Annotated in this window: 40 protein-coding genes (2 of these 40 running past the window's edge); 3 read left to right on the top strand and 37 right to left on the bottom strand. The window is 41.1% G+C overall.

Annotated features, from left to right (window positions below; all coding sequences use genetic code 11):
• The 12 genes from ACY8D0_RS05965 to ACY8D0_RS05910 form a co-directional block, all read right to left on the bottom strand.
• Positions 1–519, bottom strand: the 5' portion of a protein-coding gene (locus ACY8D0_RS05965; protein WP_462409559.1) for an MFS transporter. 786 nt of this gene lie to the left of the window's left edge; 519 of the gene's 1,305 nt are visible here — the first part of the coding sequence; it begins with the start codon at positions 517–519; its stop codon lies off the left edge, out of view.
• A gap of 207 nt (positions 520–726) precedes the next feature.
• Positions 727–2,370 carry a response regulator transcription factor gene (locus tag ACY8D0_RS05960; protein WP_462409558.1) on the bottom strand — a complete coding sequence of 548 codons (1,644 nt, stop codon included), beginning with the start codon at positions 2,368–2,370 and terminating at the stop codon, positions 727–729.
• Between the two features lie 2 nt (positions 2,371–2,372).
• Positions 2,373–4,199, bottom strand: coding sequence for a cache domain-containing sensor histidine kinase (locus ACY8D0_RS05955; RefSeq protein WP_462409557.1), 1,827 nt, complete (start codon positions 4,197–4,199; stop codon positions 2,373–2,375).
• Positions 4,189–5,199: an autoinducer 2 ABC transporter substrate-binding protein gene (locus ACY8D0_RS05950; protein ID WP_462409556.1), complete on the bottom strand. Its 1,011-nt coding sequence runs from the start codon at positions 5,197–5,199 to the stop codon at positions 4,189–4,191. Before ACY8D0_RS05950 ends, ACY8D0_RS05955 begins: the two co-directional genes overlap by 11 nt.
• Positions 5,200–5,390: 191 nt before the next feature.
• Entirely contained in the window at positions 5,391–6,074 is a 684-nt protein-coding gene (locus ACY8D0_RS05945) for a hypothetical protein (protein ID WP_462409555.1), read from the bottom strand.
• A gap of 451 nt (positions 6,075–6,525) precedes the next feature.
• A complete protein-coding gene (locus ACY8D0_RS05940; RefSeq protein ID WP_462409554.1) occupies positions 6,526–7,407 on the bottom strand; it encodes a glycoside hydrolase family 43 protein in 882 nt (293 codons plus the stop codon).
• Positions 7,408–7,438: 31 nt separating this feature from the next.
• Positions 7,439–10,282 carry a glycoside hydrolase family 78 protein gene (locus ACY8D0_RS05935; RefSeq protein ID WP_462409553.1) on the bottom strand — a complete coding sequence of 948 codons (2,844 nt, stop codon included), beginning with the start codon at positions 10,280–10,282 and terminating at the stop codon, positions 7,439–7,441.
• Positions 10,283–10,361: 79 nt separating this feature from the next.
• The gene (locus ACY8D0_RS05930; RefSeq protein ID WP_462409552.1) at positions 10,362–12,086 is read right to left on the bottom strand and encodes a glycoside hydrolase family 3 protein; all 1,725 of its coding nucleotides are present in this window, start codon (positions 12,084–12,086) and stop codon (positions 10,362–10,364) included.
• A 4-nt stretch (positions 12,087–12,090) separates the two neighbouring features.
• Positions 12,091–12,753, bottom strand: a complete 663-nt coding sequence (pgmB, locus tag ACY8D0_RS05925; RefSeq protein WP_462409551.1) for a beta-phosphoglucomutase — start codon at positions 12,751–12,753, stop codon at positions 12,091–12,093.
• A gap of 216 nt (positions 12,754–12,969) precedes the next feature.
• Positions 12,970–14,082, bottom strand: coding sequence for an alpha/beta hydrolase (locus ACY8D0_RS05920; protein ID WP_462409550.1), 1,113 nt, complete (start codon positions 14,080–14,082; stop codon positions 12,970–12,972).
• 180 nt (positions 14,083–14,262) lie between these two features.
• The gene (locus ACY8D0_RS05915) at positions 14,263–15,783 is read right to left on the bottom strand and encodes a glycoside hydrolase family 43 protein (protein ID WP_462409549.1); all 1,521 of its coding nucleotides are present in this window, start codon (positions 15,781–15,783) and stop codon (positions 14,263–14,265) included.
• A gap of 39 nt (positions 15,784–15,822) precedes the next feature.
• Positions 15,823–17,088, bottom strand: coding sequence for a glycoside hydrolase family 1 protein (locus ACY8D0_RS05910; RefSeq protein WP_462409548.1), 1,266 nt, complete (start codon positions 17,086–17,088; stop codon positions 15,823–15,825).
• 214 nt (positions 17,089–17,302) lie between these two features.
• On the opposite strand from ACY8D0_RS05910, the gene ACY8D0_RS05905 reads away from it, so the two are divergent.
• Both ACY8D0_RS05905 and ACY8D0_RS05900 read left to right on the top strand, forming a co-directional pair.
• On the top strand, positions 17,303–18,310 hold the full coding sequence (locus ACY8D0_RS05905) for an AraC family transcriptional regulator (RefSeq protein WP_462409547.1): 1,008 nt from the start codon (positions 17,303–17,305) through the stop codon (positions 18,308–18,310).
• A gap of 196 nt (positions 18,311–18,506) precedes the next feature.
• Positions 18,507–18,722 (top strand): helix-turn-helix domain-containing protein, encoded by a 216-nt coding sequence (locus tag ACY8D0_RS05900; RefSeq protein ID WP_462409546.1) that lies wholly within the window; start codon positions 18,507–18,509, stop codon positions 18,720–18,722.
• A gap of 106 nt (positions 18,723–18,828) precedes the next feature.
• Here the strand turns inward: ACY8D0_RS05900 and ACY8D0_RS05895 are convergent, their stop codons facing one another.
• The 18 genes from ACY8D0_RS05895 to ACY8D0_RS05810 form a co-directional block, all read right to left on the bottom strand.
• Positions 18,829–19,734 carry an alpha/beta hydrolase gene (locus tag ACY8D0_RS05895; RefSeq protein ID WP_462409545.1) on the bottom strand — a complete coding sequence of 302 codons (906 nt, stop codon included), beginning with the start codon at positions 19,732–19,734 and terminating at the stop codon, positions 18,829–18,831.
• Positions 19,735–19,850: 116 nt separating this feature from the next.
• Positions 19,851–21,140: an MFS transporter gene (locus ACY8D0_RS05890; RefSeq protein WP_462409544.1), complete on the bottom strand. Its 1,290-nt coding sequence runs from the start codon at positions 21,138–21,140 to the stop codon at positions 19,851–19,853.
• A 1,272-nt stretch (positions 21,141–22,412) separates the two neighbouring features.
• Entirely contained in the window at positions 22,413–24,917 is a 2,505-nt protein-coding gene (locus ACY8D0_RS05885) for a GH39 family glycosyl hydrolase (RefSeq protein WP_462409543.1), read from the bottom strand.
• A 103-nt stretch (positions 24,918–25,020) separates the two neighbouring features.
• Positions 25,021–25,785: a DeoR/GlpR family DNA-binding transcription regulator gene (locus ACY8D0_RS05880; RefSeq protein ID WP_462409542.1), complete on the bottom strand. Its 765-nt coding sequence runs from the start codon at positions 25,783–25,785 to the stop codon at positions 25,021–25,023.
• Between the two features lie 192 nt (positions 25,786–25,977).
• On the bottom strand, positions 25,978–28,887 hold the full coding sequence (locus ACY8D0_RS05875; protein WP_462409541.1) for a family 78 glycoside hydrolase catalytic domain: 2,910 nt from the start codon (positions 28,885–28,887) through the stop codon (positions 25,978–25,980).
• Positions 28,888–28,999: 112 nt separating this feature from the next.
• Positions 29,000–30,295: an MFS transporter gene (locus ACY8D0_RS05870; protein ID WP_462409540.1), complete on the bottom strand. Its 1,296-nt coding sequence runs from the start codon at positions 30,293–30,295 to the stop codon at positions 29,000–29,002.
• A gap of 182 nt (positions 30,296–30,477) precedes the next feature.
• Positions 30,478–31,746, bottom strand: coding sequence for a glycoside hydrolase family 1 protein (locus ACY8D0_RS05865; protein ID WP_462409539.1), 1,269 nt, complete (start codon positions 31,744–31,746; stop codon positions 30,478–30,480).
• Positions 31,747–31,928: 182 nt separating this feature from the next.
• On the bottom strand, positions 31,929–32,954 hold the full coding sequence (locus ACY8D0_RS05860; protein ID WP_462409538.1) for an AraC family transcriptional regulator: 1,026 nt from the start codon (positions 32,952–32,954) through the stop codon (positions 31,929–31,931).
• Positions 32,955–33,204: 250 nt separating this feature from the next.
• Positions 33,205–34,458: an L-rhamnose isomerase gene (gene rhaA / locus ACY8D0_RS05855; RefSeq protein WP_462409537.1), complete on the bottom strand. Its 1,254-nt coding sequence runs from the start codon at positions 34,456–34,458 to the stop codon at positions 33,205–33,207.
• A 21-nt stretch (positions 34,459–34,479) separates the two neighbouring features.
• Positions 34,480–35,898, bottom strand: a complete 1,419-nt coding sequence (gene rhaB / locus ACY8D0_RS05850) for a rhamnulokinase (protein ID WP_462409536.1) — start codon at positions 35,896–35,898, stop codon at positions 34,480–34,482.
• Between the two features lie 250 nt (positions 35,899–36,148).
• A complete protein-coding gene (gene rhaS / locus ACY8D0_RS05845; RefSeq protein ID WP_462409535.1) occupies positions 36,149–37,198 on the bottom strand; it encodes a rhamnose ABC transporter substrate-binding protein in 1,050 nt (349 codons plus the stop codon).
• Between the two features lie 64 nt (positions 37,199–37,262).
• Complete coding sequence (locus tag ACY8D0_RS05840; protein ID WP_462409534.1) at positions 37,263–38,273, bottom strand: ABC transporter permease; 1,011 nt, start codon at positions 38,271–38,273, stop codon at positions 37,263–37,265.
• The gene (locus tag ACY8D0_RS05835) at positions 38,274–39,281 is read right to left on the bottom strand and encodes an ABC transporter permease (RefSeq protein ID WP_462409533.1); all 1,008 of its coding nucleotides are present in this window, start codon (positions 39,279–39,281) and stop codon (positions 38,274–38,276) included.
• Positions 39,282–39,298: 17 nt separating this feature from the next.
• Positions 39,299–40,822 carry a sugar ABC transporter ATP-binding protein gene (locus tag ACY8D0_RS05830; protein WP_462409532.1) on the bottom strand — a complete coding sequence of 508 codons (1,524 nt, stop codon included), beginning with the start codon at positions 40,820–40,822 and terminating at the stop codon, positions 39,299–39,301.
• A gap of 197 nt (positions 40,823–41,019) precedes the next feature.
• Complete coding sequence (locus ACY8D0_RS05825) at positions 41,020–42,615, bottom strand: response regulator transcription factor (protein WP_462409531.1); 1,596 nt, start codon at positions 42,613–42,615, stop codon at positions 41,020–41,022.
• Positions 42,616–42,636: 21 nt separating this feature from the next.
• Complete coding sequence (locus tag ACY8D0_RS05820) at positions 42,637–44,433, bottom strand: cache domain-containing sensor histidine kinase (protein ID WP_462409530.1); 1,797 nt, start codon at positions 44,431–44,433, stop codon at positions 42,637–42,639.
• Positions 44,423–45,460: an autoinducer 2 ABC transporter substrate-binding protein gene (locus ACY8D0_RS05815; protein WP_462409529.1), complete on the bottom strand. Its 1,038-nt coding sequence runs from the start codon at positions 45,458–45,460 to the stop codon at positions 44,423–44,425. The genes ACY8D0_RS05820 and ACY8D0_RS05815 overlap by 11 nt, the downstream gene beginning before the upstream one ends.
• Before the next feature lie 130 nt (positions 45,461–45,590).
• Positions 45,591–47,087 (bottom strand): L-arabinose isomerase family protein, encoded by a 1,497-nt coding sequence (locus tag ACY8D0_RS05810; RefSeq protein WP_462409528.1) that lies wholly within the window; start codon positions 47,085–47,087, stop codon positions 45,591–45,593.
• 210 nt (positions 47,088–47,297) lie between these two features.
• On the opposite strand from ACY8D0_RS05810, the gene ACY8D0_RS05805 reads away from it, so the two are divergent.
• A complete protein-coding gene (locus ACY8D0_RS05805) occupies positions 47,298–48,317 on the top strand; it encodes an AraC family transcriptional regulator (protein ID WP_462409527.1) in 1,020 nt (339 codons plus the stop codon).
• A 107-nt stretch (positions 48,318–48,424) separates the two neighbouring features.
• On the opposite strand, the gene ACY8D0_RS05800 is transcribed toward ACY8D0_RS05805, so the two are convergent.
• From ACY8D0_RS05800 to ACY8D0_RS05770, 7 genes are all read right to left on the bottom strand, one after another.
• On the bottom strand, positions 48,425–51,253 hold the full coding sequence (locus ACY8D0_RS05800; protein WP_462409526.1) for an alpha-L-rhamnosidase: 2,829 nt from the start codon (positions 51,251–51,253) through the stop codon (positions 48,425–48,427).
• Positions 51,254–51,432: 179 nt separating this feature from the next.
• Entirely contained in the window at positions 51,433–52,704 is a 1,272-nt protein-coding gene (locus ACY8D0_RS05795; RefSeq protein WP_462409525.1) for an MFS transporter, read from the bottom strand.
• A 210-nt stretch (positions 52,705–52,914) separates the two neighbouring features.
• On the bottom strand, positions 52,915–54,072 hold the full coding sequence (locus tag ACY8D0_RS05790; RefSeq protein ID WP_462409524.1) for a family 43 glycosylhydrolase: 1,158 nt from the start codon (positions 54,070–54,072) through the stop codon (positions 52,915–52,917).
• 387 nt (positions 54,073–54,459) lie between these two features.
• The gene (locus ACY8D0_RS05785) at positions 54,460–55,734 is read right to left on the bottom strand and encodes an MFS transporter (protein WP_462409523.1); all 1,275 of its coding nucleotides are present in this window, start codon (positions 55,732–55,734) and stop codon (positions 54,460–54,462) included.
• An 85-nt stretch (positions 55,735–55,819) separates the two neighbouring features.
• The gene (locus tag ACY8D0_RS05780) at positions 55,820–56,269 is read right to left on the bottom strand and encodes a PNPOx family protein (protein ID WP_462409522.1); all 450 of its coding nucleotides are present in this window, start codon (positions 56,267–56,269) and stop codon (positions 55,820–55,822) included.
• A gap of 18 nt (positions 56,270–56,287) precedes the next feature.
• The gene (locus ACY8D0_RS05775; protein ID WP_462409521.1) at positions 56,288–57,466 is read right to left on the bottom strand and encodes an acyl-CoA dehydrogenase family protein; all 1,179 of its coding nucleotides are present in this window, start codon (positions 57,464–57,466) and stop codon (positions 56,288–56,290) included.
• Positions 57,467–57,481: 15 nt separating this feature from the next.
• Positions 57,482–57,671 carry the 3' portion of a VOC family protein gene (locus ACY8D0_RS05770; RefSeq protein WP_462409520.1) on the bottom strand. 767 nt of this gene lie beyond the right edge of the window, so only the last 190 of its 957 coding nucleotides appear in the window; the start codon falls outside the window, past its right edge; the stop codon is at positions 57,482–57,484.

The raw sequence follows: 57,671 nt of genomic DNA, 5'->3' as shown, positions 1-57,671 counted from the left end.
GATAAGACGGCTTCCCAGTAAACCAAGTGGCGCTAGCAGAACGGCAAGCAAGAATGTAAGAGCCGGACCAGTTGACCATGCTAACTGTGCGGTTCCAACGTGGGCTGCCCGCTTATCAGCAGGTGCCTCTTCTGCAATGTATGTCCAAGATGCAGGTACCCCGGCACCCACGGCCACTCCAGTGATGATGGTACCGATCAACAACATTGGGAAGTTCACCGAAACCGCTATCAATAATACTCCAAGCATATAAAGCAGTAAATCATAGGTATAAATGAATTTACGGCCATATTTGTCACACAAGTATCCGCCAAACAAAGCACCGACTGCTGCACCAAAAGCATTGGCACTCAGGGCACTTAATAGTCCAACTGCTATACTATCCAACTTCAAGTACTCTTGCCACATTGTTAAACTGCTGGCTGCTGCGATGATAGAACCTGCTTCAATATAGTTTGCCATTGCAACAGAGATGGTAGCTTTCCAGCCCGTTGTCTTTTTTGCACCAATTTTAGCCATGATATAACCTCCTATTTATTTTGCTGAATCCCGAAAACGGTTTCATTAGACTTGAATAAAATTCGAATTTATTCTCCTTATGGTTTAACTATATCGCGATAAACCGCTTACTTACAGGTGACAGAATTCAGACAGGGGTGAAAAAATTCAGAACATTGTAAGCGGGTGCATAAAAAAGAGACATGGGTCACCACGTCTCTTAAAACTCTATTCAGAGGAGGCTGGGGGGTGGTCTCTATACTGCGATGGGGTTATTCCCAACCACTGCTTGAACAACCGACTAAAATATTTGGTATCCTGATAACCGACAGATAGAGCAATATCAGCGATTTTTAAATCCGTATTCCCCAATAACTCTTTCGCTTTTTCCAGCCTTACGGTTGTGACATAATCCAAAATGGTCTCGCCTGTTTGCGCTTTAAAGTAATCACAAAAATAATTGGGATTCATGTATACCTGCTGGGCAATCTTTTTAATCGTTATATTTTCATGAAGGTTGCTCTTGATCCATTGTTTAGCTACCTGAACAGGGTTTTGCTGTCCTGTTTGTAATGTAGATATTTTCGAAAGCACCTTTAAAACCCATTGTTTCAGATTATCTTTTAACTGAACAAAACTCCCCGCATGCTTCGTTATGTTCAATCCTTCCGCCAATAAATCTGGGTCTTCATGATAGCCGTTATTTTCCATCCAACTGTTTACAATTCGAATCAATAAATAATGGATTGCTTCATTCATTTTGACCGGTGAAGTGATGGATTCCAGTTCATGGAAGAAACTCTGTAAGGAACGGATAAGTTCTTCCTTCTTGCCCCCTTCCAGCGCATTTACAATTTGCTCCGTAAACTTCAGGATGGAAGAAGTCATTCCTTGAGACTTCTCATCATTGGTGTTATTGATCATGCTAGATTCAAATATCTGATTGCTTCCGTGTATCATTCGGAACTGCATTAACGTTTGTAATTGATTTTTCATATGGCCCAGAATGGAGAGGTCGGTAAACTCATTCCCGATTGCTGCAGATATCGTAAAAGGAGTGTACTTTTGAACATTAACCCTCAATTCCCTAGCAAATTGATTCGCTTCTCTTGGAAACGCTGTATTTTCAGATACCGAAGGAACATTGAATAACACCCAGTAATCCAATTTCCCGCCACGCCACCACCATTTGTTGATAACCTTTTTGATTAGCAATGAACCAAGGAGTTCTTCAAGTATATTTTCTAATGCATACCTCCAAGTGTTCCATTCAATTGAGGTGAAATCTTTTGTCTTGGAATAAATATGGTCTATACTAACGTGGATTAATTGATAAGTACCAGCAGGAAATTCCCTCGTCCAGTCCAGGTAAGAGATATCTCTCTCCTCATTCCAAATCATTTCACTCAATAGTTGAACTTGTTTGGTATAGTCTAATTTTGCAGCTTTTTCCTCCATCCTCTGCCACTCAAGCTTTATTCTATTTTCTGATACGATTCTTTCTTTTACATCATTTAATTGTAATTGAAATTGATCTTTATCAATTGGCTTTAAAATATAATTAACCGCTCCATCCTTAATGGCTGTCTGGAGGTATTCAAAATCATCATAGCCGCTAATAAAAATGGTAAGAAAAGAATGGTGTTTTTTTAATTCTTTATTAAGGGATAATCCATCCATTTCAGGCATTCTGATATCAGACAGCAAAAGGTCGAATTCAAGTGAATCATTGGTTATGGTTTCGAATGCTTCCAAACCATCCGAGAAGGAACCAACCATTTCCCATTCTTCACCAAACGATCGAACCATTCGTTCAATTCCTCTGCGAATCCGTGGCTCATCATCGACAATAATGGTTTTTATTTTATACATCCCTATACCATCTCCTCTCTGGCCAGAAACTGGGGCAACTCATTTTTCGATATGACTGGAATTTGTATCGTGACCTCTGTACCTGAATCTAGTTGACTAGTTACCTTCAGTTCATACCGTTTTCCAAACATCATTGCCACACGTGCATGAACATTGGTCATGCCAAATCCAGACTCTCTTTTTTCCATCGGGTCTGATTGAAGTTTAAGATTGATATCAGCCAATTTGTCAGGACTAATGCCTGGACCATTATCACGCATGACAAAGAGAATGTCCTTGCTCCCATTCTCTTTGACCATTTCCTTAACCACCACTTCAATATTTAACCCTTTCCGCTTTTCCATTCCATACTTTATAGAATTTTCAATAATTGGCTGTAAAATAAACTTAGGTGAATAATATTCTTCAATGTCGGTTTCTACCTTTATATCAAATGTAAGCCGATCTTCAAATCGATATTTCTGTAATTTTAAGAAATCATGTACATGCTCCACTTCCTTAGCTATAGGGACAAGCCGGTCCTTGTTGCTAAGCGAATACCGAAGCATTCTGCCCAGAATCGTCACCATTTCCACAACGGTGTCCGATTCTCCATCCTCTACTGCCATACTGATGGTCTGCAAGGTATTGTACATAAAATGTGGATTGATTTGAGACTGGAGCGCATAGAGTTCAGCCTCCTTTTGTTTAATCTCAATCGAGTAGTTTTTCTTTATCAATTCCCTTAGTTTGGTAATCATGGAATCAAAACTTTGCGCCAAAACACCGACTTCATCTCTTCCCTGCACCGGAATCTCCACATCCAGATTGCCCTGCTCCACCTCTTGCATGACGTTACCAAGTTTTTTGATTGGCTTTGTGACCGTCCATGCTAGAAGAATGGAGATGATCGTGGTAAGCAAAACTAGTCCAATAAAGGCAAAAACGGTTACATTTTTTACGATATCGGTGCTTTTCGTTAAAAATTTCAGCGGGATGCTATGTACCAAAATCCAGTTATGGGAAGAGGATTGGTTAATGCTGATGAGTTTGTGCTCCTGTCCGGAGAGTGTTTGAAAAATTCCATTTCGAATCGGATAGTTTTTTAATTCTGGAAAAAACGTACCGATTTTTTTTTGGTTGGTATGGTAAATAATCTGTCCACTCTCATCCATGACCCACAATGTAGCATTCTTTTCCTCTTCTAAATCAGATAAGACTTTTTCAATAAAGGAAAGCTTAACAGCCAAAAAGATGGTGCCGAGGGACTTTCTGTTATCAAAATCGGTTATTTGTTTCATTATAAGTAAGTAGGCTGGATTACCGTCAAATTTTAATGCTGCCTGGTATGGAAGCAGGATTTGTGTTTTGTCCCCAAGGGCATGTTCCTCTCCATAGGGGAGGGACATATTTTCAAGGTCAAAGCCATAGTAAGGAGTACGCGTGCTTATAAAAGCACGATTATTAGACAGCAAGAATGCCCCCAAAATTTCCGGGTTATTGTCAAGATACGTTTTTGTTAAAAAACTTTCGACGGTAAATTTATCTTGCTGGTATTGCGATTGGTTTTTAATGGAACCGTCTCTTAATACACTCATCACTTCAGTCGAACTATAGATGAGTTCCGGATAATTCTCAAATTCACTTAAATTATTTTCAAGATTATGATTGGCTTGTTTTAATAGTTTCGGAATGTACTCCCCAACTTGTTCTTCAATGGACTTTGTGTATTCGTAATAAGCAAGGGAACTTAGCAGGCCCATGGGAATGACAGTTAATAGAATGTAGGTGATAATTAATTTGGTTGATAGACGGGTGTTGTTTCTTTTGCTGAAGACCTTAGAAATCATACTGGTCAATATTCTCCCTTGTGAAATCAATTGGCAGCCCCATAATGACAGAATCACCCTCCACCTTGATATTTCCGATGCTTTTAATATGCTGTCCATCCTTTGGTTTATTTCCGTCCAAAAGTTGTTTGGCCACACTCACCGATAAATAGCCAAGTTTCTTGGGACTCCATAGGGTGACAATTTGGGCGGAACCATCCTTTAAAAAGGATCTCATTAAATTAGGAGTGGATAATCCTGTGACAACCACTTTTCCGGTTTTGCCTGCATCCTTGACGGCTTGAGCAGCTGCCGGCGGCCCAACTGATGAACTTCCTATAATCCCCTTAATCGTAGGATAATTTGTAAGAAGCCTCTGTGCCTCCAAATAGGACTTTTGGGGATTATCCTCTGTTTCTGCCACTTCGATTAAATTCATATCAGGGTAAACTTGCTTCTGTTGTTCCTTTATCCATTTCACCCACTCTGCTAATGTAGCAGCATCTTGTGAGCCTGTCATAATGGCAAAGTCCCCTTTTTCTCCCATCATTGATGCTAGATTATCCATTAAATGCCGTCCCAACTTCTCAGGGTCGACCATGTTAATAAATAATTCTCTATATTCAGGATCTGTATCCGAATCCCAGGTAATAACTTTAATGCCCTTTTGCTTTGCCTTTAGTAAAACAGTTCCCAACTTTATGGGATCATTTGCTGAAACGGCAATAAGATCGACATCTTTTTGGATTAAATCTTCTATTATGTTTATTTGCTGCTGCGAATCAGCAATGGGAGGGCCGGTAAAAATAACGTTTACATTTAAGTTTTTCCCAGCTTCAAGAGCGCCTTCTTCCACTGCATTAAAATACGGAATGCCACTCACCTTCGGCACAATTGCTATTGTAAAATCATTACTTTTACTGATTTGGCCAATTTGGTCTTTCTTATTTTCTCCATTATATATAATTTGATATTTTCCCGTATGGTTCCATTGCGAGCAACCGCTTACAAATAATATCAATAAAAAGCATACGAAAAGCTTCCCAATTAGCTTTATGTTAAACACCTCACATATAAAAGAATTGCAAAAGAAAAAGAGACCTTTGTGTAATGGTCTCTTGTATTATATCATATGGTTGCAATGAATATTATTGTAAAAAACTGCATACTCGGTTTAAGATGTTAGGTAAATAAATCTCCCTTCTTAAAAAGTTAATTAGTAACAATAACTACTCTACTGTCCCTGGCAATCGTACATTGCGACTCGGCAATTTCTCTATTTGTTCCAAATATAGTTGGATACATGATATTACTATCTGATGCACTATGATCAGGGTCTGTATACGTTACTTCCCCTGTGTCAGGGTCTCTTTCCTCATAGGGGCCCGTCGGGTCATTCATATTCAAAACCAAATTCCCATCAGCATCGGTTTCAAGTCGTGAAAGTAAAATATGACCAACTTCGTGGGCAAATATATCCGTTTGAAAACCATCATTCGAAATTACGACTTGTCCAAAAACGGAATAATCGTTTTGATTAAACTCAAACCGTACACCACCGCCTCCTATGTCTCCACCTATAAATTTGCCGCCGCTTAAATAAACAATATATACGGCAATCGCACCTCCTAATGCTCTTCTTGCACTGTCAACGATAGGATCTACCTCTCTTAGTGCCTGATCCCAAGTCCTTGTCCTAGAGTTAATTCTGGTATTGGTAAGAGTGGGAAATGTTCCTGCTGCTACAAAATTAATACAGCTTTCCCCATTAATTCTCCAGATCTCATTCGCCCGCCTTACATCATCTCTTAATCTAGCACGGCGCTGTGCAGCGGTCCCACTAGACGAAGAGCCATTTGTAAAAATACCATATACATTCACTGTATAGGTTGGCATCTCACAACAAACTCCTTCCTATTATTTTCTTCAACATATAAATTACTAGTCTATTGGAGTTGCTAGACTGCCATTAATTTACATGTTTTTCCATAATAACTTATGTTGAATAGGACAAGTTTGTATAGAACATTAAACTATTTTTTTAATATTTTATTTTTATATGGTCTTTTGAAGGAACCGCAAGCAAAAAAGATCAATAAAAAGCAAACAAGTACTCACTCATTTGCCATTAGGTAAACCACTTATTAGCATAAAATTCGGACGAAAAGACTTTTCATTCAGGAAAGAACGTATAAAAAAGAGTCCTTTTTGAAAAACAAGGACTCAGGTCAGACAAACTATAAAATTGGTATACTAACTATCCTAACCTTCCCAACACTGCAACCGGATATTATTTTTGTAAAAAAATGCGTATAAAGCAGGGACTAAACACTCTATACATATAAGTTTATACTAATACCAAAAGACCATTTAATTCTTTCACTTTTCTAAAGTTTGGTCTTTCCATGTATAAATCATTAGGAAAATGCAAAGTGTACATCCACTCTTTTTCCTTATTTTGAAACAGCATTCCATGTCCCCCATTTTCTCCAAATAGAGGTGTTTCCAAGTGGCGCCACTTTCCGTCAATTTCTCCACTATCAGAACAAGCTATTCCAACCGCATATCCTTTTTCTCCCCAACTAGACCATAACATTAACAATTTTCCGGAAGAAGTTCGATACAAACATGGTCCATCTACGAAGTAAACATCTCCATCCATACCAAATTCTTTCTTGGCGAATGGAATTGGGAATGACCACGGTGCCTTTGATGCCTCAAATAATAATTTTGGTTCCCCTACCGGTTTTCTTAAGTCTTTCGAAAGTTCAATAACGTTCATCTCGCCACTTGGATGATCCTCAAATGAGTGGCCAAATATCATATAAGGTGTATCGTTTGCATCAAAATAAAGGGTCCCATCTAAACAATTCCATTCATTTGGGGTCACTGGACCATCACTATGCGGCTTAAAGGGTCCAACTGGATTATCAGCTATGAGAATTTGCGTACCCATATTTCTATTCGCAGACCGAAAAGTAGCAGCCAGGTAAAATGAGCCATGATAAAAATAACATTCCGGAGCCCAATAACATCTGTCTGCCCAAAAGTCTCCATGATTATGGAAAATCTCATATGGACCATCCCAACTTTCCAAGTCCTCACTAATATAACAATCAAACCCATCTGCCAATCCCCAAGTAGTGGCACTTCGAGTCCCATATAGGTAGTATTTTTCATCATGACGCAAGATGTATGGGTCGCGAATATTTATTTCTTTCGTTTTCATCCATCAGCTCTCCCGACATAAGGTCTATTTTCTAACAGTTACTAACCAGTTTGATTTTGGTAAGTTTTAAATCCAGCTCATCCATGACCTCTGCGGGGATCGGCATAAACGGCATATGCGATAATTCTCTCAAGGATTGGTGTCCTAAGTTCCGGAGCATTTCCTCTGGCAGTAATGCTTGGGGCGCTTTTTCCGTAACCACTTGTTTTGCTTCGTCATTACTTAACAGATCTTTTAACGGAATATGGGTGCTACAGTATTTAATATATTCCGCTTCAGGGGAATAGAAAAACTCCCAGATTCCACTGATTAACTCAGCTTGCACCTGTTCACCATTTTGGCTTACATGGATTCCTGCATCTTTTAACGTGTTTCCGTTCAATAACACATTTTCAAGCTTGGCATCCGGCAATACGACAGTTGCTGTTGCATTAAAGGGAATGACAAACTTAAATTTCAATTGTCCTTCCTCAGTCAGTTCCCATTGACTTTCGTAAAGACCTGCTGCAGATTCCAAGCTTGCCTTCACATACTTTAATCGATAATCGGGCTGCGGGGCTAACCGGACATGGCGGAAACCTGGCTTTTCTTCAACAGGGTTAATGCCTGCCGCATTTCGGTACATCCATTCCACAATAGAACCATATGCATAATGGTTCAAGGAGTTCATGTCTGTCCCGCTTATTTTCCCATCCGGCAATACCGAGTTCCACCGCTCCCAAATGGTGGTGGCTCCCATCGTTACGGCATATAACCAGCTTGGATAATCCTTGTTGAGCAGCAGCGTATAAGCGATATCATTATTTCCGTTTTCAGAAAGCGTTCTGCAGATATAAGGGGTACCCACAAATCCTGTCTTCAAGTGGTTCTTATCCTTTTTTAACCTTTCCCGCAAATCACTTGCCACCCTGTTTCTATGCTCCTCCGGAACAAGATCCATAAATAAGGCAACGACCAATGCTGTCTGGTTATACAATGCAAGGCGTCCTGTGGAAGTAAAGTATTCTGCTTGGATTGCCGCTCTTACTTCATTTGATAACTCTTCATACTCCCTTGCCATTTCCTCCTTGCCGAGTACCTTTGCTGCTTTAGCCACCAGCATAGAAGAATAGCCATAATAGGCTGACGAAATAAAAGCTGTTTCTGTTCCGCCCATTGGAGAATGGGGGTCATCCCCATCCAATGCCAGCCAGTCACCAAAATGAAAACCGGTCGTCCAAAGTCTTTTAGCACTTGAAGCGTCATCGGCCCTCTTGATATAATCTACCCAGCCTTTCATACTCTCGAATTGCTGTTCAAGGATGGCCTTATCGCCGTAGTGCAAATAAACATTCCATGGGATCACAGTGGCTGCTTCACCCCAGGCACTTGACCCGCCGCCTTTCGTTGTCGCAACAGGCACGACCATTGGGACCATCCCATCCTGCGCCGCTTGTTCCTGAGCCAGATCGTATCCATATTTATTAAAGAATGCATAGGTATCCATATTGAAAGCAGCCGTCCCAGAGAACACCTGCGCATCTCCCGTCCAGCCCATCCGCTCATCCCGCTGCGGGCAATCTGTAGGCACATCTAAGAAATTGCCTTTTTGACCCCAAAGCGCATTTAAGAATAACCGGTTCACCAGCGGGTTGCTAGTTTCAATACTTCCTGTTGTTTCCATATCGGAATATAAGACACATCCTGTAAAATCATTTGGATTGAGTTCACCGTTCCAGCCGGAAACCTTCACATATCGGAATCCATAATAAGTAAAGTGCGGTCTTACGAGAGCCGCTTCACCATTAGAGATATATTTGAACTCTGCTTTGGCAGTTCTAAGGTTTTCTTGATAAAAATTACCTTCCTGAAGAAGTTCCGCATACTGCAACAAAATTTCTGTGCCTTTAGGGGCATTCGTTTTAAATTGTACCCAGCCTACCATATTTTGGCCCATGTCCAGTACAGTTTCTCCAGCAGGTGTGGTCATGACTTCGACCGGTTTTAGTTCTTCCTTCACCAATACCGGCAAACTCAACCTTGCCTTTAATCTCTCATAACCTAAATCTATTTCCTTCATCTTATAAGAAGTGGCATCATTTGAGGTAGCATCGTAGATTTCCCCATCGTATAAGCCGCTGAATAAGATAGGACTCTTCCTTGCCTGCCATGATTCATCGGAATTGATGACCGAGGTTGTCCCATCCGCATACTGAATGATTAGTTCACACAATAGGGCAAATTGATCACCATAAACCTCGTACTCGCCGCCATCAAAGCCAAAGCGGCCCTTGTATAATCCATTGCCAAGACTAACCTCTATAGAGTTTTTCCCTGGTTTAAGCAATTCTATAACATCATAGGTTTGGTATTGCTGCCATTTGTCATAGGCATTAAAGTTGGGGCTCAGATATTCATCCCCGGCTTTTTCACCATTAATCTCCATTTCATATAAACCCAAACCGCATACGTAGGCTCGGGCAGATATCACTTCTTTAGATAGTTCAAATTCGCGGCTAAGCATGGGATGAATATCTTTATCCAATTCTGGCGTAATCCACTTGGCTGTCCAAGGTTCATCCAGTTTGGCCGTCTCAAACCATGCAGCTTCACTGGTCGCCTTATCCCCATTATCACCCCAAACGGACACACGCCAATAATATCGTGTATATGGTTCTAATTTAATAGGAAGTGCAAATCCTAGGCTATCAATGTCTTCACTTCTGCCGCTGTCAAATACGATTGTTGCAAACTCTTCATCAAATGCCACTTGTATTTGGGCAGCTGTTTGTTTGACAGCGGTTGTATCATAGGCAACAAAGGAAAAACGAGGCATCCCCAAGTCAAATCCCAATGGATTAGTAATATGATTTGTTTTCATATTTTTGATTTTCATTTTTCCACTATCCTTTCAAGAAAAATACCGTTTCAAAAAGGTGGCACTTCAATAAAATATGAAGTACCCCCTTCGTTTCTTATAATCTAGTATCCCATTTTCCGCAGAACGGGTCTACAGGGCTCTTCCCTTTAAACTCTGATTTACCCACGACTTTATCAACTATAGCCTCCACGACATATTCATTAGAAGAATAGGCATTGATATAGGTCTTAACCATTGGCACATCCTGCAGGTGGTATGGGTTAGCAACCGAAATAAACAAGGTTGGAATGTCGTTGACAAACCAAGGGGCATTAGCATTTAATGGCTGCTGCCAATTGATTCTAACAGTGGTTTGGTTGCTGGCTGTTTCCAGGTTAGCAACATATATGATTAGATCATATTTCTCTTTAAATTCGTTCACGCCCATAAACAACTCTCGGAAATTGACTTCATTGTCATTATAGAGTTCCACGTGGAATCCGGCCTTTTCAAGTGAATCGATGAATGGCTGAGTGACGGAACCACCCTCCTTAAGCCCTCCAGCTTGATCACCCAGTACGTAGAGGCGAACCCGTTTGTATTGTTCGGCCTTAATAGGCAGCAATTTTTGGGTATCTTTTACAAGAGTAATAGATTGGTCGGCACATTCCTTTGCCCAATCTTTATGTTCCTCACACTGAAGTACGGATAATTCCTCCTCGCTTGCAACAAGGGTACCCTGCTGTTGTTGAAAATGGAGGCCTAGAGTAGCTTTAAGTGCCAAAATTCTGGAAACCGCTTCATCTACCCTATCTATGGTCAAAATCCCTGTTTCGATTCCCTTTAACATAAATTCATAATCTTCTTTTATATTCCGATTGAATAGGAACATATCACACCCTGAAGCAATCGCTTTTGGGACAGCAATTTCTCTTTTTTCTGAAACTGTGAACCCTAACATCGGTGATGCATCGGTCACAATTAAACCATTAAAGCCTAATATTTCTCTCAACAAACCGTTCAATAATTCCGGTGCAAGTGTAGCCGGCATGATATTTTCATCGTCAATGCCTGGCAACAGCTTTCTGGAATAGGCAGGCAGTTTCATATGGCCAGCCATAATGGACTTAGCCCCGCTTTCAATCATTTCTTGGTATACCATGCCAAAGGTTTGATCCCATTCTTCAACCGATAAACTGTTTACAGATGGCAACAGGTGTTGATCCCTGTCGTCCACCCCATCACCTGGGAAGTGTTTGACGGCAGCTGCGAGTCCGCTTTCATGAATCCCTTTCATAAAAGCTTTAGACATTTGGGCAACTCTCTCAGGATCAGAGCCGAATGTTCTCACGTTTGTAATAGGGTTTCGATAATTCATATCAATATCGACAATCGGAGCAAAGGACCAATTACAACCAACTGCCCGGCCTTCACGGCCCGCCACCACCCCTAGCTTATACGCCATTTCTTCATTATCTGTTGCAGCCACCTGCATTTGCTTTCCAAAATAAGTACCATCAGTAGCAATCCCATTGCCGCCAGCTTCCAGATTGGCACTAATCAATAACGGCACTGGTGAAAGCTCCTGCAGGAATCGATGCGTCTGCTGTACTTTGGCGCCAGTATCCGGCCGATACATGATGCCGCCAGGACGGAACTCGTTGATAAAGGCTTCCAATTCCTCTTTATTGTCTGTATTGCCAATCGGGCAAAATAATTGACCCACTTTTTCTTGTAAATTCATAGACTGAAGAGTTTCTGCAACCCACTCGATTTCATTATCTTTTAGAAAAAATGGTTTCTCCTTTAAATGGGCTAAGTTAGTACCTAGTTTAATCATGATTTCAACTCCTAATCTCGTTAGCTTCCAATAATTGATTTATATTCAAGTTTGATAAGTTATCTATTTTTATATCCGCATCCATGCAATTGGCTGCAGACCCGACTCCCACTGCTTTCATTCCGGCAGCTTTTGCGGCGGCGATTCCAGCTTCCGCGTCTTCAATCACTGCACATTCATGCGGTTGAACTCCCAGCATTCCTGCTGCTAGTAAAAAGACCTCAGGATGCGGCTTACTTTTTTGAATGTTATTTCCATCCGCAATGGCATCGAAAGCAGCATTTAATCCTATCTGTTGTAAAATAAACGGTGTGTTTTTGCTGGAAGAACCGATTGCCATCTTCATATCCCGGGCTTTTATATTTAGTAATAGATCAATAACTCCCGGAAGAATATCACGTGGAGATAACTTGTTTAGCAGTTCGCGATAAATCTCATTTTTACGCTGGGCAAGAAGTTGCTTTTCATTTTCACCATACCTTTTATCAGAATGGCTTAGGATAATTTCAAGGCTTTCCATTCTGCTGACGCCACGCAGTCTTTCATTTATTTTTCTATCAAAATAAATATTTTCTTCATCACTGATTTGTTTCCATGCTTGGTAATGGTACTCATCCGTAGAAACAATAACACCATCAAGGTCAAATATAACGGCTGATATTTTCATGGTTCCCATCCTTATATCAAAGAATCTTAAATAAGTTGAAAACGTTTCCTATTACAATTAGTATGATATTAGAAATCATCGGAAGATGCCTTCCCCTTTTTGACGGAAACCATGCCGATATTTGTTCTGTTTTATACATAGAGACTTATCCTTCAAGATAAAAAGGTATAAAAAAGAGCCCCTGGTAAAAAAGGGCTCAGGTCTAAGAATTAGTAGTTATAATTCCTTCATTGCTTTTGCGATTTCAATGCACAAATCCTCCGCTTGTGGAGCATGTCCCAATTTATCGATAAACGCATGGGTCATTCCTTTATAACGGAAACAGGTAACGTCTACTCCTGCATCTTGAAGCTGCTTGGCATAGAACTCTGTGTGAATGCGCAAGCCGTCAAACTCAGCACCTGCCAAAATCGCTTTTGGAAGTCCTTCATGAGTTGCAGCAAGCATCGGGCTAACATATGGGTTATAGATATCTTGCTCTTCAGAAATATATGCACTTAGGAAAAGATCATCTCCGAACTTTGTGGGTCTTCCAAGCGTGAGCAGTCCATTGATTATATCTTTGTGCTCTTCTGACTTATCAAAGAAGCTTTCACTCCACTCATAACCATTCACCTTTGCATCTGCCTTCGTGACCGCCGGATAAATCAGCACTTGCATCGCAATCTTTGGTGTTCCTTCATCTCTTGCTTTTAAACAAACGGCCGCTGTATAGTTTCCGCCAGCACTATCCCCGCCAACACAAATTTTATCAGAGTCAATGCCGTATTCTTCAGCATGATCATAAACATGCTTGAGCGCGTAATAATTGTCATCTAAACCATTAGGAAATGGCTTTTCCGGTGCTAAAGAATAGTCTACGTTAAAAACGACAGCGTTTGCTAGTTCAGCTAATAGTTTGCAGAAGTTTTCAACCGTATAGACGCTTCCCCCAATCCAGCCGCCGCCATGGATGAATAACAATGCAGGCCGTTTCCGGTTTTTTTCAGATTTTCTTGGATAGTATCGCCAGAGGCCGACTGTATTTCCGCTATCTGTGACTTCTTCATATTTTGTGTGGATTTCCACTGTATTTAAGTTATAGTTTGGAAAACCCATATTTTCCCTCATGATGGGAATTAACACTTCCATAGGAGGGACTGCAGCAGGCTCTTTCCCTTCTAAATTGCCTGCCCAATGATTATCCAAAAGGCTTAACTCCAGAGGATCTAGGTATCCTGGCCGGTCTTCCCCAGGGCTTGGTTTTAAAATAACGTTTACTCCGTTATTTTGTATGATAGTAGTTTCCTTTTGCAACTGGTCGACTACGCTTGTGTCATATTTACGCATAGTTACTATCTTCCTTTCTATAGATTACTAGAGACAATAAGATATGTAATCGTTTTCTAAAACCATTATATAAATTAGCTAGTTTCCCTGCATTACCTTTTTTACCCGAAAAGGTGCCGTATTTTGTTCTAATTGAATAGAAACAGACACCAAAGAGAGCACGATAACGTGCTCTCTTGTTTAAATATTGTATTCAAACCAATCGAAATAAGCAGGAATCCTTATGTTTCGGCCATTGCCTGAAGCGTATAAGCCAAAGTAGACCCCCGTAAATCCTCCGGCTACTTCAGTTGAAAGAAGTGAACATTCACCAGATCCTAAAATAACAGGCTCTCCATCTGGCGGCTGATAGGCAAATGTGTAATCTTTGGCATCTGCATGGACCGTTAGGATTATCCCATTTTGTCCGTACACATGCTCCGCTTCAACTTTCCAAAGGGAACCGATTCGCCGTCTGACAAAGACTTTCTTTACGCCTTCACTCATTCCTAAGGCTATCTCATAATGGAATTTCTCATTCATGAAAACGGTTAGGCCTGCCTCTTCCCCCTCCACAGTTGGAGAGAATTCAAGAAGTGTTGAAACGTTGCAATTAAAATGCTCCTGCCTGCGGCCGACGAATGCTTGAGAGTCTAAGTCATCCAAACTTGTTGATCTCCCATATAAAGTAAGATATCCAGGCCTGTCCGTTAAAAACCAACTTTCCTCACCAGGATTACGCAGGAAATTCCAACAAAAATCTAAGGTAGTCTCATTAAAGTCATCTCTATATTTCAACTTTTCACTGTCGCCTATTTTCAATGTTCTTGCGTCCATTTCTAATTCAACTTGGGCACCAATGATGGGCCACCCCGCCTCATTCCAGTCGGCAGGTGCCAAGAATGTTTCCCGACCCAAATGATGATGCTTGCCGCTAAACGGAATAGGGGCAGGACGTATGCCTAAAAAGACGGTCCACCAGCTGCCATCTGTATATTGAACTAAATCGGCATGCCCAGTTGCTTGAATGGGACTAGCACTGCTGCGATGGGTCAGGATTGGATTATCAGGATGACTTTCAAATGGCCCGAACGGCCGGTCACTGCGAGCCATTGTTACCATGTGCCCGTATTCCGTTCCTCCTTCCGCAATCATCAAATAGTACATGCCATTTATTTTATAAAGATGCGGTCCTTCAGGATGGGCTCCGCCCGAACCTTGCCAAATGAATCGCCGCTCCGTCATTATTTCCCCAGTATCCACATTAATTTCGGCCTGGTAAATGCCCATCGGTTCTCCGGTAAAGATGTCCTGCGTTCCTGTTAAATAAACCTTCCCATCATCATCAAATAAAAGGGAGGGATCAATCCCCGGCCATTCCAGCCAAATGGGTTCCGACCATGGGCCTTCCGGCTTTTCGGACCAGACAATGAAGTTTTTTCCTATTGTTAGATTGGTAGTAATCATATAGAAGCGGCCATTATGGTATCTAAGGGTCGGAGCAAAAATGCCCATGGAACTCTTTGATTGATGTAAAGGCAGCTGGCTGTTACGGGTTAAGCAATGACCAATTTGCTTCCAATTGACAAGATCCTTTGAATGAAAAATCGGAACGCCCGGAAAATATTCAAAGGAACTTGTGACTAGATAAAAGTCATCTCCTACTCTACAAATACTAGGATCTGGATGGAAGCCGCTAATGACAGGATTCTTATAATTCATAAATATAGATTCCCTTCTTTTGAAATTAAGATGTGTTGACTACTCATTCACAGCATTGTTCTTTGAAATTTCACCGAGGACTCGACCGCTCATCTTTACCTTCCGCTCCTGTGTATCACGGTTCACAGCAATAACCCCAAACTTCGGGTCATAGCCAAACGTCCATTCATAATTGTCAAAAGTGGACCAATAAAGATAACCTAATACCGTAATCCCGTCCTCCATACAAGCATGCAATTCTTTAAGTCCCCGTTTAATGAATTCAATCCGGCGGCTGTCCTCATTCGTTGCAATCCCGTGTTCCGTCACCATAACCGGAATATCCAGCTCGTTTGCTACATTCCGAATGGTTCCGGCCAGTGCTTCTGGATAATACTCATATCCCATCGCAGTTACTTCCGTTCCTGCAGCAAGCGGAACCTGTCCGTCAGGACCATATATTTCTCGGGTGTAGTTCTGTACTCCAATAAAGTCATCATCTTTCATAACCGATTTAAATTGCCCAAAGTAGTCATGCCAAACTTTTGCGGCCTGTTCTTCCCCGCCTTCAATAGCTTGGATTTCCGGCAGTGCCAAGGAAAGTCCGACCTTGGTTGATGGGTTCATTTTTCTAATCACATCACGTGCTTTTCGATGTGCATCTTTGACAATTTCTAATGAATCCTCGTCGGAAGCCATATGGAAGGTGAAATACTGATCGATGGTGGTTCCGCATTTTTGCGCAGCGGATTCACGCCAGCCAGGAGCGGTCCATGTTTTGGCGTCCATGCCAACAGGAGGCATAAAATTCATATTAATAAATAATTCTTTCAACATGATTGGTAAGTTCACTTCATTCATCGTGACCACATATGGAATATCCTGACCCAATTCCTTAAAAACCGCTTCACAATATCTTGCGAAAAGATTAGCAGTCTTCGGATTTTTCCAGCCGCCTTTCCGCATCAGCCATTGGGGGGAGGTAAAATGCATCATTGTCACCACTGGAGTAATATGGTTGTCATAACAAACTTTGATCACATCACGGTAATGGTCAATTGCTTCCTGTGAGTAGATGCCTTCCTCCGGCTCAATTCTTGCCCACTCAATTGAAAACCGATAACTATTGAGCCCAAGGCTCGCCATCAGTTCGATATCCTGTTTATAAAGACGATAGTGGTCGACAGCATCTCCAGAAAAATCCCTATATGGCGAACCCTCTGAGTATTCCTCCGCCCACAAATCCGATTTATCATTGTTTCCTTCCACCTGATAGGCAGAAGTTGCTGTTCCCCAGAGAAAGCCTTTCGGAAAGTCATAAGTCATAATCAAGTACCTCCTATAAAATCAACCTAATTTAATAGTATCAATCACTTTCAATAGAAATAATGTTAAAAAGCAAGGTCTTGATTGCTCGAATCATAGTTTTTTAAATCATTTAAATATCCTCAAAACATATACACTTTTACTACTTATCAAGAAAAACATTTTTAGATTAAGATATATATTATTACTCAAATCCTTAATGACAGGAGCAATTATGTATAAAACAGAACTGGAAAATTACTTGGAGTCATTTCAATTAGGACCTATTAATCAAGAAAAGGTCTTAAATGAGTATAAGCCCATGATTGTAGAAGTGAACGGGGAACCTGTTTTTCTTTTCAATCGTACATTTGATATTACCGATTCCCCCATTGATGAAAACGTATCTATTTCCATGCAGCCCTATGAGTCGGAAATACCGCTTCACATGCATGATTATATTGAGATGATGTTTGTCTATAGAGGAAACTGTGAATTGACGATAAAAGGGGAAAAAATTACTTTGAGGAAAGGGGAGCTCATTTTAATAAACCATGAAGTTCCCCATAAAGTAGCTTCCATTACAAAAGATGATATTGTGATAAATATGATCCTTAAACAGGACTATCTATCTCCAGCCTTCTTAAGGAGGCTATCACAAAAAAGCATTATCTCTCAATTTATGATTGAATCGCTCGTTTCTCATCGTAAAAATAATCAATTCCTGATTTTCAGGCCGAAGGAGCATACGAAAGTTACCGAAATCATGGAAAACATTATGTGCGAATTTTTTGATCGTGACTTTGGTTCTAAGGAAATCATAGACTCATACTTAATCGTTTTATTTTCTACCTTAATTCGATACAATCACAACCAAACAAAAAATGAGACCATCAATCAACCGTTTATTTCTTTAGTAGCATTCCTAAAATATATTGAAGATCATTATCGGGACTGTTCCCTCGTTCAAATGGCTAAGACCTTTGGCTTCAATCCAAGCTATCTGTCCACCCTTCTCAAAAAAGGTACTGGTAAGTCATTTAAGGAGCTGCTCCAAATTCAACGTTTGAACCAAGCTGCCTTATTTCTGGCTAATACGGACATTGCGATACCTGAAATCGCTGAAGAAGTCGGTTATTCAAGTGTTACATTCTTTTATAAAAAATTTAAGGAACTGTTTCAGGATACACCAAATAGTTATAGAGAACGACATCAAACAAGTATAAAAATATTACACAAATAAAGCAATTCGCACCAATTTTAAAAGGGTTCACTACAGTAAACAAATGCAAATAGGGTGCGAAATCGCAGTGATTGTCTCACCCTATTTTTTATTGCTGTATCCATGTTTTGGGTGTTTGAAAATAAACGGTAAAATTCCGTTTAAATTGGGAATTACCCATATTTTCCTTTAAATAAAGGCAGTTTTTCTGTTTTATATGCTCCATATCTTGGGGTTTTTTCTTAGAATGAACAAAGTGATGGAGTTATTAAAAAATCAGGATTTTTCGGTAGAACAGGTTGCGCAGAGAGTTAGATATGCTAATGGGAATTACTTTAGTAAATTGTTTCGCTCTTATTTAGGGATATCGCCTGGAAAGTACCGAAACAATAAATCATTTGTTCTAGTGGATCATTTAATACTGGATTTTTAAATCGTTCATAAAAAATGAGTGCCAATTCTATATACAATTTGGCACTCACTTTCCAGTTTCCATTAAAGTTGGGTTTTAATTGGTACTGATAGATTTGTATCTTCTCCTACCTAAGATGTTTTTTCAACCAATTACTGGCAAGCTCCACCCAAATCTTGCAGTCTGCATTTAAATGGCTAGGGTTACTTGCTGTTGTTTCATCACATAAAGATAAACCATGTACTCCACTTTCAAAAATATGCAGTTCGTATGGCACTTTATGTTTAGCTAGCTGCGTGGCAAATCTAAGTGAATTCTCTGCATATACAAGAGGATCATCAGCCGTATGCCAAATGAAAGATGGCGGTGTTTGAGTGGTTACATAGTTTACAGGGCTAGCCTCTGAAAGCTGTTCATCACTAGGATTAGGAACGCCGAATACCGCTTTATTCGAAATCTGAAAAAATCCTTTTTCAAACTCTGCTGCTTCTGTTTCAAGCTTTTCCTTCATGACCTGGTAATCGAGTAGTGGATATCCAAGAATAACAGCATTAGGCTTGAATAACTCATTATCAGCATGAAACTTTTCATTTAATAGGCTGCTGTTCCAATGGACAGCAAGGCTGGCTGATAAATGGCCGCCAGCAGAAAAACCACAGATTGCTATTTTTTCAGGGTCCACATACCACTTTGATGCATTTTCCCGGATAATCAGCATCGCCTTGGCTAGATCAAACAAAGGCTGCGGATAAGCGGAATTCTTATTTGGCTCAGGAGGATTTTGGAAGTCCTTTACCCATTCCTGATAATAAGTCGTGTAGCGAAGAACAAAGGTATGATATCCAAGAGAAGCAAACTTTAACGCAACAGGTTCAGCCTCGCGGTCAGAGGTTCCTAAATATCCCCCTCCCGGACAAATGACCACTGCAGGACGCAACTGATCCTTTTGAAACTCCATTGAGTTATTAAGAATGTAAGTATGTAATGTTACTGAATCGTTATCATCCCAAAGCTGAATTTTTTCTATTAACATATTATCATCTCTTCCTCATGTAATGAATTCCCCTATTTTCCATTATACTCTAATTTTAACAACGATAGGGATGAATCTATATCCTGCTTGATTCATCCCTAGTTATTCATTATTGATTAAACTGCTTTAACATTAATATCTTTTTCAGTTTCCAACTTTGACGCCATTTCCGGGATTGGAAGAACGGCAACCGCTGAAAGGATGGAGAAAACAGCTAAAACTAGGAAGAAAAGTGTATAGCCATCTCCGCCAAATAACTTTACTCCTAACGCGATTAACGCTGGTGCAGCAAAATTTACTAGTGTAGAAGCCAAGTTTGTTGTTGTATTCATAATGGAGATATCTTTTGCTGCATTCTCTTTGGAAGGCAGGATACGGTTTACAAGGGCATTATCTACTGCACCATACATTCCAAAACCAAAATTGAAGATAAAGTTACCGACAATCACCCAAGTGATGCTAGAAGAGAATGCAAAAGCAATTAAACAAATTCCTGTTATAAGAGCTGCTCCGATGACAAAAGGCTTTTGTTTTTTTACTTTATCTGATAAGAAACCACCTAGTATTCCCGCAGCAACCATTAACGCAATAGTAGGAGCCGTAAGTGCCATGATTTGAAAAATCTTTGTCTCACTCAAATGAAATCTTGCAATATAGAATAATGTTAACATGTTCATGCCTGCATTTGAGAAGTTAATTAACAGCTTTGTTAATAGCGCCCAGGTATAAGAAGGGTACTTTTTAAAACTTGGATAAAAGCCACGAAGACCAATTGATTTCTTCTCAGCCTTTGCTGCTCCGGCAAAATAATTGTCCTTTATTAAAAGGGCTGCTAAAAATCCACCAATTAATTGTACGATAATAATCGTAATCATTTTTTCTTCAAGAGTTGATTTAGCAAAGGCTCCCATTATCATTTGACCGGTCATAACGAAAGCAGGGGCAGAGGCACCGATTAGACCAGACACCCGGCCAAACTTTTCCTGTTCTACTTGTTCAGGAACAACGGCGTAACATGAGAGTGAAACCATACCGTAAAAAAAGTTGGTTAAACACAAGGCAATGACAAACACTGGGATCGATGAGGAAAACGTAAGGGCTAACATAGAAAGAGCACCGCCAATACTGCCCGCTATCATCCAAAACCTTCTCCTGCCCATCTTTATCCGGGTTTTATCTGCGATCACTCCGCTAAAAAGTCCAAAAATGACAACGGCTATCCCGGAGATCCCTGTGGCTGTAGCAAAGGCAGCGGTTGCATGTTCTTGTCCAACAATTTTTATCACTATAAAAGTAGAAAGTCCGAATCCCAATAGTACTAACGGTGCGATTGAGGTTCCAACACCTAGCATGGCTGCCACTACTAACCTAACAAAGGGTGTTTTATTCAATGCAGTGTTCTCCATTATATTACCTCCTTATAATTTAAAAACTTCCATTCATAAAAATGATTTCGATCATTCTGTTTGAGTCCTTATTACTGGAAACGCTTCCTTATGTACTTCATTATAGAGAGATGAAAACCTTTTCACTATCCCAATTTTGTTCAAAGCAATTACCGGAATTGTCTTTTCTGTTTTTTTTAGTCCCTTTTTACTAATTTTGGGCAACAAAAAAAGGCAGGTGCTCCTGCCTTTTTCACGGCCACGTTGAACCTCTCTACGTGGCCCACTTTTGTTTTTTTGTCTGTACTCGGTCACGTAACTCTCTACGTGACCCACTTTTGTTTTTTGGTCTGTACTCAGTCACGTTGAACCTCTCTACGTGACCCACTTTTGTTTTTTTGTCTGTACTCGGTCACGTAGAACCTCTCTACGTGACCTACTTTTGTTTTTTTGCCTGTTCTCGGTCACGTTGAACCTCTCTACGTGGCCCACTTTTGTTTTTTTGTCTGTACTCGGTCACGTAACTCTCTACGTGACCCACTTTTGTTTTTTGGTCTGTACTCAGTCACGTTGAACCTCTCTACGTGACCCACTTTTGTTTTTTTGTCTGTACTCGGTCACGTAGAACCTCTCTACGTGACCTACTTTTGTTTTTTTGCCTGTTCTCGGTCACGTTGAACCTCTCTACGTGTCCCACTTTGGCTTTTTTGCCTGTTCTCGGTCACGTAACTCTCTACGTGACCCACTTTTGTTTTTTTGCCTGTCCTCGGTCACTTAGAACCTCTCTATGTGACCCACTTTTGCTTTTTTGCCTGTTCTCGGTCACGTTGAACCTCTCTACGTGACCCACTTTTGCTTTTTTGCCTGTTCTCGGTCACGTAGAACCTCTCTACGTGACCCACTTTTGTTTTTTTGTCTGTACTCGGTCACGTAGAACCTCTCTACGTGACCCACTTTTGCTTTTTTGCCTGTTCTCGGTCACGTAACTCTCTACGTGACCCACTTTTGTTTTTTTGCCTGTCCTCGGTCACGTAGAACCTCTCTATGTGACCCACTTTTGCTTTTTTGCCTGTTCTCGGTCACGTTGAACCTCTCTACGTGACCCACTTTTGCTTTTTTGCCTGTTCTCGGTCACGTAGAACCTCTCTACGTGACCTACTTTTGTTTTTTTGATTGTTCTCGGTCACGTAGAACCTCTCTACGTGACCTACTTTTGTTTTTTTGCCTGTTCTTGGTCACGTAGACCTCTCTTATGCCCACTTTCGTTTTTTGTACTAATTTTACAAATATCGTTTACGACAGATTTTGAGGAATCATTTCGAATAGCTGTACTTCATGCGGGGCGAGTTGGGTGGTCAAGATATAATCCTCCTCAATCCTTATCTCACTTATTTGAAGTCTGGGATGACTTGAAGTTTGCAAATAACTTACTTCTTCCGTTCCCAAAGTTTGAGGCGCTCCCATCTCAACCCATTTGTCATAAGAGCTGCCATTTTGCCTGTTTAGTTGGTACTGTTTCAATTTGTAGAATCCTTTTTCCAGTCCATTTATCATAAACTTCATTTCTACCGGCTGTTCATTAAGGAACACATTATATCTATTTTGCAAGTCTATATTTGCATGCTGATTCATGCAATAGAACCGGTCATAATGGCAGTAATGGTATAAGAGAAGCTGAAAGCCTTGAGTGTTTTTAGTAAGGAAATACCCTTCTCCTTGGGCAATCAGTTGATTCCCCAATTTTCCTAGCAACTCATATGCCACGAAGGCTGGTTTTGGAATATTATGATTGGTGATTAATCCAAGTCCCCCGTGGAAACTGTTAACAGCTGACCTTCTCTCCTCTTTTAAATCAGTAATTGTCCAATAGCCAAAACTTTGAATCGAGTCGATATTTTCTAACATGTTTTTTACGATAAAAGCCGCCTTAAAGCATGTGTCATTCGTTAAATCCCGATGATAGGCAGTGGAGTTCCATTCAGAAAGATGAATTTCAATATTCCCCAAACCGTATTCTGATAAAATCTGCTTAAGATCAGCAATCCGGTTTTTGAGAAAGCTCTCATCTCTGGAAATATATCCAAAATCCATCGCCTTTTCATTAGATGTATTTTTCTTTTTTTCAGTATCCATTTCCTCATGCGAATAGCAGTGAAAGGAGATAAAGTCAGGAATACAATTCTCTTTTTGACAAAAGTTTAAAAATTGCTGTAACCAGTCACTATTTTTAATGGAAACAATACTTGGTCCGCCTACTTGATAATCGGGATTCATCCCCTTAATGGTTTCATAGCTATTTTTATACAAGGAGCAATACCCCTCAAAAGTGCCTCTCCAGAAAATATAAAAATCCGGCTCATTCCATACTTCGAAGTACCATTTCAGTACTTCTTCTTTTCCATAAAGATTTTCATAATGGCGGATAAACGCTCGTAAAAGGTTATTCCATTTTTCTATATCCTTTGGTTTACTAACGTTGCTTTCTTTGTAAAAAACCGTTTCATGGCTGTCTGCTAAATCTCTCGGCATAAATCCTAACTCGACAAACGGCTTCACTTGTATACTTTGTAAAAAGTCCATAAGCTTGTCTGTGTATAGAAAGTTATATTCAGGATTACCTTGTTCATCTTCCCCGTAAACCATCATTTCATCATCAAATATCCCATGAAACCGCAGATACTGGAAATCAGTGGCCTTTTTCACTTGCTTTATCTGGTTTTGTATTTCACTGAAAAGACACTCTTTCGCTTTTCCAACTGTCATGAGGGTCTTCCAGGTATGACTTAGCGGTTGAACTCTTTCTTCTGCATTTATTTTAATAGACTTTTTATCCACCGCTTGATTTTTGACTACTATTGATTTCTCACTGCTGGGCAAAAAGGCAAACAACTGGTCAAATGCCTGTGTTTTGTCAATTTCAACATAGTTGGCGAGTGTCACCTTGTTACTCTCCGTTTTCTTTGGTTCCATCTCAACGGCACGGCGGTATTCACTTGGAGTCTGGTGATAAAACTCCTTAAATGCCCGGTTAAATGCCTTCACACTGGCAAAGCCATTATCAAGGGCAATCTGTGTCAGTGGAATATCGGTATAAACAATATCTTTCACCGCGTGATCAAGCCGAATGCTGTCCACATATTTGGAAAACGGCATTCCTAAATGCTTTTGAATGAACTTAGATAGATAATGCACCGACAAAAATTCAATTTGGGACAGCTCATTTAAGGTGATTGGTTGTTTAAAATTGTCCTTCACATAAGAAGTAATTCTAAGCAGCCGTTCAATATGCTTCTGGCTGGAAACCTTGTTTTCTTTTTCTGTTTCTTCTTTAAAATTCTTCATCAATAGAAAGATTAGCTGAAAATATAAGGATTTAATTTGTAACTCATACCCCTCGCTTTCTTTGTTAATCACCCACATCATTTGTGCTAACAAAGAACGCAATTCATTAAATTCCTCTTGATGGTTTTCATCGTATAAAAATGATTTACAAGAAAAGACGAAAGAGTCCACATCTTTGATATTCTCTTTTAATTCAGGAATAGGCACTTGAATGGTCAATAATAAATTTTCTTCTTGGTGCTGGATGGCATGAATATCATTTGCATTAATAAGCAATAAATCTTTTTCATTCAGTACATAACGTTTATCGTTAACAGAAACGCTTACCTTCCCTTTTAAGACAAAAATAATTTCGATACTGTCATGCCAGTGATTCGTCACATAATCCACGCTATTAAGAAAAATATGCATGGGTAGTCCTTGGTTCATTTCAATCATTTCATATGTAAAGTTCATTGTGGTCACCTGTGAGATTCATTTGATAAAAGTATACCTTATTTTACTTAAGACTCCATTAAACCAAAAGAAAAAACAGACCTTTACTGGTCTGATTTTCTTTTTAATCGGCTATTAATACTCTAATATTCATTTCCTCTAACTGTCTTTTTGTTTCTTCATTTAAATTGGAATCTGTAATGATACAGTCGACCTTTGAAATAGCACAAATTTGCGAAAAAGCCTTGTTCCCAAATTTGCTGGAATCTACCATGATGATTCTCTCGTCTGAGATGTCCATCATTTGCTTTTTCAGCAGCGCTTGCAATTCATTCGTGTCACTTAATCCTCGTTCAAGGTGAACCCCTTTACATGATAGCAACACTTTATTGACATGATACATACCCAAGGACCGCTCCGCAAGTGGCCCCACAAACGAAAGTGATTGGGCAAGCAAAGTTCCTCCTGTAGAAATGACCCTGATTTGTTCTTTTTTGCTGAGTTCAATCGATACTTTAATAGAATTCGTCAGAACCGTTAACGGCATGTCAGGCAATTCCTTTGCGACATACCACGCGGTTGTGCTGGCATCCAAAATAATTTGATCACCCGGCTCAATCGTTCGAACCGCAGCTACCGCAATCGCTTTCTTTTGTTCAGCATTAGTAATTTCTCTTTCCAGGTACGATATCTCTCCCTGATTATCTTTTTCAATGCTGACGGCACCGCCATGACTGCGCATTAATAAACTTTCTTTTTCAAGCTTTTCAAGATCACGGCGAATCGTTTCTTCTGTAACTGAGAATATTTTGCTTAGTTCGGAGACCCGAACACTTAAGCGTTCATTGACCAATTCAACAATCTTCTTTTGCCTTTCCGCTACAAGCACTTTGATATACCCCTTTTCTGCCACCCATTTTGATTTATGTTGTTTTATGTTTGTTTTGTATTTGTTGTTACATTAAATATAACATAAATTTTTGAAAAACAAATACATAAAATCAAAAAATAAACATGGAAGAGGCTGAATCCACGATGAAACAAGCCAATCAATGAAGCTGATTGGCTTGGGCTATACGTATTAGACTAGGACGGCTTCCCATTCAAGCTGGTTTAATTCCTCGATAATTTGTGTTACATTTTCACGAGTCAAAGGATTCTCCGGCATTTCAACTATTTCCTTCAAACTTTTTGTTTTAGTGCCGAATATGCCAGGCGGTTTGGTAATGCCAGGAGCATATCGCTCTAAGACTATCACTGCGTCTTTGTATTCCAAGAAGTCAATTAAGGGAGTCTCCTCCGTAAACCTTGGCTTTAGACCATGTTCATTTCGATAATTAAAGTGATAGGATCCTGAGCCGACCATTACCCGTACCCCTTCTGTATATTCTTCAGAGGAATGAATGTCCGCGGCTGACAATGGCTGGCCGCTTTCCAAAACCACAGAAAGACGTGCGTTAGGCAATAGAATTTCAGCCGTTGTGTTTGCTGGAATTTCTACTACGATTTCTACCACATCATTAGTGAGCCTCCATGCAGAAAGAACCTTGCCATACATGGATTGATAGACCGCTTTTGCGTGGGTCAGCACAATCCCGCCAAGCTTTGGTGCTATTTTAATTTTCTTATACGCTGGACTTGCTGGATCCATATCCAACCCGGCAACCACTTTGTACAGCCAATTTCCGATCGACCCGTATGCATAATGATTGAAGGAGTTCATTTGATCACTCCAGAATGAGCCATCCTGCTTAATACTGTCCCAGTGCTCCCAAACGGTCGTTGCCCCTTTTTTTACCTGATAGAGCCAAGATGGGAAATCATCCTTCATCAATAGCTTGACCGCGGTTCCATGGTAACCACCCTTTGATAAAGCGAGACAAATATATGGGGTGCCAACAAATCCCGTATTCAAATGATAATCATTTTGCATAATCAACTCATTCAGTTCGCGTGCTGTCCTTTCTTTTGCTTCCCCCTCCACCATATCGAACATCAAAGTAATAATATGTGCCGTTTGAGTTGGTGACACCAATCTGCCTGACGGTGAAACAAATTCATGATTAAATTGCTCGATAATCTTTTTCAATAGAAAGCTATATTCTTCAAAGTCTTCGGTTTTTCCAAGAACTTCAGCCGCGTCTCTTAGAATTCTTGTTGAATGGGCATAAAAGACAGTAGCAATAAAGTCTCTTGGCGTGGCTCCAACAAAACTGTTTTCTTTAGCATCAAGAGCGAGCCAGTCGCCGAAATGAAACCCAGTGTTCCATAAATATTCATTTTTTCCCTGACGGCGAATATATTCGACCCACGCCTTCATACTTTCGTATTGTTCAGAGAGTAATCGTTTATCACCGTAAGTCTGATAAACCGTCCAAGGAACGATGGTGGCTGCATCTCCCCAAACAGCGGAACCGACCCCGCCCTCCACATTAGGAATGACAAATGGCACATTTCCGTCGGGAAGCTGATCCGCTTTTAAGTCCCTGAGCCATTTTGTGAAAAAAGCCCCTCCATGATAGTTAAATAAAGCTGTTGGAATGAATACCTGTGCATCCGCGGTCCATCCCAGCCGTTCACTCCGCTGCGGACAATCTGTAGGAAGATCAACGAAGTTTCCTCTTTGCCCCCAAACAATATTCTGCTGCAACCGATTCACGAACGGATCAGAGCATTCAAACTCCCCATTCGGTTCCATATCAGAATGGATGACTTCGCCGATAAAGTTTTCCAAAGACAAACCTTTGTCTTGTCCCGGATACCCTTCAATTTTTACATAGCGGAAGCCTTGGAATGTGAAATGTGGAGCATAGGTTTCCGTTCCTTCGCCTTTTGTCACGTATTCAATCTTTTGCCGGGCAAATTTCAAATTTCCAAAATAGATATTCCCGTCTTGATCCAGTACCTCAGCATGCCGGAGAACAATTCTAGTGCCTGTTGGCGCACTTACTTTAAAGCAGATTCGTCCCACCATGTTTTGCCCCATGTCGATGACTGTATCACCAGTAGGTGTAACAAATGAAGCAATTGGTTTAAGTATTTGTGTCACTCGAGTTGGAACGTTTTCCTGTGCGGCCAAATTGGTAATGGGCAATTCCTGATGGATCGTATCAGCCCATTCATAATCGTCATAACCGGGATTACTCCAGCCTTTCTTTTCAAGCCTTGCATCATAAATTTCCCCATGATAGATCTCTGAAAATAAAATCGGTCCGGTGGAAGCTTTCCATGTGGTATCCGTTGAAATTACCTCTTCGGAACCATCATTATAAATTACATGAATCTGAAAGAACGCCGCCCGTCTGTCCCCGTAAATATTACGGTTACCTTCTTTGACGAGGTTCCCTTTATACCAGCCATCAGCCAATAGAATGCCCATTACATTATCACCCGTTTGAAGCTGCTCCGTAACGTCATATGTTTGATATTGCAACCGATTATGATAACTTGTCCAGCCTGGTGACAGAAGTTCATCCCCCACGCGTTTCCCATTTAAAAATAATTCATATAAACCTACTCCGGTCCCATAAATACGAGCAGAGGTTATTTCGGCTTTAAGTTTGAAGTCTTTTCTAAGAAGAAAAACGGCTTCAGAAAGCGGGTCGATTCCCGCAGAATCTGGGGTAATCCATTCAGCTTTCCATTCTACAGGTGATAACAGGCCCATTTCCCAAAAACCGAGGTCACTCCAATTCGACACATTGCCAAAGTTATCCCAGACCTTTACACGGTAAAAATACCTCGTGCGGGAGTTTAACTCCGGACCGCCATATTCAATATGTATCGATTGATCAGATTGGACCATCCCTGTATCCCAAATCGGTTCGGAGAAGTCCTCACGTTCAGTAGTTACCTGAATATGATAGGCCGTTTGCATCGTCCCCCGCCGATCTGATTCCATTTTCCAACTGATTCGCGGTCTTGTTATATCGATTCCAAGCGGATTATTTTTATACTCACATGTTAATGCATTTACTGTTAAACCTGTCATTTATCTATTCCTCTCAATCTACAAACTTGTTTACTTAAAATACAATAGGGATGAATTTATACCAAGGTACGATTCATCCCATTTTATATGATTTACTTATGAAATGATTGCATTACACAGCTTCTATGTCAGAAGTATCATTTCCTGCCTCCAGCTTAGATCCCATTTCAGGAATTGGAAGAACAGCCGCTGCAGAAAGGATGGAGAATCCCGCTAATACTAAGAAGAATAGTGTATATCCATCTCCGCCAAACATGCTTGCTCCTAAAGCAATTAACGCAGGTGCTGCGAAGTTTACTAAAGTCGACGCCAAGTTTGTTGTCGTATTCATTATCGAGATGTCTTTTGCTGCATTCTCTTTTGATGGAAGAATCCGGTTTACAAGGGCATTATCAACTGCAGAGTACATTCCAAAACCAAAGTTAAAGAAAAAGTTTCCAATCACGACCCAGGTCACGCTAGGTGAGAAAGCGAATACAATTAGGCAAATACCTGTGACCAGGGCTGCTCCCATAACAAAAGGCTTTTGCTTTTTAATTTTATCAGATAGAAATCCGCCTAGGATACCAGCTAAAACCATCAGCATAATGGCAGGAGCCGTGAGTCCCATAATTTGAAAAATCTTTGCTTCGCTTAAGTGAAATCTAGCGATATAGAAAAGGGTTAACATATTCATCCCAGCATTTGAAAAGTTAATCAGCAACTTTGTTAATAATGCCCATGTATAGGAAGGATATTTTTTAAAGTTAGGATAGAAACCCCGAAGGCCAATCTTACTCTTTTCCGTTTTTGCCGCTGCCGTTACAACATGGTGATCTTTTATAAGCAAGGCAGCTAAAAATCCGCCGATCAATTGAACGATGATGATCGTGAACATTTTCTGTTCAAGCGTGGAACTTGCAAAGACACCCATAATCATTTGTCCAGTCATAACTAGTGCGGGTGCTGCTGCCCCCATTAATCCGGAAACTCGGCCAAACTTCTTAGGTTCTACTTGTTCAGGAACAATGGCATAGCATGACAGAGAAACCATCCCATAAAAGAAATTCGTGAGACATAAAGCAATGACGAATACCGGAACAGATGATGCATAAGTTAAGGCTAACATGGACAGTGCCCCGCCAATACTTCCGGCAATCATCCAAAACCTTCTTCTGCCCATCTTTACTTTTGTTTTATCAGCGATTACTCCGCTAAACAACCCGAAAAGTACAATCGCTATGCCAGAAACCCCGCTTGCTGTAGCAAACGCAGCAGTCGCATGTTCCTGGCCGACAATTCCAATCATGATAAAGGTAGAAATTCCAAACCCCAGCAATACTAACGGCGCGATTGATGTGCCAAGCCCCAGCATTGCGGCAATGACTAACCTCTTAAATGGTGTTTTTACAAACTGAATATTTTCCATCCCTTCTTCCCCTCCCTATTGTTCGTTAAGCGTTTTCAGTTTTCTAATGTTTGATACTATCGATTGTTAAAATCATTGTAGCAAGCGCTTTCACCTTATTTAATATTAAAATCAAAGCAGTATTTTGCTCGAATCAAAGATTTCTTTACAGCCCCTGAGTATGACTCAGGGGCCATGAATGCCTAATACGCCACCAGTGAGTTCATTTGCGCAATTTGTCCTAGGAAGCGTCCGCTTTCCTTTACTTTTCTCTTCTGAGTGGATCGGTCCACCCCAATAAGACCGAATACCATGGAATAACCGGATTGCCATTCGAAATTATCAAAGGTCGTCCAGTGAAGGTAACCTCTGACGTCAATCCCCTCTTCCAGGCATGCTTGCACCCCTTCTAAAGCTTTACGGATAAATGTTACCCTGCGGGAATCATCATTAGTGGCAATCCCATGTTCCGTAACTATGATGGGAATCGGCAATTCTTTTGCAACCTTTCGAATCACGCTCGCAAGTGCTTCAGGATAAAATTCATATCCCATTTGAGTGAGCTCTGCATCCTCCGCAGGCTTTACTTGTCCTTCGGGCCCGTATACTTCTCTCGTATAATTTTGAAGTCCGAAGAAGTCGTCCCCTTCAATCATCGGTAAATACTGTTTAAAATAACTGTGCCACTTTTTCTCCGCCAGTTCTTCACCGCCAGGAATGGACTGAATATCAGATAGGGCCATTGATAAGCCTACTTTGGTATCTGGCTGAATCTGCTTGATGGCCTCCCGTGCTTTCTTGTGAGTTTCCTTTAGTATATTGATAGATTTTTCATCGGAAATCATATGGAACGTAAAATATTTATCAATCGTTGTCCCACACAAGCGAGCGGCTGACTCCCTCCATTTGGGAGCCACCCAGGCATCCCTGCCAATACCTACCGGCGGAATAAAGCCGATGTTCGTAAACACTTCACGCAGCATCACAGGCAGATTGACTTCATTCATGGTTAAAACGTACGGAATTAAATGCCCGATTTCCCGGAATACCACTTCACAATATTTTGCAAAACGGTCAGGAATCTCCGGGCTGGCCCAGCCGCCTAATCGCATTAGCCACCTTGGTGAAGAAAAATGATGCATGGCAACTACCGGGGTGATCCCGTATTCATAACAGGTCTCTAGAACATCCCGATAATGTTCGATGGCAGAACGGGAGTATTGCCCCGGTTCGGTCTCCACTCTTGACCATTCAATCGAGAATCGGTAGGCCTTGAATCCTAAACTTGCCATAAGTTTAATATCTTCCCGATAGAGCCGGTAATGATCAATGGTATCCCCGGATTTATCTTTATACGGTGAACCCTCTGCATGTTCTTCTGCCCAGAATTCACTGTTTATATTATTTCCCTCTACTTGGTAGGCAGCTGTCGTTGAACCCCATAAAAAATCTGGCGGGAATTGAAATTCCATCTATAACACTCCTTATCTGCTAATTACTAATCTGTTCTTCCATTTTAGCAAGCGGTTTCATTCACTTTAATATTAAAAACAAAGATGATTATTGCTCGAATCAAAGATAACAGTAACGCAAATGATGAGGGGGCTGATTTGCCAAAAATAAAACCGCCCATTCGGACGGCTTCAAATTCAAATTAACCATGTATAACATGATCAGTTCCAAAACTTTCATACTTTTGTTCCCGGTATTCTTTAGGCGTTACGTGGAAAACTTCATTAAATTTTTTATAGAAAAAAGAGACACTGGAATACCCCACTTCTTCGGCAATATCCGGGATGGGCAAATCCGTATTCGTCAAATATAAGGCTGCCTTATTCAACCGTTGATTCTGCAGGAGATCCTTAAACGATTTACCGGTCGCTTTTTTTAGAACAGCCGAAATATAATTAGGGTGATATTTGTAGTGGTTTGCCATCATGGTTAAACTGCAGTCCCTAAAATGATCATCGATATATTTTAAGAAGTTTAAAACAATCGTATCCTTATGCTTGTTTTGGTCATTTTGAGTTGTTATCGTGTTGCTGTGCCGGATTAACTCCGTAAACAAGATAAAAAGATACGCATCGATCATTTCTGCGGTAAACACATCTTTTTCAAAATACTCGCACATGATGTGCTCCATAATTCCCACGACATTTGATTTTGTTTCATACGGGAAAAAGAGATAATTGTTTGCTCTTCGAGTATCAATCAGCGAGTCAATCAGAAATTGTGAAATAATACTTTTATTTGTAAAGCGTCGTAGGAAACCAGCTGACAAATAGTCATGCTTTACTTTCATTTCTATCACGATATCCGATGTCGTCGTCTGTTTTATGGTATGAGGGGTATTTTTATCTATCATGATGACCCCACCCTCAAAAAGGTTTACTTCGTCCTCCTGCATAATGACCGTACATTTTCCTTGGTACACATAAATCAGCTCAATATATTGATGTATATGCATAGGGACATAGGCATGTGGTGGACAATGGGAGATGAATATACTATCTTCAATCGGATTGATGGTGGGGTCGAAAATCATATTGAATTCATAAACCGGCTGACCATCTATGAAATCAATTGGCAGCGGATTATAGGTATTTTTAATATCATTCCAATCCGGCGGTTCCATTCTGTTGTTGGCCGCAAGTAAAGACCCCAATTCTTCACTATTCAATAGAATCCCCCCTCAATCGCTTATACTTTAGATTTATTTGCATTTTTGTAAAATCAAACCGTAAATATGTAGAATAACTCTCTCAAATTTGTAGAATAATTCAACCTTTTGTAGAATTCCACTAATATTTTGTAGAATTCCCCTCTTTTTATTGAGTCTAATGTAAAACCCCCTCCATTGTCTATAATAATTAAAAAAAGAAGACCCAATTCGGGCCTTAATATGTCCCGAATTGAGTCTTCTAGCCCTATTATCGTTTTAATAAAACCTCTTGCTCGTAAGCTTTTACTTCTTCTAACCAAGATTCTTTAACTGGAACACCCATTTGCTCGCAGTAGTAATCCCAAACAGCACCGAATGGATAGGTTTTGAATTCTTCCATTAATGCTAATCTTTCAGTGAAATTGCCTTCTTCTTGAAGCTGCTTTAATTGCTCATTTGGAACAAGCATAGCAGAAAGAAGAGCTTTGATCATGTTGCGTGTACCAATAGTCCAAGCAGCTACACGGTTGATGCTGGCATCAAAGAAATCAAGGCCGATGATCACTCGGTCTAACGCATCATTACGTACGATTTCTAAAGCGATTTCCTTTAACTCGTCATCAAGGATAACGACATGGTCACTGTCCCAGCGAACAGGTCTTGATACGTGCAAAGCAAGTTTCTCGCTGAACAGAAGCATGGAAGATATTTTGTTGGAAACTGTTTCAGTTGGATGATAGTGACCTGTATCCAACAAGCACAATTTATCGTTTTTCATAGCATAGTTCAAATAGAATTCATGGGAACCGACCACATAGGATTCTGATCCAATACCGAATACTTTACTCTCAACTGCATCCAAGTTGTACTTTTCGTCTACATCCATTGCAAAAATCTTATCCAACGATTCTTTTAATCTCTTTCTTGGAGTAAGGCGATCGCTTGGAACATCTTTATAGCCGTCTGGGATCCAGATATTGGTTAAAGCAGGTGTGCCCAGTTCTTTTCCAAAGTACTCGCCAATTTTCCGGCTGACAATGCAGTGGTTAATCCAAAACTCACGAATTTCTTCATCAGGATGTGAAAGGGTAAGACCATCAGATGCTTTTGGATGTGAGAATAGAGTTGGGTTAAAGTCTAAACCAAGACCGTTTTCCTTAGCCCAGTTTACCCAGTTTTCAAAATGCTTTGGCTCTAATTGGTCTCTTTCCACCACTTCGCCATTTGTTTCTGCGTAAATCGCATGCAGGTTTACACGGTGTTTACCAGGAATTAAGGATAACGCTTTTTCCAAGTCAGCCCTTAACTGCTCCGGTGTAGTGGCTTTACCAGGATAGTTACCGGTTACATCAATACCACCAGATAATTCATGTTGGTTCACTTCAAATCCGCCGATATCATCGCCTTGCCAGCAATGGATAGAGACTGGAACTTTTTTTAATGTTTCAAGGACCTCATCAACGTTAATTCCCCATTTAGCATACGCTTGTTTCGCAAGTTCATAGTTTTCTTTAACAGACATGGTTCATTCTTCCTTCCTTAGTTAGCTTTTAACGGGCTGTGCCGGTAAATACTTTTTTACTTCGAATGATTCTTTGATGATGGCGCGGGCCTGCTTAATGTCTTCTATTTCTCCCAGCGCCAGCAGTTGGGCAGCTATATTGCCAATGGCTGTTGCTTCAACAGGACCGGCATTTACTTCTTTATTGGTCACATCGGCGATTAACTGATTGAGCATTTCATTCTGGCAGCCGCCGCCGATCACATTAATTTTTTCAAACTGCTTTTCAAAAATTTCTTCAATTTCTTGAACTGCATCTTGATAGCTAACAGCTAAACTATCATAAACGCATTTGGCTACTTCACCAGGCGTGCTTGGAACGGGCTGTCCGGTTTCCACACAATAATTCATGATTTCTTGGACCATGTTGTCAGGTTTTAAGAAACGGTCATCATTCACATTGACAATGGCCTTGAAATCCTTTGCTTCTTCCGCTAACTCTACGAACCTAGCAAAAGAATATTCATCATTATAGTTTCGTTTCACTTCCTGAATCATCCAAAGGCCCATAATGTTTTTCAAGAAACGGAATTGGTAATCGATTCCACCTTCATTGGTAAAGTTATAATCCAATGCTTTGGTGACACAGATTGGGAAATAGTTTTCCGTTCCAATCAGCGACCAAGTGCCGGAACTGATGTAAATCGTGCCGTCTTGTTCTGGAACGGCAATCACTGCAGAACCCGTATCATGGGTTGCCGGGAGAATGACTTCCATATCAAAACCCAGTTCTGAAACCAAATCTTCTTTAAGTGACCCAAGTACTGTTTTAGGTGCTTTAATTTCTTGGAACATGTCTTTATTGATACCAAGGACATCCAGGAGCTGATAGTCCCATTTCTTCGTAAACGCATTCACTAGCTGCGTTGAAGTGGCATTCGTATATTCATTGGCCTTCTTGCCTGTCAGTAAGTAGTTCAAATAATCCGGAATCATTAAAAAGGTTTTTGCTTTTTCAAGAATTTCCGGTTGAGTTTTTTTAATAGAATACAGCTGATAGATAGTATTAAACTTCTGGAATTGGATACCTGTTTCCAAATACAATCTTTCCTTGGAAATAAGTTGGAAGACCTCTTCCATCATTCCGTCAGTCCTTGGGTCACGGTAAGAAACCGCCTCCGTAATCGGCTGGTCGTTTTCATCCAACAGCACAAAATCCACGGCCCATGTATCAATCCCAATGCTGTCTGGTTTAATGCCTAACTGGGCACATTTCTTTAATCCATTTTTAATTTCCTGGTACAGTTTATCAACTTCCCAGCAAAAGAAGTCACCTTTTTTGACAATTTTGTTTTCAAATCGATGAATTTCATCGAGTTTCAATGAACCATTTTCCATCCAGCCCAATATCAATCGTCCGCTGGAGGCACCGATATCAACGGCAACACTGTACTTTGTCATGATCATCACCTTCCGGTCGTAACCGCTTACTTACATTTCTATTCTACTAAAAATATCGTTTTTTCCAATAACGAAATTGAACTAATTTATTGTCCTTATTTGCCAACATGTTAAATATGGATGTTGAGTTCCATTCAGTCGCTCAGCAAACCAGCGAGCGTGCCTGGGAGCCTCCTCTGCGCTGGTAGTGTCTAAATTAAAAAGCCTGCAGAAATTGTTGCCAAATTTCTGCAGGCTTTGGGGGATAGTTCTAATATACGTCTTTCCACTCAGCAATGTTACTGGAATCGAATTTAAATGGATCTCCCAGCATGATTTGTGTGCCGTCTCCGTCGGCCACAACTTCTTTTTCGCCGAGGTCACCTGCGGTAAATTTATCGCCGACTTTACCGGTGATTTTACCACTAACAAGTGCTTCAGCGGCGAAACCGGACAGATAACCAACATCAATTGGATTCCACAGATACATCCAGTCACACACGCCGCTCTCAATATACTCGGCCATTTCACTTGGGAGCCCAAGGCCGGTTAGTTTGACTTTACCTTTTAAACCTTTATCTGTCAGCACCTTACCTGCCGCTGCAATACCAACGGTTGTCGGAGCAATAATTCCTTTTAGGTCAGGATAGGATTTTAACAATGCTTCCGTTTCAGAAACACTCTTATCGCGCAAATCATCCCCGTAGGCCACTTTTACCAGTTCAATATCTTTGTATTTTGGATCCTCTAATTCTTTTTTCATCCATTCGATCCAAGTATTCTGGTTGGTTGCTTGGGAAGTCGCACTAAGAATGGCGATTTGTCCCTTGCCGCCAATCATTTCGGAAATGGCTTGAATTTGAATGCGCCCGATTCTCTCAGGATCAGCCTGGTTGACGTGGACCATCCGGCTTTTGGCATTCACAGCAGAATCTAGGGAGAGAACCTTAATTCCTTGATCCATTGCCTTTTTTAGGGCAGGCTGCAGTGCATCAGGATCATTTCCGACTACGGCGATACTATCCACTTTTTGAGCGATGAGTTCTTCAATCATCTGAATTTGCGCTTCCGCCGTTGGTTGGTCCGGTGCTTTTAGGATGGCTTCATCGCCCTGCTCCTCAATTGCCTTCTTGAAACCTTCCATCTGCTTTTCCCCATAAGGATTTCCTGTATTTTTAAAAATAATCGCAAAGCGCTTCTTGCCATCCTTGCTTTCCCCGCCGCTTTTACTTCCGCTGCTGCTTGGCGCCGATTGGCTGCAGGCTGCCAAGACGGAAAACACCAAGAAGAATGAAACGAATACCATTACCCATTTTTTCATATCCTTGCTCCCCTTTTCATATTGTTTTTTATACAAACAGTCAGAGACTGCTTCGTAACGAAGGTTATCCGGCTGCCTGATGCGATTGGTTCTTTGCAGGCTTCCCTTTTGCTTTCGTCTTTGGCTTTAGGTTCGGTACCATGACAGCAATTACGAGAAGTAACCCAATAATGATCATCAATACTTGGGCAGGCATGTTAATGAGTCCGAGACCATACCGTAGGAAGCCAATGAGAAATACGGCAATGACCGCCCCGGCCATTCTGCCTTTCCCGCCCGCCGTACTGATTCCTCCCAGTACAACCATGGCAATCACATCAAGCTCATAACCTGTCGCCACATTTGGTCTCGTACTGCCCATTCTGGATGTTAAAAATAGAGCTGTAACAGCCGCCATTAATCCGGCCAACGTAAAGACAATAATCTTGATTTTATCCACTTGAACCCCGGAATAACGGGCAGCTGTCGGATTGTTTCCAATTGCGTAGATTCTGCGGCCAAAGGTGGTTTGATGCAGCAATAGCCCAAACACGACAGCACAAACCACGAAAGCAATCAGGATAAACGGGATCCCGAAAAAATATCCCCAGCCAAAGAAGCCAAACCACTCGGGAAACGAGCCGACTGACTGGTCTTCAAGGATGATATAGGCAATTCCTCGGTAAATTATCATAGTGGACAACGTCACAATAACGGCCGATAATTCCTTAAATTTCACAATCAGCAAACCATTGATGAAACCGCATAAAGCCCCTGTTGCAAGGCAAAGGATTACAGCCAATTCCATCGGCACTCCCAGTGAATACAAGTAGCCCATTAGAACTGATGCCAGGGCAACGATGGAAGCAACGGAAATGTCGATATCCCGAAGAATAATAATCATTACCATCGGAAACACCATAAAAGCTTTATCAAGGAACGTCATCGTGGCATCCCTTAAACCGCCATAGTTAAAATAATAGGGGGATAAGCTCATATTCACGATGTTAACCAGAATGAAAAGTAAAACGAGCATCCATTCCCATTGAAGAAAAAAAGTCTTCAGCGAGAATGGTTTCCGGTTTAGATCCTTCATTTAGATTTTCCTCCTCATAAGGGCATTCAAGTCCACTCCCCGTTTAACAAGAGCGTTCAAGATAACGGCAATAAGAATAATCGCCCCCTGAATACCCATTTGCCAGAATGGCGAGACATTAATCAGCGGCAGGGCGTTGTTGAGGATGCCAAGAAGGACGGAGCCCAAAATAATCCCGGAAATCTTCCCTGACCCACCAGCAATGTTCACCCCTCCCAGAACACATGCAGCAATGACCGTTAATTCATAACCAGTTGCCGTATCCCCTTGTGCAGAGGCAAATTTGGACACCCATAAAACGCCTGCAAGACCTGATAACCCGCCCATCAACGTGTATACCAGCCAGATGATTCGGTCATGAGGAATACCACTGATTTTTGCCGAATCAGGATTGCTTCCCACCGCATAAATTTGCCTGCCAGTCCTTGTATGATTAAGAAAATAGTAAAATATCAAATACATAACGGCCGCAATCAAAATTAAATGATTCATTCCGAGAAAGGTTCCTGTTGCAATGGCTTTAAAACTGGCCGGCATTTGATGGGCGCTTACCCATTTTCCGCCGCTGACCATAAAGGTCAAGCCCCTAAAAATGTACATCATTCCGAGAGTGGCGATGATTGGCAACACTCCGCCTTTTGCGATAATGAGTCCGAGAACTGCCCCACTTGCCACACCAATCAGGATTCCTAAAGCAACTGCCCAAATCGGATGTAGATTGGGATATGCCCCTACCGTAAGCGCCGCTATCATTCCTGACAAAGCAAGTGTGGCTCCAATGGACAAATCTATGCCCCTTGTAATAATCACCAGCATCATTCCAATCGCCAGGATACTTAAGATGGCGGTGTTGGTAATCATATCGTTCAAATTTTCGAACGTTAAAAAATTAGAATTTCTCAATTGCACGATGATAGACAAAAGAATGATAAATCCAAGCAATCCAGCTTCCCGAAACCGGGCAATTCTTACACTTAAAGAGGTCTTTTTCATTGTTTTTTCTTCCAATATGGATTCCACCTTTATCAACCGGCAGCTTCGGTTATAGTGCTGTCTTTTTTATTGATTATCGCTGCTTCTAAAATCGCTTCCTGTGTAGCTGAGTGTCTCTCGAATTCTGCTGTCAGCCTTCCTTCGCGCATCACGAGAATGCGGTCACACATCCCCAGAACTTCCGGCATCTCGGAGGAAACCAAGATGATGGCATATCCTTGAGCTGCTAAACCGGAGATAATCTCGTATATCGCTGACTTCGCCCCGACATCGACTCCTTTGGTTGGTTCGTCAAGTATGATAATGTCCAAGTCCGATGTCAGCAGCTTTGCTACTGCCACCTTTTGTTGATTTCCACCTGAAAGTGAACTGACCAAGTTATAAATACTTGGTGTTTTTACATTCACCTTTTTTGAAAGATTGCCAGCCAATTCGGCTTCCTTTTTCCGGTTCACCCAGCCTTTATTGGATAAACGGCCTAGCGCTGGAAGTGTAATATTTTTATCGATTCCCCAAGATAAAATCAGCCCCTGCTGCTGCCGGTCTTCCGGCAAATATCCGATTCCCTGTTGCATCGCATCCAGTGGTTCAGAAACGGTTAACTCTTTACCTTTGATAAAAATTCTCCCTTTATCCGCTGGCGCTATCCCAAACAACGCTTGGCATACTTCACTCCTGCCGGCACCTACAAGACCTGTCAGGCCTAAAATTTCCCCTTTTCGGAGATGAAAGGATATCCCTGCAAAGAATCCGGTTCTTCCTAAGTCTTCGACCCTTAGTACCTCTTCTCCAATCTTGGCTTCCAGTTTAGGGAACAGTTGATTGATTTCCCTGCCAACCATCGCAACGATCAAATTCTCATTTGATATATCAGAAATTCCCCAAGTGCCAATGTACTTGGAATCACGGAATACGGTCACTCTGCTGGCAAGACGGTACATATCTTCAAATCGGTGGGAAATAAAAATGATGGACGTTCCACTGTCCCTTAGTTTTTCGGTGATCCTATACAGCTCTTCACTCTCATTTCGGGTTAACGCGGCGGTCGGTTCATCCATGATAATGATTTTGGCATTAGTAGAAAGAGCTTTGGCAATTTCCACAATTTGCTGTTCTGCGACGCTAAGCGTTCCCATAAGCGCTTTAGAATCAAATTTAGCACCAAGTTCTTTTAAAAGCCGATTGGCTTCTTCATGCATCTCTTTCCAGAGAATCCTTCTCGTTCCTTTCTGGATCTTTTCATGTCCCATAAAAATATTTTCGGTCACACTCAAATCCGGATAACAGGTCACATGTTGATAAATGGCCGCTATTCCATGTGCTTGCGCTTCCCTGGGATTTCGTATCTCCACTTCTTGGCCGTCTAGAAAAATTTGCCCGGCATCCGGCTGGTGCACACCGGTAATCACCTTTATGAATGTTGACTTTCCTGCTCCGTTTTCGCCCATTAACGCATGGATTTCACCTGGCTTCAATTGAAATTGAACAAAGTCAAGCGCCGTAACACCTGGAAAGGTTTTGGTGATCCCCTTTAGTTCAAGCACATATTCCGACATCTTCCCACTCCTAACCTTGCGCCGAAATTCCAGAACGTATCATACACAAACGTTCTAACAATCAAGAGTTTTATGTTTCTGTATTCGCTTACATATAATTTACTCATTCTCCCATTCACCGAAAAGGCGATAAATTTCGGTTCTGGGTGTCAGCCTTCGGAAGTTTTTTTAAAAATTAAAAAACTCCCAACCAGTGGTTAGGAGGTGAATTTGGCTTTATCTTTAAATTTGGACGGGACTTCTCCAAAATACTTTTTAAATAATTTACTAAAATACTTGGTATCGGTGTAACCGACATCCCGGGAAATGTCATAGATTTTTAAATTGGTTGACAACAATAGCGCCTTGGCTTTTTCTAGCCGCAATCTTGTCACGTAATCAAGGACCGTCTCTCCGGTTTGATTTTTGAAGCACTCACAAAAATAGGTAGGGTTCAAATGAATAATTTTTGCTATTTTTTCAATGGTTAGATTCTCTCCAAGATGTTCGGCAATCCAGTTCTTGGCTGATTCAACAGGGTCAAAAGCTTCTTGTTGTTTTTCTTTTTCTAAAATCCGCCATACTTTTTGCAGCCATTCCTTTATATTATTCTTTAAACCTGAAAAATTGGACGAGTGTTTCGTCAACTGCAGCCCCTCTTGAATTAAAAACACTTCTACTTTTACACTTGCATTTTTCAACAAAAGGTTTGCTGTCTGAACTGAAAGGGATTGGATATTCCTTTCGATTTCATCCGGTGAGACTAGCTTTTCCAACTCTTTTAGGTACTGATTCAGAAACGCGAACGCTTCCTCCCCTCGCAGCCGTTCAAGAGCTTGCAATAGTTTCGTAACCAATATTTCCAACTCTTTTGTGATCCTTTCCTGATTCAAAAGGTTCTTTTCAATTAGACCAAAGGTATAGATTTGACCCCCTCCATAAATGAGACGAAATTGAAGTAAAGAAAGCAACTCATCCCGTTTGTTCGGAAGCAGAGTCAGGTCATCAAACCGTTTACTTATGGTAATGGAACCTGAAGACCGGATAGTATATTTAATTATTGACAGCAATTTTTCCGCCAAAAGCAGTTCCTGCATGCTTTCTTCCGATTCATTCTGGAGCAGCAGCCACCAGGAAGATAAATCTCCCTTCCAATACCAATAGGCTGTACGAGTTCCTTGGTAAAGCTCCTTTAGCAGCTTTTCTATTTCCACTTCCATTTTGGTCACCCATGCATCAGGCGAAGCTACTCGATTTAAATTGGAGTCGGTGTCTTTGGAGACCATTAAAAGGGTGTAGCGACCACTAAGAAACTCCTTTGTCCACTCCATCTCGGACAGATCAATGTCGTGCCCTCTAGTCAGCTCACTTAATCTTTGAACCTGTTTTACATAGTTAAGTTGCGTAGTAACTGCCTCATTTTCTTCCCATTTTTTTTGAATGTTAAATTTTACTTTTTCCATTTGATGACGGAACTCTTTCCGTATCAATGGCTTAACCATATAATCAACAGCCCCTTCACGAATGGCGCCCTGCAAATATTGAAAATCATTGAACCCACTGATGACAACCGCTTCAAAGTTTGCTCTGCTTCTCATTTCCTTAATCAGTTGCAAACCATCCATGCCAGGCATTTTAATATCAGTAATGAACAAATCAAAAGGCATGTGAGCCTTTTCCAAACATTCCTGCCCGCTATGGAAACTGCCGACAATTTCAAATTCCTCTCCGCATGACACAACTAATCTTTCAATTCCCCTTCTGATTCTATTTTCATCATCGACAACAATCGTTTTAATTTTTCTCGGTTCCACCCGCACCATCTCCGTCCATTTTTACTCCGGATTGTTCTGCGTCATTAATGGAATCACAATATTGACATCCGTACCTTGGTTTAACTCACTTTGAATTTTTAATCCGTATAGTTCTCCAAACATCATGGCCAATCGTCCATGCACGTTGATTAGCCCAAATCTGGCATCACGTTTTCCTAATGGATCTGATTTCAGTTCATTCGTAAGTTTTGTTAAAATTTCTTTTGGCATACCTGGCCCATTATCGGTTATTTTAAATATCACTTCTTCTCGGTTCTTTTCAACGTTTAACTGCCTTGAGATAAAGATATCCAGTCTAAAATCTGGTCGATGGTCCAGACCATGTTTAATGGCGTTTTCTACTATTGGCTGCAAGATAAACTTTGGCGTTAGATAGTTTTTTGTATCCATGTCTTCATGAATGAAAAACTCTATCCGATCTTCAAACCTTATTTTTTGTATGGTTAAATAATCCTGCATATGCTGAATCTCTTGATCGATGGTGACCATTTTTTCTTTATTGCTAATGGAGTACCTGAGCATCCTGCCAAGCAGCGAGACCATTTCAACCACCGTTTCATCCTCATCTTCTTCCACCGCCATCCCAATCGTTTCTAACGTGTTGTACATAAAATGCGGATTGATTTGCGATTGCAATGCGTATAACTCTGCCTCCTTTTGCTGTAATTTGATTTGGTAGTTTTGCTTAATCAAATCCTTAATTTCAAGAACCATGGAATTGAAACTTTTAGCCAGCATTCCCACCTCGTCACTACTCTCGATGGGCAGGTCCACATCAAAATTCCCTTTTTCCACCTTTTTCATTAAGCTCGTTAATCGATGAATCGGTCTTGAGACGTTCCAGGCCAAAAAGATGGAAATCAACGTGCTTACTAATACAACTATGATAAAAACGATAATCGTGGTGTTACGAACCAAATCTGTTTTTTCCGTTAAATTTTTTAACAGTATACTATGTTCCAGAATCCAGTCCTCGGGTCCTGTCCTGCTAATACTAATCAGCCTGTTCTCGGATTCATTTGTCGTTTTAAAGCTGCCGTTAATTTGGGGATAGTAAGCCAGATGTTTGTTAACCTTACCAATAGAGTGTAAGTTCGTGTGGTATATGATATATCCTGTATTATTCATAAGCGAGATTTCTGCTTGTTGTTTTGTGTTTACTTTTCCAAAGATTCCCTTAAATGTGGACATATCCACGGCAATAAACATTGTGCCAAGATTCATCCGGTTTTCCGTATCGGTAATTTGGCGCATTAACAAGATGTATGGCGGGTTTCCTTTAAATTTAAGATTGGTTTGGTTTGGAAAGATAATTGCCTGCTTCCCGTTTAAATCCATGTCTTGGCCGTACGGCAGGGCGATGCTCTCAAACCCCGTATAAGATACTTTGGAGCTCTTGAACAACCTGTTTTTTGATAAAATAAATACTCCTAGGATATCCGGATTCCCTCCATTTATAAAGGTCTTGGTCAAATAACTATTAACGATAAACTGGTCCTGCAAAAGGGATGAATTATTTTGAAATGTATCTTTTCTCAATACTTCAATAACCTGAGCAGAACTGTAAAGAAGGTCCGGCAATTGCTTCACATCACTAAGGTACGCATTAATCTGTTCATGTGCCTGTTCAAGAAGTTTCGGAATATCCTCTCCCACCTGTTCCTCAATCGATTTTGTGTATTGGTTATAAGCGGTAAATCCTATTAATGCCACGGGTATGACTGTAATAAAAATATAGGTGACAATTAATTTGGTCATTAACGGGAGATTTTTGATTTGCTTCCATTTAAAAATCATACTGATCCACATTTTCCTTTGTAAAATCGATTGGTTCTCCCATGATGACTGAATCGTTCTTCACACTGATTTTCCCCACTTGTGGAATATCCTGCCGGTCAAAAGGCTTTTTTCCCTCCAGAAGGTTGCCAGCAATCGCAACAGTCAAATACCCGAGTTTCTTGGGGCTCCAAAGGGTGACAACCTGTGACGCGTTTATTTTTAAATACTCATTCATGGGGTTTGGCGGTGACAAACCCACCACAGCGACTTCGCCGGACTTGCCCGCTTCTTTTACGGCTTGGGCGGCTGCCGGCGGGCCAACGGAGGAATTCCCAATTATCCCTTTTAAATTCGGATACTCCGCTAAAAGCTGCTTAGCTTGGATATAGGCTTTATGGGGGTCATCATCGGAGGCGGTGACTCTGACAAGATTCATTTTCGGATAATATTCTCTTCGTTGGACCTTAATCCAGTTGAGCCAGACATTTAAATTTGCCGCTGATTCGGAACCGGTAATGATGGCAAAATCGCCTTCCTCGTTTACATTCCAGGCTAGCGTGTCCATCAAATGCCTTCCCAATGTCTCAGGGTCCACCATGTTGATGAACAGCTCTCTAGAACTTGAATGGGTATCCGCATCCCAAGTTATTACCTTTATGTTTTGGTTCTGGGCCTTTTTCATGACGGGGACCAGTTTATCGGGGTCGTTGGCAGAAACGGCAATCACATCCACCTTTTCATCGATTAATTCGTTGATAATTTTGATTTGCTGTTCCGCATCTGCGACAGCGGGCCCCCGGTAAATGACATGAACACCAAGGTCTTCCCCCGCCTCAATAGCCCCTTCTTCCACTGCATTAAAGTAAGGAATGTTGACGAGCTTGGGGACAAGTGCAATTGTTACCTGCTTCTTCTCACTTGTTACCACAGGGCTTTTGACCTCTCCGCTAGAATAAACGATTTCATAAGCCGGTTTTTTACTGCAACCGCTTGCAATAATAAAAATAACCAAGAGCATCAACAAGGCATTTTTTCTAAACATCATCCATCCCTTTCCGTCATTTTTTATTTAAAAATTGGGACTATTCTAATTTTAACACATCGTCGCTAACTACTAGTATGGAAATAGGAAAAAGGTGCCAGTTTTTAACCGACACCTTCCAATTTTCATAATATTATAGAGTTACAGACCGACAGCCTAAAAGGTCCCCTACTTTATTAAACAGTGAAGCATTATGACCAATTGACATGGCACAATGATGGGTTGGCGCTTCATGAAACCATTTTTCCATATAAATATCTGGATGTTCTCTAAACTTAACCGGGGTCTGTGTATTCCCAATTCGCATAATGGGTCCGTCCGTTGATTCGGCCTCACTGATAATTAACTTAAGTTTCCCATCACCGGTTTGCGTGACATTCATCGTGGTGATTGGGCCTGTTTTGACCTTTGCTTCCACAGAAACTCCAGTGCCTTGCTTTCCATGGTAAAGCCCCATCCCCCGGAGAATCGGTTTGCCATCGGAAATAGCGATATGGAATGGACCGTCATGTCCCAAAAGAATTGTCTCATCGACATAATCAACTACGACGATTTCCGAAAAACTGCCGCCCTTGCCAAGAATGTCACAGATTTTCATGCTAATCGCCGTTTTTAAATCACCTTCACCAGAGCAGGGAATTCCTCTGGCAGTCAACAAGGAATGACCGACAATAAACCCTGCTTGCAGTTTCTCATATTCGCTGTCTGGTGCTCCATGATAATAATAGGAAAGCGCATCTAAATCAAATTCGCGGACCAGCTTCTCTTGAGCCGCAGCCACCCTGCAGGACCACTCCATTTGTTCTTCTGTTGGCTTTTTGGCAATGGGATCCGATGGTGAATCTCCGCTGATTTCGAAAATCTCGTGGATTTCGTCCATTTTACGCTTTGCTTCCGCTTCGGTTACCTGCTTCACTAAACGGTCTAAATCACACATTTCAAGTATTTCAACATGAAGTCCAGTCTGCGCTTGAATCATTGTAAAATCACTGTACATATCCAGCATCCCGCTGTAGGTGTTCCCCAAGAAGCCAAACCTGCTAGTCCTGAGTGTCCTTGGAACGGAGGCAGCCCGAATCCATTCCTCTATCTGCTGCCAGGCACGAATCGCCTCTTTTCGTTCGTTGGTAGTTTCATTGGTTAGCGAAATCTTAGGAGTGTAATCTAACCCTAATAGTCCATTAACTACTCTAAACTTAATGCCGCTCCGATTGAATGAATTGGCAATCTCCGGTGTCGGACACGCACCGCAATGTGCAAGCCACTCCCCTGTTGTGGTGAATTCATAATTGATTCTTTCAGTTGGCTGCAGATTTAAGACGACTACAGGGGACTTGCAGATTTGATGGACAGGTAGTATAGCAGAGCTGGTGGAATAGGTACCGGAATGGCAAAAAACAATGTCCACGTTCTTTTCATTCAACCATTCACCTGCACGCCGGGCTTCCGCCTCGGTATCTACTAATCCGTAATGATGGACTTCGCCGAACTGGGTCATTTTTGACTCAATGAACTTGCCGTATTCTATTAGTCTTTCTTTTAAACCAGGAAATTGGTTCCAGTAGGCTTGCAGGCCAATGGTGTATAAACCGACCCTTGCCTTTTTTACAGGTTTAATGGGTGCCAGCATTTGTTATCAACCCCTTCTCGTATCCGTTTACAATTATGATAAATAATCTTGATTTGTATTGTAAGGTGTTAACCTTCGGGTACGGTGGGCAAATTTCGGGTTTCTGGTTTTCTAGCCATGTGGTGTAGGTTTCTTCTTTTTAAAGTGACTTTATTCATACAAAATGATATTGTTACACTATACTTAATAGCTAACAAAGGAGGGTGTAACGTGGATACTGCCATAATTGAGAAACAATTAATGGAAATGAATAATTTCGAGAAAAAGTATTCAGGTACACCTGAACACCCTAGACATTTCTCCCATTTACAAGAATCAGAATTAACATACCTTCAAAACTATCAATCACTTGACATTGTTCCAGTAGATTATTTTTTTAAACCGGGCGAAAATGTTGTCTTTTTAAAACACCCCAGGTTTATTAAGTTCACTGAACATAGGCATTCCTTTATTGAAATGAACTATGTATATTCAGGTACTTGTACACAGCACATCAATGGTAAAGAGGTTATCCTTAAGGAAGGAGATCTCTGTTTGCTCGATACCAATGTGACGCATGGAATTGAAAGCGCCTCCGAAAACGATATCATCATCAATATCATGATTCGGACAGGCTATTTTGATTCCGCCTTGCTTCAGAGATTATCCGGAAATGATTTGTTGACAGATTTTTTTGTAAATGCCATATACCAGCAAAAGCAAGACAGCCGATATATTATTTTTCCTAAGGGTCCGAACAATCGACTTAAAGACATGATCACCCAAGCTTTGAGTGAATTTTTAAATCCACAGCTTTGTTCAAATGAGGCCATCAATTCTTATATGTTGTTGATCTTTACTGAGCTGTTAAGAATCTATAACCATACTTCAAAAAGCAAACAAGAACCTACATTTAAAAAAGCGGTCATCTCGGATATTTTATATTTTATGGAACAAAATTATCAAACTATTACGTTGGAAAAAACAGCTGAGAAATTTCATTTTCATCCCAATCATTTGACTAGGCTGCTGAAAACCAATTTAGGCAAGACATTTATCGAATTGTCTCATCAGCTAAAAGTAAAAAATGCCTGTATCCTGTTGGAGAATACCGATTTAACCATCGATCAAATCGCTAATAAAGTCGGTTATACCAACATTACTTTTTTCTATAAATCCTTTAAAAAAATTCATGGTGTAACTCCCGCTGAATATCGTAAGAAAAACAACGAAAGCCCTACTCAGTTATAAAAGCAGGGCTTTCGTCTTTTCCAATTTTATTTCCAACATCTAATTATTGGGCTTACCTAAAGCTCTTAATTTAGCCTCGAGCTCTTTTTTAGCTTCGCTTGTTTTAACTATATTAGTTGTCCTTTATTTATCAAGTGACAAGGGTCATGCAATTGCCATTTAACATTAAACTCTCTCGAACCTGCAGTGAATTCGATTCTTTTATCTTCCAGATGGTATTCGACATTTGAAAATCCCTTATCATTTACAAGATCATGAAGTTCCTTAATACATTCGGGATGTATATTGGTTAGTGATATCACAGCCTCTGTATTCGCAGGTACTTTGACCTCCAGGAACATATTCTTCTCGTCTTGAATCTCCCATTTCACCAAAATATCGCCATTCACTGACTCATATTTGGTTACAGCAGAATTTATTCGGCCGCCAAAATGCGGTTCGACCTTAAACTTCCTGTATCCAGGTTCAATTGGGGTTAAACCGCCAATATGGCGAACGAGCCAATCCCCGATACAGCCAAATGCATAGTGATTAAAGGAAAAAGCCCCTACGGTCCCATCTGGTTTTATCGCTTCCCATGATTCCCAGATAGTTGTTGCACCCTTTTGCACTTCATATAGCCATGAAGGGCAGGCCGTTTGGAAGAGCAGCTTATAAGCAATATCCTCATATCCATTATCACATAAAACATCCATAATATAAGGAACAGATAGAAATCCAGTATCGATTTTAAAATCATTTTCCTTGATTAATTCAACTAATCTTTCTACCGCTCTTTTCTTTTGCTCTCCAGAGAATAGGTTAAATGCAAGAGCAATCGTGTACACGCCCTGGTAATCAGTTGTTAACAAGCCTGAATCATTAACGTACGCCATTCCAAAAGCATCTTTTACCTTATTATGAAGATCATCATAATAATTAGCCTGTTCATGTTTTTCAAGGATCTTGGCAATCTCAGCTAATAGACTTGATGAATACGCGTAAAACGCTGTGGCTATGGGATCCTTTGTAGCAACTGCAGAAGCAATTGGTCCTTGCGGCTCTTTACCCAGCATAAAGCTCGGAATCATCCAATCTCCAAAGTGAAATTTTGTATCCCATAAGTAGCGGACATAGTCTTCTTCCGCATTTTCTTTATTTTGTGCCGCACTTTTTTGCACATAATCGAGCCATTTTTCCATTTCCGGGAAGCATTGTTCCAGGATTCTTTTATCTCCATACTTCTGATAAAGCACCCATGGAACAATAAGGATGGCATCTCCCCATCCTGCTGAGGATATCGTCCCTGTGAATTTTTTATCATTCCAAATATCCTTCGGTGCAGGGCAGTAATTAAGGATTTCTCCTTCGTCTGTTTGCTCCATCTGCAAATTCCATAGCCATCTGGTCAGAAAGGCTTGAACATCCATGTTAAACGCAGCCGTTGGAGCGAAAACCTGGATGTCACCTGTCCATCCAGCGCGTTCCCGCTGTGGGCAGTCTGTTGGAATGGACAACATATTGCCTTTTTGACTCCATTGGATATTTTTCCAAAGTTGATTGATTTCCGGGTCAGACGTAGTAAAATGCCCCGTTTGTTTCATATCTGTATACAGAACAATGGCTGATATATCCTCTGGTGCAAGCTCAGAGTGATAGCCGGTTAGCCGGACATAGCGGAAACCGTGGAAGGTGAACATAGGTTCAAAAACCTCACCATCTTCACCACTAGTCACATAATAATCCGTTTGCTCTTTATTTCTGCCTACAATGTTGTTAAAAAACTCACTATTTTCATTTAAGACTTCACTATGTTCTATTTTTATCTCCAGTCCTTTAGTACCATGGATATGGAGACGGATACGGCCTGCAATAACCTGGCCAAAGTCGATGATATACGCTTGGTTCTGATCTTTCGTAATGGAAACAGGTGCTAGAACTTCAACAGGTTTTACGAATGCTCCATATTGCGCCCGCAAATTGTCTAACTCATAACCCGCGACTGTCACGGGCAGCCATTCGCTGTTTAATGCATCAAATCCCGGCATATCCCAGCCTCGCCTTTCGAGACGTTTATCCTGTTTTTCTCCAATGAATATATCGCTATAAACAAAGTGGCCATTAGAGGACACAAAGGAATTGTCGGTTCCCATGATTTGCGTGGTCCTATCATCATAGGTTATTTCTAATTGAGCCAATAGCCCGAGCTTATTGCCAAATTGGGCGCTCCCCCCTGGAACGCTTATTCGACCTGCATACCAGCCATCTGCTAAAGTTACCCCAAGCACATTTTCTCCTTCACAAAGATAGGGCAAAACATCATAGGTTTGGTACTGAAGGCAGTTGGAATAGGATGTATAGTCAGGAGTAAATTCTGCCTCCGTGATTTTCTGGCCGTTGATTTTTGCATGATAAAGGCCGTGAGCCGTTATATAAAGCCTGGCTTTTTTTATTGTCTTTTGATCGATGCTAAAAGATTTACGAACCAGTTTCGGCGGGTGCAATCTTTGCTCCGGAGATGGCTGTTCGGATTTCTTCTTATTTATAAACATATTTTCTAATGTCAGTTCAGGCTCTTCTTTTACAAAATCCTGTTCTGGCTCAATCCATCTTGCCACCCAGTCTTCCATATGGAGAAGCCCCATTTCCCACTGTCCTTTATGACTCCACTCGGACCCCTCTCCATTGGAACACCAGACGCGGACCTGCCAGGAGTAAATCGATTTACTCTTTAAAGAAGGCCCTGCATACGGAATATTAACCGATTCTTGTGATTGTACCTTTTGGGAATCCCAAATTAAAGCGGAAGTTTCTTTTTCGATCACATTTATTTGATAGGCAATCTGCACAATGCCTGGATTTTCACTTTCAATATTCCAACTGAATCGAGGCTTAAGGATGTCGGTTCCCATGAGCCCGTCTTGATTTTCAATTTTTAACTTATTGACCTGTACCACAATTATTTCCTCCTCATGTTTCGTCTGTTCCTCAAGTTGTTTACGATAAGAGGTGCTCCGATTATTTCAAAAAGAACAACTGCTGTTGCAATAATGATAAGGGTGATATTCATAGGAAATCTCCTTTACAGATGGATAAAATCCACGCAGGAAAATGCGCGGATTTTATTTCACAGTTTTTACTGAGCAATCGTAAGATTTGGATTTTCTTTCTTTTCCAATTCAGGAATCGGTTTCACTATAACTCCAGCTAAGATACCAAATACAGCCAACACTCCAAAGAATAGCGGGTAACCGCCTGCTGCGACAATTGGGCTTGCAGCTGAGTTGGCAAGTGATTGTCCAAGATCATTGGCAATGTTTACAATTCCCATATCTTTTGCTGCATCTTCAGGGTGTGGAAGAACTCTTGTCATTAAAGCAATATCGACGGCTAAGAACATTCCAAATCCAGAAGAGATGACGGCTCCACAAATATAGGACAAGGCAATACTTGAAGCAAAACCAAAACCTAAGATACCAGCTGACGTTATAATGGCAGCAAGAAGGATAAATGGTTTTTGGCGCCCGAATTTATCTGAAAGACCGCCGCCAATAATACTTGAAATGGCCAAGATTGGAATCGTAATATTCATGCTGGTAGCAACAATGCCTGCCAAGGCTTCTTGGGAAACATGAAAATGTTCTAAATAATATACACTTGTAAAAGAAGAAGCTGTATAGGCAATTCCCATGAAAAATCTTGTTAACACTCCATAAGTAAAGTACGGATATTTACGTGGACTTGGATAAATCCGCGACATTTTTTCTCCAATTGTCAATTGTTCGATTGAACCATTCTCTCTTTGGTACTCCACTTTTCCTTCTTTTACTAATAAGCATGTAATAATGGCTAAAACCACACAAATAATTCCAATTAATAGAAACTTATTTTCAATACTCCAACTGTTTAAGATGTTCATTAAATTGACTCCGGTCATGATGGCAAGCGGGCTGACCAATCCATATATACCAGATGCCGTACCACGTTTGTCTTCCGGCACTTGGTCAGGAATAAGGGCTGTTAGGGCCGTCATCATAAAGGCTAGGATGATTTTGGTCAAAATCCAAAACACCAACAGCATGGAAAAAGATTTAGCCGCCCCTACCCCATAAAGGGCTGCAGCTCCACCAATGGAACCTACTAATATCCAAGTACGGCGCCTTCCAAAACTGATTGACGTCCGATCGCTAATCATTCCGGCAAAATATTGGCTAAAAATACCGATTATACCTCCAACAAGGCCAATGATACTAAAGTGCATGGTAACGCTTGCAGGATCAAGCATGGCTAATTTAACTGCTAGCAAGAATGCGAGCGGTGTAATCATCGCAATGTTATAACCAAAGCTGCCAATCGAAATGCCTGTAATTAAACGAGGAAATGGTGTTTTAATTACATTAGAATTCATTGTCCCAACCTACTTTCAATTATTTTTAGAAGTTTGAAAGCGCTTCTATAATTAGTCTATAGGACATATCAATCTAAAACTATGGCGATATGTGACATTTTTCCTATCCATTTCAAACATTGTTTTTTAAGTAAGGTAAAATATTCACACATCCCATAAATTTTTAAGAAATCCACGGCATTAGTTCCGTGGATTTCCTTAGGATCATGATCATAGAAATGTCAAAGATTGAATCTCTAAAGCTTGAACGTTTCTAAATTGTAACCTGATTTCATGCTTTCCTGAATCCCCATAAAACGCGGACTCAACTATTAGTCCTTCTTTTATCGTTACACTGCCGGAAGCTTCATTCTGATTGTCTAGGAAAATATGAATTTCACCGCTGCCAGCACCTTCTATCAAAACACGATTAACAGGAGCTTCCCATTTTACATATCGGTAAATCGCTTCATCTTCATCACTTATACCAGTTAGAACCTCATCTGCATTTTTTGATGGTGCTAGGTAAACATTGCCTGATAACTGACAAGCACGATAGGCTTCTATCTTTTCATAGATAGCAAATGGCTTGCCTGCTCCTTGTGTTGTCATAGGAATTTCCTGTATAGTCCCATCCTCATTGAAAAAGATGGGCTCAATGCAAAGCCGGCGTTTTTGCTGCCGATTCTGGGAACTACGATGGTAGAAAACGTACCACTGGCCATTCACTTCTTCAATGGAATCATGATTATTCCAGCTTTGCGGGTCACAGCCATCGTTATCTATAATAACTCCCCGATACTGAAAAGGGCCAAGCGGTGAGATACCGGTTGCATAGGCTAGGGATGTTGGTTTGCCGCGTACCATGCTGGAATAGACAAAATAATAGATATCGCCGCGTTTTCGAAGAGAACTCCCTTCGTGCAAATAATGCTCTTGTTCCGTTACAATATTATTTACAATCGAACCTTCCTCAAACTCTACCATATTATCTTTTAACTTTGCACCTTGGGCAAAGAACTGTCCCCAATAAAAATAGGCCTGTCCGTCATCATCAATAAAAACGGCCGGATCAATTCCGCCGAAAGCCAATTGGATCGGACTTTTAAACGGGCCCTCCGGTTTATCTGAAATAGCTGCTCCTTCACTGGAGTCTGCCATACAAAAATACAAATAGTATTTTCCATTCTTATGAATCGCAACTGGCGCAAACAGCATATTCTTCGGGAAATTAGGAATCTCTAACTTTCCGTCTTTCGTATCTTTTTCAATCATTTTTTTCAAAAACGGCGTTGGCTTTGACCAATCAATACTTGATGGATATTTTGGAGCATTTTCATCAAATATCCACGGAACTTGGCTGGCATCAAATGATTTCCAGTGGTCCACCCAATCAACCATATTCTCTGAAGAAAGGACCCGATATTCCTTACTGCAATAGATATTCTCCTCTTGATCCCAAGAGCCCTATACATACACTCTACCATCTGGCATAACATGAGCCTCCGGATCAGGAATATATAAATCCGGCGGCAAAACTGGATTACGGGTATCCTTGTATACTTTCATAATTTTTACCACTCCTCTAGGAAGATTGAAAGAAGAACCTATCTTTGTTAAAAGTGCTATATAGTTACCCTATCGTACATTCTCTTTCATGACTATGGCGGAATCCTACAAAATACTATCCATTTCAAACATCAAAAAACGCCCGATTGAATTCAGGCGTTCGATTGTATAAATCGCTTACATTGGTTAAAGTGCTTTGGTAATAAATTACGATTCTATTATTGTGTTTGGGGGCGATAGCTCACTTGGATTTTTAGTATGACCTATTTTTACTGGTGCAGTTTCCATAAGAAGCAATGAAAGCAAAAAGAAAATCACAGCGGTTCCGCTGGCCATCCACAATGTCGCATAAAGACTAAACTTATCTGCCAGGATACCTCCGACAACCGGACCAACTGTGCCACCGATAATTTCACCCGTTAATACCACTGAACCAATGGCAGTGGCGGCGAAGGCTCTTGGAACGGACTCAGAAGGAATAATCGCCAGGTAGAGCGGCTGTCCTCCCAATCCTGCTGTCAGCAGCAACACTACTACTATTGTCAGCCCAATTGATGAATGGAAAAAGGCGACGGCTAACGGCAGGAAAATCGCAATAAAGGCAGCAGGGACAATCACCGTTTTACGACCAATCCGGTCGGAAACGGCTGGGAAAATTAACTGCCAAAGAAACATCGCGATCCCAAATACAGCCATAATGAGCCCGTATTGTGATTCATTATAATGGGAGATTTCTGTTAAAAATAATGGCATAAAACTGGTGAAGGACAGCAAATACATCATGTAAAAGATAGCCATCAACATACAGACCCACACATTACGTGTTTTAAATACACTTTTGTACTCTCTAAAAGTCGGCTTGGCTTTGCCCTCATCAGAATCCGCATGATGGTTTAATACCGGCTCTTTCATATAAAACATTAAGATGACAGCGAGAATCAGGCCCGGAACGGCTAAGGCGAAAAAGGAATAACGCCAATCGGAAGCGGAGGCGATGGCCACAACAATAACTGGTGCGAGGGCGTTCCCCAATAATGGGCCGGAACTTTGGATAAATCCCATATTAAAGCCTCTTCTTTTTGTTGTCGATTCTGCCATGATAGCAGATTGGATTAAAGGGACAACCGGTCCTTCTGATGCCCCCATCAAAAGCCTAACAAGGATAAGTGAACCTAATCCCCCAACAATCCCCGAAGAAAAGGTGGCAACCGAAAAGACCAGCATAAAAATAATTAATGTTCTTTTCTTTTTTCCGATAAAATCAGATAGACTGGAAAAAACCAGCGTTGAGAGTCCCCATGCGATAGAAGTGGCACCCATAATGGCACCAATCTGTGTATTGTTTAATTTTAATTCTTCTTCTACAAAAGGAAATAAGTAAATAATACTCAACCGGTCCATAAAAACCAGTCCGAAAACAAGGAACAACACGATTAAGATTCCGTTTTCATACCTGAAGAATGATTGCTTTGTTTGATTCATGCATACTTCTCCCTATTTTAAATTTTTATATAAAAAAGGAGCACCACCTGTTAAGAAACGATGTGTGCTCCTGTTGTATTTTTAATTAATTATGTCTTAGAAGTTGGTAAACTTCTGTATCTAGTTTTTGGGCAAGGACTGGATTATAAGTCTTCTCATAGGAAGGTTCCACCGTCACCTTCCCCCCATAGAACATGACATTTTCAACAGTTTTAACGTCTACGGTCACCACGCAATATTTCATGGTGAGTTCCACCACGTCGGATACCACGGCATTGCCGCGGACTTCAAAGCAGCTGCCTGCTCCGATCATCCCCAAGACGACGTTTGGATTGGTTTTGATATTTTTGATACTCGATGCTTTATGGCCAAGAGCAATCTTGATTTGTTTTCCATCTGGGCTTGCATTTACCCAGGAAACCACACTCAATTGTGGTAATCCTGTTTCAGCATCCATGGTAATCAAGGACACCATCTTTTCTCCCTTTAGTGAGGCAACTAATTCTGGACTCAAACATTCTAAAGTGGCAGACATGCCGATTTCCCTCCCCTACTAATATTCCACACCGACTGGAAGTCCTAGCTCAAGCTTTCCGAAAAGCTCCCCTACCCAGTCAAAGTTGAAGGCTGTGTGCTGCGCACCGGCATGGACATCCCGCCAAAATTGCTGAAGCGGATGGCTTTCCGCAGATGCCGCCGCACCGCTGCTTGTGTATATGGTCTCCATTGCTTCCGAACACATTTCTGCGCAATATGCATAGTTACAGCGTAACCGTAACCGCTCGTCATACTCCAACACTCGTCCTGATTCCACCAGTTCCAGCGATTTATGAAGAAGGGCGTCGATGGCTTCTATTTTCGCCGCTACTTTCGCAAGCCGAATTTGCTGATGTGTCAGGTTCGCCACAGCCGATCCCGTTCTGGTCTTATTTTTTCCAATTACCCGATCGCGCCAAACAGCATATGCTCCCTTTGTTGCTCCAAGAATGGCGGATAATAAGGTTACAGGCATAACAGCTGACAACTGAATTCGGTATAACGATGACGTATTTTGGTCCATACCGGGAGATATTCCGTGCAGGTTCCAAGGTTCCAGCTCCATGGTTCGATAATCGGGGACAAACACTTCCTTCAGCTCTAATAAATTACTGCCTGTACCACGCATTCCAATCACCTGCCAGACATCGATTACTCTTAAGTCTTTCTTAGGAACAAGAAAATATAATGCCTTTTTTTCGTTTTCCGACACTGGTGCTGCCGCACTAATCATTACCCAATCGCAATGATTGATACCCGAAGAAAATCCCCACTTGCCGCTTAATCGGTAACCGCCGTTCTCACGGGTAATTTGGGCATCGTGGCTCGGATTAATCGATGTGGCCAAGCAGGCATCCGGGTTGTTTTTCCAGACATCTTCCTGAGCTCGATTTGGAAAAAAGGCAAGCATCCAGCTATGCAATAGAAGCAATGAATAGCACCAGCCAGCGGACGCATCTCCTTTTGCGATTTCAATCGCCGTATCCGCCAACGTTTTCCAATTAAGTTCATGACCGCCCCAGCGTTTAGGAACCAAAGTACGTACCAGTCCTGACTTAATATATTCCTCAATTGTTTCTTGGGGCTGATGACGCAGGCTTTCTCCAAGATGCGATCGTGTCCGCACGAAATCCGCTAATTCTTTTGCCCGCTCCACGGCTTCCTCATAGGATAACTTGTTTAATGTTTCGTTCATTTTTCCAACCTCCTTTTATTTGCTAATGTCTGGTGTGCCATATATGTGGAATGTAGAAGGCAACGGCGTCCCCCATGCCAATCCTTTTTTTCGTTCTTCGGGTGTCCATGTGATGGTTTCCCAATCCGGAGAAAAGATGAGAAATCCTCCGGAACATACCTCAATCCGGTTGCCTCCAGGCTCATAGACATAAACAAACATCGTT

Source organism: Neobacillus camarae (genome assembly GCF_054950115.1).
Note: the sequence above shows the minus strand (reverse complement) of the source record. Positions and strands in the feature narration are given on the sequence as shown.

Coding starts and splice junctions, on each gene's coding strand:
- ACY8D0_RS05940 (WP_462409554.1), bottom strand. CDS start 7,407: ATGAAAACGAAAGAAATAAATATTCGCGACCCATACATCTTGCGTCAT.
- ACY8D0_RS05885 (WP_462409543.1), bottom strand. CDS start 24,917: ATGAACTTTACATATGAAATGATTGAAATGAACCAAGGACTACCCATG.
- pgmB (WP_462409551.1), bottom strand. CDS start 12,753: ATGAAAATATCAGCCGTTATATTTGACCTTGATGGTGTTATTGTTTCT.
- ACY8D0_RS05960 (WP_462409558.1), bottom strand. CDS start 2,370: ATGTATAAAATAAAAACCATTATTGTCGATGATGAGCCACGGATTCGC.
- ACY8D0_RS05875 (WP_462409541.1), bottom strand. CDS start 28,887: ATGACAGGTTTAACAGTAAATGCATTAACATGTGAGTATAAAAATAAT.
- ACY8D0_RS05775 (WP_462409521.1), bottom strand. CDS start 57,466: ATGAACGAAACATTAAACAAGTTATCCTATGAGGAAGCCGTGGAGCGG.
- ACY8D0_RS05890 (WP_462409544.1), bottom strand. CDS start 21,140: ATGGAGAACACTGCATTGAATAAAACACCCTTTGTTAGGTTAGTAGTG.
- ACY8D0_RS05915 (WP_462409549.1), bottom strand. CDS start 15,783: ATGAATTATAAGAATCCTGTCATTAGCGGCTTCCATCCAGATCCTAGT.
- ACY8D0_RS05920 (WP_462409550.1), bottom strand. CDS start 14,082: ATGCGTAAATATGACACAAGCGTAGTCGACCAGTTGCAAAAGGAAACT.
- ACY8D0_RS05815 (WP_462409529.1), bottom strand. CDS start 45,460: ATGATGTTTAGAAAAAATGCCTTGTTGATGCTCTTGGTTATTTTTATT.
- rhaA (WP_462409537.1), bottom strand. CDS start 34,458: ATGTCTGTTAAAGAAAACTATGAACTTGCGAAACAAGCGTATGCTAAA.
- ACY8D0_RS05865 (WP_462409539.1), bottom strand. CDS start 31,746: ATGGAATTTCAATTCCCGCCAGATTTTTTATGGGGTTCAACGACAGCT.
- ACY8D0_RS05795 (WP_462409525.1), bottom strand. CDS start 52,704: ATGAATTCTAATGTAATTAAAACACCATTTCCTCGTTTAATTACAGGC.
- ACY8D0_RS05820 (WP_462409530.1), bottom strand. CDS start 44,433: ATGATTTTTAAATGGAAGCAAATCAAAAATCTCCCGTTAATGACCAAA.
- rhaB (WP_462409536.1), bottom strand. CDS start 35,898: ATGACAAAGTACAGTGTTGCCGTTGATATCGGTGCCTCCAGCGGACGA.
- rhaS (WP_462409535.1), bottom strand. CDS start 37,198: ATGAAAAAATGGGTAATGGTATTCGTTTCATTCTTCTTGGTGTTTTCC.
- ACY8D0_RS05900 (WP_462409546.1), top strand. CDS start 18,507: ATGCTCCATATCTTGGGGTTTTTTCTTAGAATGAACAAAGTGATGGAG.
- ACY8D0_RS05955 (WP_462409557.1), bottom strand. CDS start 4,199: ATGATTTCTAAGGTCTTCAGCAAAAGAAACAACACCCGTCTATCAACC.
- ACY8D0_RS05870 (WP_462409540.1), bottom strand. CDS start 30,295: ATGGAAAATATTCAGTTTGTAAAAACACCATTTAAGAGGTTAGTCATT.
- ACY8D0_RS05830 (WP_462409532.1), bottom strand. CDS start 40,822: ATGTCGGAATATGTGCTTGAACTAAAGGGGATCACCAAAACCTTTCCA.
- ACY8D0_RS05895 (WP_462409545.1), bottom strand. CDS start 19,734: ATGTTAATAGAAAAAATTCAGCTTTGGGATGATAACGATTCAGTAACA.
- ACY8D0_RS05930 (WP_462409552.1), bottom strand. CDS start 12,086: ATGATTAAACTAGGTACTAACTTAGCCCATTTAAAGGAGAAACCATTT.
- ACY8D0_RS05910 (WP_462409548.1), bottom strand. CDS start 17,088: ATGACTTATGACTTTCCGAAAGGCTTTCTCTGGGGAACAGCAACTTCT.
- ACY8D0_RS05935 (WP_462409553.1), bottom strand. CDS start 10,282: ATGAAAATCAAAAATATGAAAACAAATCATATTACTAATCCATTGGGA.
- ACY8D0_RS05945 (WP_462409555.1), bottom strand. CDS start 6,074: ATGCCAACCTATACAGTGAATGTATATGGTATTTTTACAAATGGCTCT.
- ACY8D0_RS05840 (WP_462409534.1), bottom strand. CDS start 38,273: ATGAAGGATCTAAACCGGAAACCATTCTCGCTGAAGACTTTTTTTCTT.
- ACY8D0_RS05905 (WP_462409547.1), top strand. CDS start 17,303: ATGTATAAAACAGAACTGGAAAATTACTTGGAGTCATTTCAATTAGGA.
- ACY8D0_RS05810 (WP_462409528.1), bottom strand. CDS start 47,087: ATGCTGGCACCCATTAAACCTGTAAAAAAGGCAAGGGTCGGTTTATAC.
- ACY8D0_RS05785 (WP_462409523.1), bottom strand. CDS start 55,734: ATGAATCAAACAAAGCAATCATTCTTCAGGTATGAAAACGGAATCTTA.
- ACY8D0_RS05780 (WP_462409522.1), bottom strand. CDS start 56,269: ATGTCTGCCACTTTAGAATGTTTGAGTCCAGAATTAGTTGCCTCACTA.